General features: G+C 67.4%; 41 protein-coding genes. 22 read left to right on the top strand and 19 right to left on the bottom strand.

Annotated features, from left to right (window positions below):
• Positions 1 to 125: 125 nt before the first annotated feature.
• The 5 genes from DES52_RS20735 to DES52_RS20715 all read left to right on the top strand — a co-directional run bounded on the left by DES52_RS20735 (position 126) and on the right by DES52_RS20715 (position 10,253).
• A complete protein-coding gene (locus DES52_RS20735; RefSeq protein WP_110888744.1) occupies positions 126 to 3,125 on the top strand; it encodes an AfsR/SARP family transcriptional regulator in 3,000 nt (999 codons plus the stop codon).
• 22 nt (positions 3,126 to 3,147) lie between these two features.
• Positions 3,148 to 3,912, top strand: a complete 765-nt coding sequence (locus DES52_RS20730; RefSeq protein WP_110888743.1) for a 3-hydroxybutyrate dehydrogenase — start codon at positions 3,148 to 3,150, stop codon at positions 3,910 to 3,912.
• Between the two features lie 72 nt (positions 3,913 to 3,984).
• The gene (locus tag DES52_RS20725) at positions 3,985 to 6,573 is read left to right on the top strand and encodes a PAS domain S-box protein (RefSeq protein WP_110888742.1); all 2,589 of its coding nucleotides are present in this window, start codon (positions 3,985 to 3,987) and stop codon (positions 6,571 to 6,573) included.
• 12 nt (positions 6,574 to 6,585) lie between these two features.
• On the top strand, positions 6,586 to 7,560 hold the full coding sequence (locus tag DES52_RS20720) for an aldo/keto reductase (RefSeq protein ID WP_110888741.1): 975 nt from the start codon (positions 6,586 to 6,588) through the stop codon (positions 7,558 to 7,560).
• A 110-nt stretch (positions 7,561 to 7,670) separates the two neighbouring features.
• Positions 7,671 to 10,253, top strand: coding sequence for a GAF domain-containing protein (locus DES52_RS20715; protein WP_170131206.1), 2,583 nt, complete (start codon positions 7,671 to 7,673; stop codon positions 10,251 to 10,253).
• 13 nt (positions 10,254 to 10,266) lie between these two features.
• On the opposite strand, the gene DES52_RS20710 is transcribed toward DES52_RS20715, so the two are convergent.
• Complete coding sequence (locus DES52_RS20710; protein ID WP_110888739.1) at positions 10,267 to 10,782, bottom strand: hypothetical protein; 516 nt, start codon at positions 10,780 to 10,782, stop codon at positions 10,267 to 10,269.
• A gap of 364 nt (positions 10,783 to 11,146) precedes the next feature.
• On the opposite strand from DES52_RS20710, the gene DES52_RS20705 reads away from it, so the two are divergent.
• Together DES52_RS20705 and DES52_RS20700 are read left to right on the top strand one after the other, a co-directional pair.
• On the top strand, positions 11,147 to 13,129 hold the full coding sequence (locus tag DES52_RS20705) for a BTAD domain-containing putative transcriptional regulator (protein ID WP_110888738.1): 1,983 nt from the start codon (positions 11,147 to 11,149) through the stop codon (positions 13,127 to 13,129).
• 16 nt (positions 13,130 to 13,145) lie between these two features.
• Positions 13,146 to 16,166 carry a BTAD domain-containing putative transcriptional regulator gene (locus tag DES52_RS20700; RefSeq protein WP_110888737.1) on the top strand — a complete coding sequence of 1,007 codons (3,021 nt, stop codon included), beginning with the start codon at positions 13,146 to 13,148 and terminating at the stop codon, positions 16,164 to 16,166.
• A gap of 16 nt (positions 16,167 to 16,182) precedes the next feature.
• Here the strand turns inward: DES52_RS20700 and DES52_RS20695 are convergent, their stop codons facing one another.
• From DES52_RS20695 to DES52_RS20680, 4 genes are all read right to left on the bottom strand, one after another.
• On the bottom strand, positions 16,183 to 16,689 hold the full coding sequence (locus DES52_RS20695; protein ID WP_110888736.1) for a hypothetical protein: 507 nt from the start codon (positions 16,687 to 16,689) through the stop codon (positions 16,183 to 16,185).
• A gap of 142 nt (positions 16,690 to 16,831) precedes the next feature.
• A complete protein-coding gene (locus DES52_RS20690) occupies positions 16,832 to 17,671 on the bottom strand; it encodes an ABC transporter permease (protein WP_245901205.1) in 840 nt (279 codons plus the stop codon).
• Positions 17,668 to 18,426 (bottom strand): molybdate ABC transporter substrate-binding protein, encoded by a 759-nt coding sequence (modA, locus tag DES52_RS20685; protein WP_110888734.1) that lies wholly within the window; start codon positions 18,424 to 18,426, stop codon positions 17,668 to 17,670. Before modA ends, DES52_RS20690 begins: the two co-directional genes overlap by 4 nt.
• A complete protein-coding gene (locus DES52_RS20680) occupies positions 18,423 to 19,559 on the bottom strand; it encodes a substrate-binding domain-containing protein (RefSeq protein ID WP_170131205.1) in 1,137 nt (378 codons plus the stop codon). Before DES52_RS20680 ends, modA begins: the two co-directional genes overlap by 4 nt.
• Positions 19,560 to 19,707: 148 nt before the next feature.
• Between DES52_RS20680 and DES52_RS20675 the strand changes: the two genes are divergently transcribed.
• From DES52_RS20675 to DES52_RS20640, 8 genes are all read left to right on the top strand, one after another.
• Entirely contained in the window at positions 19,708 to 20,280 is a 573-nt protein-coding gene (locus DES52_RS20675; RefSeq protein ID WP_110888732.1) for a DUF2239 family protein, read from the top strand.
• Positions 20,277 to 20,633, top strand: a complete 357-nt coding sequence (locus DES52_RS20670; RefSeq protein WP_110888731.1) for a GIY-YIG nuclease family protein — start codon at positions 20,277 to 20,279, stop codon at positions 20,631 to 20,633. The genes DES52_RS20675 and DES52_RS20670 overlap by 4 nt, the downstream gene beginning before the upstream one ends.
• 118 nt (positions 20,634 to 20,751) lie before the next feature.
• Positions 20,752 to 25,953 (top strand): HAMP domain-containing protein, encoded by a 5,202-nt coding sequence (locus tag DES52_RS20665; protein ID WP_110888730.1) that lies wholly within the window; start codon positions 20,752 to 20,754, stop codon positions 25,951 to 25,953.
• Complete coding sequence (locus DES52_RS20660) at positions 25,950 to 26,780, top strand: CheR family methyltransferase (RefSeq protein WP_110888729.1); 831 nt, start codon at positions 25,950 to 25,952, stop codon at positions 26,778 to 26,780. The genes DES52_RS20665 and DES52_RS20660 overlap by 4 nt, the downstream gene beginning before the upstream one ends.
• Entirely contained in the window at positions 26,777 to 28,453 is a 1,677-nt protein-coding gene (locus DES52_RS20655; RefSeq protein WP_245901204.1) for a sensor histidine kinase, read from the top strand. Before DES52_RS20660 ends, DES52_RS20655 begins: the two co-directional genes overlap by 4 nt.
• Positions 28,454 to 28,552: 99 nt before the next feature.
• Entirely contained in the window at positions 28,553 to 29,323 is a 771-nt protein-coding gene (locus tag DES52_RS20650; RefSeq protein ID WP_110888728.1) for a transporter substrate-binding domain-containing protein, read from the top strand.
• Between the two features lie 109 nt (positions 29,324 to 29,432).
• On the top strand, positions 29,433 to 30,089 hold the full coding sequence (locus DES52_RS20645; protein ID WP_110888727.1) for an amino acid ABC transporter permease: 657 nt from the start codon (positions 29,433 to 29,435) through the stop codon (positions 30,087 to 30,089).
• Between the two features lie 56 nt (positions 30,090 to 30,145).
• Positions 30,146 to 31,072 (top strand): diacylglycerol/lipid kinase family protein, encoded by a 927-nt coding sequence (locus tag DES52_RS20640; protein WP_110888726.1) that lies wholly within the window; start codon positions 30,146 to 30,148, stop codon positions 31,070 to 31,072.
• A 3-nt stretch (positions 31,073 to 31,075) separates the two neighbouring features.
• Here the strand turns inward: DES52_RS20640 and DES52_RS20635 are convergent, their stop codons facing one another.
• Together DES52_RS20635 and DES52_RS20630 are read right to left on the bottom strand one after the other, a co-directional pair.
• Positions 31,076 to 31,579, bottom strand: a complete 504-nt coding sequence (locus tag DES52_RS20635; RefSeq protein ID WP_110888725.1) for a GNAT family N-acetyltransferase — start codon at positions 31,577 to 31,579, stop codon at positions 31,076 to 31,078.
• Between the two features lie 43 nt (positions 31,580 to 31,622).
• Positions 31,623 to 32,663, bottom strand: a complete 1,041-nt coding sequence (locus tag DES52_RS20630; RefSeq protein WP_110888724.1) for a serine hydrolase domain-containing protein — start codon at positions 32,661 to 32,663, stop codon at positions 31,623 to 31,625.
• Positions 32,664 to 32,732: 69 nt separating this feature from the next.
• Here DES52_RS20630 and DES52_RS20625 point away from each other — a divergent pair, with 69 nt between their 5' ends.
• Positions 32,733 to 34,124 (top strand): family 43 glycosylhydrolase, encoded by a 1,392-nt coding sequence (locus tag DES52_RS20625; RefSeq protein ID WP_110888723.1) that lies wholly within the window; start codon positions 32,733 to 32,735, stop codon positions 34,122 to 34,124.
• A gap of 366 nt (positions 34,125 to 34,490) precedes the next feature.
• Complete coding sequence (locus tag DES52_RS20620; protein ID WP_170131204.1) at positions 34,491 to 35,054, top strand: FMN-dependent NADH-azoreductase; 564 nt, start codon at positions 34,491 to 34,493, stop codon at positions 35,052 to 35,054.
• 117 nt (positions 35,055 to 35,171) lie between these two features.
• Here DES52_RS20620 and DES52_RS20615 read toward each other — a convergent pair whose 3' ends face one another.
• Positions 35,172 to 35,819: a helix-turn-helix transcriptional regulator gene (locus DES52_RS20615; protein ID WP_110888721.1), complete on the bottom strand. Its 648-nt coding sequence runs from the start codon at positions 35,817 to 35,819 to the stop codon at positions 35,172 to 35,174.
• 197 nt (positions 35,820 to 36,016) lie between these two features.
• On the opposite strand from DES52_RS20615, the gene DES52_RS20610 reads away from it, so the two are divergent.
• From DES52_RS20610 to DES52_RS20595, 4 genes are all read left to right on the top strand, one after another.
• Positions 36,017 to 36,709, top strand: coding sequence for an SDR family NAD(P)-dependent oxidoreductase (locus DES52_RS20610; protein WP_110888720.1), 693 nt, complete (start codon positions 36,017 to 36,019; stop codon positions 36,707 to 36,709).
• Positions 36,706 to 37,107: a VOC family protein gene (locus DES52_RS20605; RefSeq protein WP_110888719.1), complete on the top strand. Its 402-nt coding sequence runs from the start codon at positions 36,706 to 36,708 to the stop codon at positions 37,105 to 37,107. The genes DES52_RS20610 and DES52_RS20605 overlap by 4 nt, the downstream gene beginning before the upstream one ends.
• Positions 37,104 to 38,195 carry an S-adenosylmethionine:tRNA ribosyltransferase-isomerase gene (locus tag DES52_RS20600; RefSeq protein WP_245901201.1) on the top strand — a complete coding sequence of 364 codons (1,092 nt, stop codon included), beginning with the start codon at positions 37,104 to 37,106 and terminating at the stop codon, positions 38,193 to 38,195. Before DES52_RS20605 ends, DES52_RS20600 begins: the two co-directional genes overlap by 4 nt.
• 118 nt (positions 38,196 to 38,313) lie before the next feature.
• Positions 38,314 to 39,558, top strand: a complete 1,245-nt coding sequence (locus DES52_RS20595) for a glycoside hydrolase family 1 protein (protein ID WP_110888718.1) — start codon at positions 38,314 to 38,316, stop codon at positions 39,556 to 39,558.
• Between the two features lie 4 nt (positions 39,559 to 39,562).
• Here DES52_RS20595 and DES52_RS22710 read toward each other — a convergent pair whose 3' ends face one another.
• The gene (locus tag DES52_RS22710) at positions 39,563 to 39,976 is read right to left on the bottom strand and encodes a YchJ family protein (RefSeq protein WP_146237414.1); all 414 of its coding nucleotides are present in this window, start codon (positions 39,974 to 39,976) and stop codon (positions 39,563 to 39,565) included.
• Between the two features lie 90 nt (positions 39,977 to 40,066).
• On the opposite strand from DES52_RS22710, the gene DES52_RS20590 reads away from it, so the two are divergent.
• Positions 40,067 to 40,897 (top strand): EamA family transporter, encoded by an 831-nt coding sequence (locus DES52_RS20590; protein WP_170131203.1) that lies wholly within the window; start codon positions 40,067 to 40,069, stop codon positions 40,895 to 40,897.
• Positions 40,898 to 40,903: 6 nt separating this feature from the next.
• Here the strand turns inward: DES52_RS20590 and DES52_RS20585 are convergent, their stop codons facing one another.
• The 10 genes from DES52_RS20585 to DES52_RS20540 form a co-directional block, all read right to left on the bottom strand.
• Entirely contained in the window at positions 40,904 to 41,629 is a 726-nt protein-coding gene (locus DES52_RS20585; RefSeq protein WP_110888716.1) for an MBL fold metallo-hydrolase, read from the bottom strand.
• 24 nt (positions 41,630 to 41,653) lie between these two features.
• Positions 41,654 to 42,589 carry a succinylglutamate desuccinylase/aspartoacylase family protein gene (locus DES52_RS20580; protein ID WP_110888715.1) on the bottom strand — a complete coding sequence of 312 codons (936 nt, stop codon included), beginning with the start codon at positions 42,587 to 42,589 and terminating at the stop codon, positions 41,654 to 41,656.
• Positions 42,582 to 43,988 (bottom strand): dipeptidase, encoded by a 1,407-nt coding sequence (locus tag DES52_RS20575; protein ID WP_170131202.1) that lies wholly within the window; start codon positions 43,986 to 43,988, stop codon positions 42,582 to 42,584. The genes DES52_RS20580 and DES52_RS20575 overlap by 8 nt, the downstream gene beginning before the upstream one ends.
• A complete protein-coding gene (locus DES52_RS20570; protein ID WP_110888713.1) occupies positions 43,988 to 44,743 on the bottom strand; it encodes an SDR family NAD(P)-dependent oxidoreductase in 756 nt (251 codons plus the stop codon). The genes DES52_RS20575 and DES52_RS20570 overlap by 1 nt, the downstream gene beginning before the upstream one ends.
• Positions 44,740 to 46,119 (bottom strand): amidase, encoded by a 1,380-nt coding sequence (locus tag DES52_RS20565; RefSeq protein WP_110888712.1) that lies wholly within the window; start codon positions 46,117 to 46,119, stop codon positions 44,740 to 44,742. Before DES52_RS20565 ends, DES52_RS20570 begins: the two co-directional genes overlap by 4 nt.
• A gap of 4 nt (positions 46,120 to 46,123) precedes the next feature.
• Positions 46,124 to 47,701 carry an ABC transporter substrate-binding protein gene (locus DES52_RS20560; RefSeq protein WP_110888711.1) on the bottom strand — a complete coding sequence of 526 codons (1,578 nt, stop codon included), beginning with the start codon at positions 47,699 to 47,701 and terminating at the stop codon, positions 46,124 to 46,126.
• Between the two features lie 17 nt (positions 47,702 to 47,718).
• Complete coding sequence (locus DES52_RS20555) at positions 47,719 to 48,471, bottom strand: SDR family oxidoreductase (protein WP_110888710.1); 753 nt, start codon at positions 48,469 to 48,471, stop codon at positions 47,719 to 47,721.
• On the bottom strand, positions 48,468 to 49,982 hold the full coding sequence (locus DES52_RS20550; protein ID WP_110888709.1) for a carboxypeptidase M32: 1,515 nt from the start codon (positions 49,980 to 49,982) through the stop codon (positions 48,468 to 48,470). The genes DES52_RS20555 and DES52_RS20550 overlap by 4 nt, the downstream gene beginning before the upstream one ends.
• A complete protein-coding gene (locus DES52_RS20545; RefSeq protein WP_110888708.1) occupies positions 49,979 to 50,611 on the bottom strand; it encodes an RraA family protein in 633 nt (210 codons plus the stop codon). The genes DES52_RS20550 and DES52_RS20545 overlap by 4 nt, the downstream gene beginning before the upstream one ends.
• On the bottom strand, positions 50,608 to 51,642 hold a 1,035-nt coding region (locus DES52_RS20540; RefSeq protein WP_245901199.1), incomplete at its 5' end, for a ketopantoate reductase family protein. The genes DES52_RS20545 and DES52_RS20540, both read right to left, overlap by 4 nt.

Below are 51,642 nucleotides of genomic sequence, written 5' to 3'. Positions count from 1 at the left end.
CGTGACGCCCGACGGGTTGGTGTTGGTGGAGGTGGCGCCGGGCGTGGAGGGGCGGGACGTGCAGCGGCAGACGGGCGCTCCTCTTCACCTCCGCGTTTCGGTTTGAGCGGATACACTGAAGGTCCATGACCCTCGAGCATCCCGCGCCTCGGCGCGCGAAGCCGCCTCAACCTCGAGGCGCCCTGCCTCGCCCTCGGCTGCTGTCCTTGTTGCGCGGTCCCGAGCGCATCGTCGCTTGCGTCGCGCCCGCTGGGTACGGCAAGACCACGACCTTCGCCGCGCATCTCGGCGACTTCGGCCTCGCGTGCTGGTACACCCTCGACGCTGAGGACGCCGACCCGTCCGTCTTCGCCGTCGGTTTGGCCAGGGCCTTGTCGCGCTTGCCGAACGCCGAGCGTTTGGAGCGCGCCTTGGAGGACGGCGCGTCTCCGCGTGCGCTCGCGCGAATCGCGGCGGACGTTCTCGAAGCCAACGGCGCGCTCCTGGTGCTGGACGAGGCGCAGCACCTCACGCATCCGCTCGTGGAGGACGTGGCGCGTGAGGTGCTGCTCGTGGCGCGCGTCGCGCTGCTGTCGCGCACGAGTCTCGTCACGCCCACCCTCACGACGCTCGGCGCGCAAGGCGACGTTCTTCACCTCGGAACGGCCGAGTTGAGCTTCGACCGCGCCGAGATGAGCGCCTTGCTGGCCCTCATGGACGCGAAGGTGACGCCCGACGAAGCTCAACTCGCGTGGAGCGTCACGGAAGGCTGGCCGATCGCGGCGCGCTTTCTCGCGCAGGTACTCGCCAGCGGCCGCCTCTCGCCGAGCGCTCTGCGCAACTTCGAGACGCAGTCGACGCAACTCGGGACGCTCTTCGCGTACCTCGCCCAGGAGGTGCTCGGACCGCTGCAAGAACCTCTGAGGGACTTCCTGCGGCGTTCCAGCGTCTTCGAAACCCTCACGCCCGACTTGCTTCAGCGCGTCCTGAACGAACCGCGCGCCGCAACGTACCTCGACGCGCTCGCCCGCAGCGGAACCTTCTTGACGCGTGAAGGCGGCGGATTTCGAGCGCACCCGCTGCTGCGCGCCCACCTGCGCGCGGCCCTCAGTCCCGAGGAAGCTCGCGAGCTCGCGCGTCTCGGCGCCGCGCATTTCGAGGACAGCGGTTCGCATCGCCTCGCGCTCCACGCGCACCTGCAAGCGGGTGACGTGGAGCGCGCGGCGGCGTTGCTGGCGGCGCACGCGAGCCGCTGGCTTGGCCAAGGACGCGTGGCGCTCGTCGAGCGCGCCTTGCGGCACCTACCCGAGGAGACGATGCGGGCGAATCCGGAGTTGTACGAGGTGCTCGGCGACGTTCATCGCGCCCGCAGTCGCTACGCGGCGGCGACGTCCGCGTATGATCGAGCGCCACGAGCGGCACGGGCGCTCGGCGGAGCGAGGGTGTACCTCGACACAGTACGGCCCGCCCTCGCCGAGCCGCTGCTGCACGAAGCGCAGGAGCTCGGCGCGACCGAGCCCGACGTTTTGGCTCGTCTGCGCGCCGAGAACGACCTCAACGCGGGCCGCCTTGCGAGCGCGCGTCGGCGCTGGCCCGACATCACCGAGACCGCGCGCTTCGCCTTGCGGCGCGGTCACCTTCAAGAAGCCATCGAACGCGCCCGCTCCGGAGCGCGCGACGAGCTCGGCGGTCAGCGCGAAGCGCGCGGTCACCGCGAAGCCTTGCTGCTCGAAAGCCTCGTGGGCGCCTTGCTCGGCGAACTCGAGGAAGCCGAACGAAGCGCCCGCTCGGGCGCGCTCGAAGGCGAGCGCCTCGAAAGTCCTTTCGTGCGCAGCCTCGCGTTGTCGCGCCTCGGGCACGTGCATCTCGCGCGCGGCTCGTGGACCGAGGCGGGCGCCGCGTACGAGGAGGCGCTCGCCTTCGCCGACGGCACGGCGGCGCCGCGCCTCACCGCCGAGCCTCTCATGGGCTTGGCGTTCCTCGCCGCCGCCAAAGGCGCGCCCCACGCCCGCGACCTCGCCGAGCGCGCCCTCGCCATCAGCGAGGAGAGCGGCGATCGGTACATGACGGCGCTCGTGCGGCTCACGTTCGCCTTGGGGCTCGCGCACGCTCGGCACGAGGACGCCGCCCGAGAACTGCGCCGCGCGAGCGCCGACTTCGCCGCGTGCGGCGATACCTTCGGCGTGCACGCCGCCGCCCTCGCGTCGTTCGCGGTGGACGGCTCGGATTCGAGCGCGGCGCGGGAAGCCGCGCTCGCCCGCCCGTTTTTGCTGACAAGATCGACGCTGTTGAGCGTGGCGAGGACGCGCGTGGCGAGGGCCGCCCTGCTCGCGCGCCTCGGAAGCGCGCTGACCGACGAACGCCGCGCCGACCTCTCGGGCATCGCGCGGGAACTCGGCTACGCGGACGTGCCCGCTCAGCATCCCGGCGCGGAGGTGCGCGTGCGGGTTCTCGGGCGGCTCGTGTTGGAGCGGGGCGGGGTGGAGGTGCGCGACTGGGGACGGGCGAAGGCGCGCGATCTGCTCGCTTTGCTGGTCGCGCACGAAGGCGGCCTCGCGCGCGAGGCCGCGCAAGAAGCGCTCTTTCCCGACGTCGAGCCCAGCGTGTCCGAGCGCAACATGCGCATCGTCTTGCACGCGCTGGGGCAACTGCTGGAGCCGAGCGAGCCGCACGGGTACTTTCTCGAACGCGGTGAGTGGCTGCGCCTCAAGCCGTCGCCGGACCTCGTGGTGGACGCCTGGGACGCGTGGCGCGTGTTGAACGCGGCGCCCGGTTCGGCGGGCCGCGCCGCCGCGCTGCTCGCTTTGCCCGAACGCTACGCGGCGTGCGACCTCGACGACGTGCAGGCGCAAGCCGAGCGCTACGCGACCCGCTTGCCGGAAGCGCTCACGACCGAGGCGGCCGCCGCGTTCGACCGAGGCGCCTTCGAGGACGCCGCTCGCCTCGCCGAGCGCGCCTTGCTCGCCGAACCTGCGCACGAGCCTTCCTTGCGCGTCTTGCTGCGCACCTGGTACGCCCTCGGCAACGCCCATGGCGCCGTGCGCGCCTATCAGGGATGCGAGCGGGCCCTTGCGACGCTTGGCCTCACGCCCTTGCCGGAGACGCGCGCTTTGTTCCGCACCCTCGTCGGTGCGACGTCGCCGTAACGCGGCGCCGGTACGGTGAGGCATGACCAGCACCACACGAAGCGCCCTCGTGACGGGCGGCGCGTCCGGCATCGGCCTGGCCGTCGCGCGTCGTTTGCGCGAAGACGGCCTGCGCGTCGCGATTCTCGACTTGCCCGGTGAGCGCGCCGAGGGCGTCGCCCGTGAGGAAGGCTTCGCGTTCGTCGGAGCGGACCTCAGCGTGCGCGCCGATTGCCGCCGCGCCGTCGAGGAGACCGTGTCAAGCCTCGGTTCGCTCGACGTCCTCGTGAACAACGCGGGCTTTCAGCACATCGATCCGATCGCCGATTTTCCCGAGGACACGTGGGAGCGCATGATCGCCGTGATGCTCACCGCGCCCTTTTTGCTGTCGAAGTACGCTTGGCCGCACCTCACGCGTACGCGCCACGGACGTATCGTGAACGTCGCGTCCATTCACGGGCACGTCGCGAGCCCGTTCAAGAGCGCGTACATCAGCGCGAAGCACGGCGTGATCGGCTTGACGCGCACCGCCGCCCTCGAAGGTGGCCCACTGGGGCTTACCGTGAACGCCGTGTGTCCCGGCTACGTTCGCACGCCCCTCGTGGAAGGCCAACTCGCCGATCAAGCCAGAACGCGCGGCATCTCCGAGGAGGAGGTGCTGGAGAAGGTGATGCTGGAGCCCGCCGCCATCAAGCGTCTGCTCGATCCCGGAGACGTCGCGGGGCTCGTGAGCTACGTCGTGTCGGAAGGCGCGTGGGGAATGACGGGCGCCGTGCTCGACATCGACCTGGGCTGGACGGCCCGCTGAAGCGCTCGAAGATGAAGCGCTCATTGAGCTTTCACGAACGAGCGTCACGAAGATCGTCGCTAGCATAGGAGCGTGCCTTCCGAGCGGTCCGCTTCCTCGTCTCCGCCGATTTTCGCGGTGCTCGACGTCCTCTTCGAGGAGGCGCGCGTCGCGCACGCGCTGTACGACCCGGACTTGCACTGCTTGCGCGTCAACGCCGCGTTCGCGCAGCTCAGCGGCTGGCCCCTCGAGGCACATGCGGGCCGCGCCTTGCAAGACGTCGTGCCCACCGTGCCGCCGGAGCTCGTTCGCGCTTACCGAGACGTCTTGCGAAGCGGCAAAGCGCTGCGCGGCTTTCAATACGAGGTGCCGACGGCAAGCGCGCCGAGCGGCGTGAGGTACTGCCGCGTGGACGCCCATCCCGTTCGGGACGAACGCGGCGACGTCGTGGCGTTGCTCGCGAGCATCGAAGACTGCTCCGCTCAGGTTCTCGCCGCCGCGAGCGAAGCCGAGCGGGCGCTCGAGCACGCGCGGTTGCTCGACGAGGAACGCCACGCTCGCGCCCGCGCCACGATGCTCGCCGAAGTCAGCGACGCCCTCTCGGCGTCGCTCGACGTGCGCGAGACGTTACAGCGCATCATGGCCCTCGCGATTCGGCAAGTCGCGGATTGGGCCGCCGTGTATCTGCCGCGCGACGACGGATCCTTGTGGCCGGTCGCGGTCGGCCACGACGACGCCGCGAAGATCGACTTGCTGCGCTGGTACCTCACGCAGTATCCCGCTCAAGCGACCGACGTCGGATCGCCTCCGTGGGTGATGCAGACGGGGCAATCGTTCCTGCTGCCCGTCGTGCCGACAGAACTCGTCGACGCGATCGAGGATGTCGAGCGACGAGACGCCTTGCGGCAACTCGGAATGCACTCCGTCATCCATGTGCCCCTCGTGCTGAGCGGCGAAACGATCGGGGTGCTGGGCCTCGCTTCGACGCGCGCCACGCACGCGTACGGTGACGAGGACTTGGCGTTCGCGCGCGAACTCGCGAGTCGCGCCGCCCTTGCGCTCGGCAACGCCCGCCTTCACGAAACCGCCATTCGTAGCGAGGAGCGCTATCGCTCGCTCGTGGACGCCACGCGGCAAGCGGTGTGGACGAACAGTCCCGAAGGCGAGTTGCTGGGCGAGCAGCCGGGCTGGGCGCGGCTCACCGGGCAGACGCGCGAGCAGTACGAAGGATACGGCTGGTTGAACGCCGTGCATCCTGACGACCGTCAGCGCACGCGTGACGCGTGGGAGCGTTCGGTCGTGACGCGCACCACGTTCGACATCTCACACCGCGTGCGAGTGCCCGACGGCACGTACCGCCACTTCCACGTGCGCGCCGTGCCCGTCTTGCAAGCTGACGAGACGGTGCGCGAGTGGGTCGGGGTGCACACGGACATCACGGAGCGCGTGGCGGCGGAACGCGCCTTGCGCGAACTCAACGCAACGCTCGAAGCGCGCGTCGAGGAGCGAACGTACGCCTTGGAAAGCGCCAACGAGGAATTGCAGCACCTCAACACCTTCAATCGGCTGCTGCTCGACTCGGCGGGGGAAGGCATCTTCGGCGTCGACATGGCGGGCTTCACGACGTTCGCGAATCCCGCCGCGCTGCGCATGATCGGCTACGAGCACGACGAGGTCGTCGGTCGGCCTCAACACTCTCTCGTGCACCACTCGCACGCGGACGGCACGCCTTACCCGCTCTCCGGATGTCCTATTCTCACGTCGCGCGTCGACGGAGAAGTTCGGCACGTGGACGACGAGGTGTTTTGGCGCAAGGACGGCACGTTCTTCCCGGTGGAGTACGTCAGCACTCCCTTGCGGTCGGCGCACGGCAAAATCGTCGGGGCGGTGGTGATGTTTCGTGACGTCACGGACCGCAAGCGGGCGGAGGACGAGTTGCGACGCGCCAACGAGGAATTGCGGCGCAGCAACGCGGAACTCGAACGTTTCGCCTTCGTGGCGTCGCATGACTTGCAAGAGCCGCTGCGGACGATCGCGAGCTTCACGGAAATTCTCAACCGCCGCTACGCGAACGCGTTCGACGACACGGGCCGCAAGTACCTGGCGCTCGTCACGCGCGGCGCCGAGCGCCTCAAGGTGCTCATCGACGACCTCTTGGTCTTCTCGCGTCTGAACGTGGGCCGCGACTTGACTCGCCCCGTGCCGGCCGAACGACCGCTGCGCGAAGCTGTCACGCGTCTGGCCGCCTTCCTCGACGAGACGGGCGGACGTGTGGAGGCGGGCGAGTTGCCGACGGTGCTCGGCGACGAGGGCGAGTTGACGCAACTCTTCCAAAATCTCGTCGGAAACGCCGTGAAGTTTCGCCGTGAAGGCGTGCCGCCCTTGGTGCGCGTGGAGGCGCGCCGTGAAGGAGACTTTTGGCACTTCACCGTCTCGGACAACGGGATTGGCATCGAGAAAAAGTACTTCGAGCGGGTGTTCGGGTTGTTCGAACGCCTGCATTTGCGCGACCGTTACGAAGGAACGGGTCTCGGCTTGGCCATCGTTCGCAAGATCGTGGAGCGGCACGGCGGCGTCGTCTGGCTGGAGTCCACGGTCGGCGAGGGTACGACCGTGCACTTCACGTTGCGCGACGCCGCCGCGCCCGACGTTCACCAGGCGGTTTTCACCGGGGATCATTGAAGGAGGTTCGACGTGCAACAGCGATCGTTACGTGACTTGAAGGTGTCGGCCATCGGGCTCGGCTGCATGGGAATGAGCGAGTTCTACGGCGCGGGCGACGAAGCCGAGTCCCTGCGCACCATCGACCGCGCCTTGGAGCTCGGCGTGGACTTCCTCGACACCGCCGACATGTACGGCGTCGGCCGCAACGAGGAACTCGTGGGCCGCGCCCTCAAGGGGCGGCGCGACCGCGTGGTGCTCGCCACGAAGTTCGGCAACGTGCGCGGCCCGAACGGCGAGCGGCTTGGCATCGACGGGCGACCCGAGTACGTACGCCAAGCGTGCGAAGCGAGCTTGAAGCGCCTCGGCGTGGATCACATCGACCTTTACTATCAGCACCGCGTGGACCCTAAGACTCCCATCGAGGACACGGTCGGCGCGATGAGCGAGCTCGTGCGCGAAGGCAAAGTGCGCTTCCTGGGGCTTTCCGAGGCGTCAGCGCGCACGATTCGACGCGCGAACGCCGTTCATCCCATCGCCGCCCTGCAAAGCGAGTACAGCCTTTGGACGCGAGATCCCGAAGACGAGGTCTTGGCAACGTGCCGGGAACTCGGCGTGGGCTTCGTGGCGTACAGCCCGCTCGGGCGCGGTTTCCTCACGGGGCAGATCAAGAGCCCCGACGACTTCTCGCCCGACGACTTCCGCCGCTTCAGTCCGCGCTTTCAAGGCGAGAACTTCGAAGGCAATCTGCGGCTCGTGACGGTCGTGCAAGACCTCGCCGCCGAGAAGGGCTGCACGCCGAGTCAGCTCGCCTTGGCGTGGCTGCTCGCTCAAGGCGATGACATCGTGCCGATTCCAGGGACGAAGCGCGTGAAGTACCTCGAGGAGAACGTCGGGGCGGTCGACGTCGCCTTGAGCGCGGATGACCTCTCGCGTCTCGACGCGATCTTCGCGAAGGGCGTCGTGGCGGGAGAGCGCTACCCCGACATGAGCACCATCGACCGTTGAAGTGTCTTCATCTCACCTTCACGAAAGGCCCGCCCCGGAACTCCTCCGGCCCGACGCGGTAAGTTAGACTCGACGACATCGGTCTTCTCATGAGCTCGCATCTTTCCACCATGGCCTTGGCGCTCCTCGAGGGGTTGCTCGACCCTGTCATCGCCTTCGATCGCGAGTGGCACTACACCTATGTCAATCCGCGCGCCGCCGCGCTCGCGGGCGTGACCCCCGACGAACTGCTCGGCAAGGTGCTGTGGGACGTCTTTCCGGAAGCGCGCGACACGCCGCTGTACGGCGAGTACCTGCACGTCATGCACGCGCGTGAACCGCGCGAGTTCGAGACGTTCCTGCCGAGCTTGGGAATTTGGGAGGAAGTGCGGATGTTCCCGATCGAGGACGGCATGGCCGTGCACTTTCGCGACATCACCGCCCGCAAGACGAGCGAGACGCGCCGCGAGCGACTCGCCGCCTTGACACGCGCCGTGTCGAACGCTCCCGACGAGCGTGCCGTCGCCCTCGCCGCCCTCGACGTCGTCTTGCCCGCCCTCGGCGCGACGCGAGGCGCCGTGCTGCGCGAAGTGACGGGGAACGACGTTTTGGAGGTCGTGGGCGCGACCGAAGGGGCCGCCCCGGACGCGTGGACGCGGCTCGCTGCGCCGATGCGCGCGTGGAGAGAGCGCCTCCTCGTGTACGAGCGCGGAGACGACTCGGGCGACGTGGCGGCCTTGCCGCTTTTATCCGGAGAGGTGGCGTCGGGAGTGCTCGTCTGGCGCTCGAATCGAAACGCGTCGCTCTCTCCAAGCGACGAGACGTTCGCCGCCGAGCTCGCCGCGTCCCTCGCGCAAGCGCTGGAACGCGCCCGCCTCGCCGACGCCGAGCGTCGGCACACGTCGCGGCAGCAGTTCCTCGCGCGGGCGGGCGAACTGCTCGCGGCGTCCCTCGACGTCGAGGCGACCCTCGCGACGCTCACGCGACTCGCCGTGCCCGAGTTCGGCGATTGGTGCGGCGTGTACCTTCCGAGCGGCGACGTCTTGCGCGCGGTCGCCGTTTCACACGTCGATCCCGACAAGGCGGACATGCTGCGGGAAGCTCTGGACTTCGAGCCGATTTCGCTCGACACGCTCGGGGGCGCCGCCGAAGTCTTGCGCACGGGACGGCCGCTCGTGTTGCCGACCGTGACGGACGCGCTCATCGACGCGTTGGGCCGCTCGCCTCAGCACACGGCGATGCTGCACGCGCTCGGATTGCGGTCGTACATCGGCGTGCCGATGATGGCGCACGGCCACGCCGTCGGCGTGCTCGCCCTCGCCTCCACCGAGACGGCGCGGCGTTACGGCGAGGAGGACGTCGCCTTCGCGCTCGACCTCGCGCGACGCGCGGGCCTCGCCCTCGATCACGCGCGGCTGTTCGAGGAAGCGCAGCAGTGGAACGCCACCTTGGAGCGCACCGTGGAGGCACGCACGAACGAGCTCACGGCGCGCACGCGCGCCCTCGACGCCTTCGCGGTTCTCACGCGTGACCTCGCCGTGGAGACGGACGTCACGCGGCTCGTCGAGCGGGCCCAGGACATCCTGGGGACGCTGCTGCCCGAGGGGCTGATCGGGTACTTCGAAGTGCGCGGCGAGCGCTGGATGCCGCTCGCCGTGAAAGGCGTCATGCCCGACGCGGCGTTCGAGGCGGCGTTGCGGCAAGGCTTGCGGCGCGGCGCGGCCCCGTCGTTCGACACGCCCTTCGACACTTGCGAGCCGCTCTACCTCGATCACTTCACGCCGAATCCTCAGCACTTCCCGCCCGAAAGCCTCGCGCGCCTGCACTCGCTCGCGTCCTTGCCGATTCGTGTCGACGCCGAACCTCTGGGCGTGCTGGTAGTCGCGCTGTACCGCGAGCACGGTTGGGGGCGGGCGGACAAGGTGCTACTGGAAACAGCCGTGGGACAGCTGCAACTCGCGTTGCAACGCGCGCGCGCCGTGCACGTCCTCGCGGGACGCACCACGGAACTCGAGGACCTCAATCGCGAGTTGGAAGCGTTCTCGTACACCATCTCGCACGACTTGCGCGCGCCCGTACGGCACATCGCGAGCTTCGCGGCGTTGCTGCGGCGCGCCCTCGGCGAGGACCTGACCGAGCGCGCCGCGCGTCCGCTCGGCGTGATCGAGTCGTCGGCGGCGCGCATGAACGACATGATCGAAGCGCTTTTGTCGTTCGCGCGCTCCTCGCGCCGTCCGTTGCACGTCACGCGCGTCGACCTCGGCGAAATCTTGGAGGCGGCGAAGGCGGACCTCGCGCCCGACTTCGCCGATCGAGACGTCGAGTGGCGCGTGTCGCCCTTGCCGATGGTGTGGGGCGACGAGTTGCTGCTGCGCCAAGTGCTCGTGAACTTGCTCGGCAACGCCGTGAAGTACTCGTCGAACGAACCGCGTTCGATCGTGACCGTGACGTGCGACCGAGCGCCGCGCGAGTTCGTGATCTCGGTCGGCGACAACGGCGTGGGCTTCGACGAGAAGTACGCCGACAAGCTGTTCGGCGTGTTTCAACGGCTGCACCGCGCGGAGGACTTCGAGGGAACGGGCATCGGCCTCGCCACGGTACGTCGCCTCGTCACGAAGCACGGAGGTCGGGTGTGGGCGTCGAGCCGCCTCGGGCACGGGGCGATCTTCTCGTTCAGCTTGCCGACGAGGCGCAGCGACCTCGAGGGCGCTTGAACCGCGTTCGACGTCAGCGCAGGTACTCGTAGAAGAAGTTCTTGTCCACTTCGGGCTGCGAGAAGCGTAGCACGCGACCCTTCACCGTCCACGTCGCGGTTTCCGTCGCCGATGGTTCCCGTTTCGACCAGGACATGCCTTTGCAACCCGTCGATTGCGGCGCGTCGTGAACGTTCATGGCGATGTTGTCGTTCGGGTAGAAGGTGATCTTGTCTCCCTTCACCGTGTACTTTCCCGCCTCGAACGTCGCCGAGTACGAGCGGCACGCCACCAAGTAGCCCGTGTGCGTGGAGCCCATGTGCGCGCCCGGCTTGATGGACGCGTACTCGTACGTGCCGTTGGAATGCAAGACCATACGCTCGCCCGTCTCCGTGCCGCCCGCGCTTCGGTAGCCGCTCATGTCGGCGGCGTAGACGGCCGCAGAGAAGCGCTGCCCTCGGTACCACTCGCCGACGAGCGAGGTGGGCGCGGCGGCGAGCGAGGACGAGGCGGCGGTGGCGAGAACGAGGATGGCGCTTTGGATGTTCATGATGTTCCTCCTGACGCTCACGGTAGGAAGGAGGCGGTGACGGGAACATGACCGAACGTGACGCGCTCCGGACGCGAAGGTCCCGGGCGGGAAGAAAGGTCGGGCGAACGCGGCACGTCGGGCGGCGGGCGCGAACTCTTCGTCGTGGACGTGAGACGAACGGGGCGAGTGCGCTGACGAGGCGAACGAGGCCGAGCAGACGCCGACCGAAGCGGTTCAGGGTGTTCCTTCGGGCGCGCGAAGGGTCTTTCCTCGCACGTCGTCACGAGGTGAAACGCACGTCGGTGTCGGCCGGTCAGGCCGCTCGGCGCGGTCGAGACAGCGGCTCTCGAAACGTCGCTCGTCCTGCTAAAATCAGGGAATCATGAAGGAACGGGGACGGTGGCGTCTGCGCGCGGATGGCAGACAGCTCGACGGCGCGGACGGAGAAGCGCGACGGCTCGACCGCCGAACGGCCGCGCTCGTGGCGTACCTCGCCCTCGAAGGTGCGACGACGCGCTCGCGCCTCTGCGGTTTGCTGTACCCCGAGGCGAACGAGGTGACGGCCCGCAACAACCTCGCGCAGCTGCTGCGGCGCTTCGAGCGCCTCGGCGGCGCGTACGTCGCGCAGGGTGACACCGTTCGGCTCGGTGACATCGTCACCGTGGAGGCGACGCCCGACTTGCTGAGCGGCGTGGACGTCGGCGACCTTCCGGACCTCGAGGATTGGCTGCTCGCGCGGCGAGAACGCGCCCGAGACGAGCGCAAGGCGAGCTTGGCGCTCGACGCGTCGCGGCACGAGGAGCAAGGCGACCTCGACGCGGCCGTCCGCACCGCCCGCGCGCTCATGGCGCTCGATCCGCTGTCCGAGGAGGCCGCTCGGCGCCTCATGCGCCTGCTGTACCTCGTGGGACAAGTGTCCGACGCCTTGCGAACGTACACCGACCTCGAAACGACGTTGAGAAACGAGTTGCGTACCCGACCACTGCCCGAAACGCGCCAACTCGCGCTCGACATCGAGCGGGGCGTCACGGCCGCGCCGCCGCTCGAAACGCGTTCACGGCGCATTCCTCGCGCGGTGCTGCATCCGCCCGTCCTGGTGGGACGCGACGAAGCGCTCACCGCCATGAACGAGGCGTGGGCGCACGGGCAAGGCGTGATTCTGACGGGGGAGCCCGGGGTGGGCAAGACGCGCCTCATTCAAGAGTTCCTGGCGACGCACGGCGGTGGCGCGCACTTCCAAGGTCGGCCCGGCGACGCGACGCTGCTGTACGGCACCCACGCACGAACATTTCGTCAAGTGCTGCGCGACTTCCCGAACCTCCACCTCGAGCCGTGGACGCGCTCGGAACTCGCCCGCATCCTGCCGGAACTCGGCGAGGCGCCACCTCCGATTCGCGGCGAGCAGGAGAAGTTGCGCTTTTGGCAAGCGAAGACCGAGGTGATGCGCGCCGCGATCGACGCGGGGCTCTCGGCGATGGTGTTCGACGATTGCCAATTCATGGACCTCGCCAGTATCGAGGCGGGGCACTTCATCTTCGCCGCGCTCGGCTGGGGCGATTCCAACGCCAAGTACCGCACGGTGCACGCGTTTCGTCGGGGAAGTTTGCTGCCGCCCGTGCAAGCCGCGCTGGATCACGCCGTGGCCATCGGCCAGGTGGCGCTCGTGGAGTTGGCGCCGTTACGCGACGAGGACGTCGCTCGGCTCGCCGCGCAATTGGAGTTGCCGCGCGGCGAGCGTGACGTGACACGCCTCGTCAAGGCGTCGGGCGGCAATCCGCTGTTCGTGCTCGAAGCGGCACGTTCCCTACACGAGGTGGGTACCGACGTTTCCGAAAGCGTGCCGCTCACGCCCGTCGTGAGCGCCGTGATCGGCGAGCGCCTCGCGCGACTGTCGCCGCCCGCCCTGCTCGCCGCGCGTGCCGCCGCCGTGCTGCAAAGCGACTTCGACGCTGACCTCATCGCCGACGTCCTCGGCGCCCCCGTGCTCCACGTGGCGGCGGCATGGGAGGAACTGGAGGCGGCGCAAGTGCTCGCGGGCGAACGCTTCGCGCACGACCTCGTGTTCGAGACGATCACGGCGAGCATGCCGTCGACCGTGGGCCGCTTGCTGCACCGCGGAGCGGCGCGCGCCTTGGAAACGCGCGCCGCTCCGGCGCCGGGACGAGTCGCGCGCCACTGGCAGGAAGGCGGCGACGTGAAGCGCGCCGCTCCGTGGTTGTTCACGGCGGGCGAGGCGGCGGCGCACGCGTTACGGCCCTTCGAGGCGGGCGCGTGGTTCGACGCCGCTCGCGAGGCGTTCGAGCACCTCGGCGACGAGGCGGGCGCTCGCCGAGCGGCCGAAGCGCACGCCCGCGTGAGCGCGTGAAGAAGCGAGGAGGTCCGTGGAAAGCTGGCAGTTACGGTTGTTAGGAGGCGCGTCTCTCGCGCGGGGCGCGGACGTGCTGCCACGCCTCGACCGACGCGTCGCGGCGCTCTTGGCGTACCTCGCGCTGGAAGGGGAAACGCCTCGGTCGCGCCTCGCGGAGCTGCTGTTTCCCGACGCCGAGACGTCCACGGCTCGCAACAACCTCGTGCACGTCCTTCGGCGCCTCAAGCGAGGTGTGAACGCCGAGCTCGTGACGGGCACGCGCACCTTGAACGTCGCGCCGCACGTCGTGACGGACTTGCGCGACGGCGCGGGCGAGTTGCTCGCCGGATACGAGTTCGGCGACTTGCCCGACTTCGAGGATTGGTTGCTGGCCTGTCGCGAGCGTTTGCGCGAAGACCGCGCCGAGCGCCTGCGACACGCCGCCGCCGCCTTGGAAGGCGAGGGCGCGCTCGACGAAGCGAAGGCGCTCGCGCGCGAGTTGCTCGACCTCGACGTCGTGGACGAGGACGCGTGGCGAAGCTTGATGCGCCTCGCGTTTCTCGGCGGCGACCGCGCGGAAGCTTTACGCGTCTACCGACGGTGCAAAGAGACCTTGCAGCGCGAGCTCGGCGTGCCGCCCAGCCCGGAAACCGAGGCGCTCGCCCACCGAATCGGAACGGGCGACGGGCCGAGCACGCCGCGCGGCACGGCGCGCATTCCGCTGTCGGTGCTTCGTCCGCCCGTCCTCGTCGGCCGCGAGCGCGAGTGGGCGGTCATGGAGGCGGCGCGCCACGCCCATCAGATCATCGCCGTCGTCGGCGAGGCGGGCTCGGGCAAGTCGAGGTTGCTGCGCGACTTCGCGATGAGCAAAGGGCGTCCCTTCGTCTTCGAGTGCCGCCCGAGCGACGCGGAAGTCTTCGCCGCGAACGAGCGCTTCTTTCGCGCGCTGCTCGCCGCGCACCCCGACGTCACCTTGCCGCCTTGGGTGACGCGGGAACTCGCGCGCGTCCTGCCCGAACTCGGCGAGCCGCCCGCGGCGCTCGCGTCCGAGGAGGACAAGGTCGTGCACGCCCTCGCGCTCGCCGAGACGCTCCGCGCCGTCATTCGCGCGGGCACGACGCTGTTCGTCTTCGACGACGTGCACTTCTACGACGACGCTTCCGCCGAGGTGTGCATGATGGCGTGGTCGCACCTCGGTTGGGGCGAGCGAGACGCCGAGTTCGAATTGTGGTTCGCCGCGCGCCGTGCCGACTTCACGGACCGCCTGGTGCGCTTCACGACGACGCTCGTGGAAGCGCGCCGCCTCGTGCTCGTCGAACTCGAACCGCTGCTCGAAGCCGACGTGGACGTGCTTCTCGCGAGCCTCGGCATTCCGCACCTCACCGAGCACGCGACGGCGTTGCGCCGCGTCGTGGGCGGCAACCCCCAATTTCTGCTCGAGACGGTCAAGAGCCTCGTGGAAAGCGGATCGTTGGAGGAAGGAGCGCCCGCCGTGCTCGCCGTACCGCGCCGCATCGGCGAGGTCATCGAGGCGCGCCTCGCGCGTCTGCCGCAAGCGGCGCTGCACGTCGCGCGCGCGGCGGCGGTGCTGCGCAGCGACTTCGGCCCGGAGCTCGTCTCGGAAACGCTCGCCGTGCCGCTCATGGACGTCGCGCTTTCCTGGGAGGACTTGGAGGCGGCGCAGGTGTTCGCGGGCGAGCGCTTCGCCCACGACCTCGTGCTGGAGACGGTGCAGGCGACCACCCCGCCCACGGTGAGCGCCTTGCTGCACCGAAGCGCCGCGCGCGTCCTCGCGAAGCACGGCGTTCCCGCCGCGCGCGTCGCGCGGCATTGGGAGGCGGGCGGCGACGCGCGCTCGGCGGCCACGTGGTTCGGGCGCGCGGCGGACGACGCCGCGCGCGCGTACCGCGTCACGCAAGCGGCGGGTTTTCGAGAACGGGCGTCGGATCTCTACGCGAGCGTCGGTGACGCCGACAAGGCCTTCGACGAGTTGTACGCGGCGATGCGCCTACTCGTCGACGTGTCGTACCACCCGGACCTCGAGCGGCTCGGTCGGCGCTTGGAAGCGATCGCCGTGACGCCCAGTCAGCGCGCGCGAACGTTGGAGCCTCGTTTGCACCGCTTGTTCGAGCAAGGCAACTTCGTGGAACTCGAGCGGGCTTCGCACGAGGCGCTGCGAGCGGCGACGCAAGCGCGCGACGACCGCTTGCAGGCGGTGTTCCACGAGGCGCTCGGCACGGTCGGGTTGCTGACGGGCCGCGAGGACATGACGGTGTGGCACTTGAGCGAGATGGCGCGGCTCGCCGAGGTGCTCGGAGACGTGGGACTCGGCGCGGTCACCCAGATCGGCCTCGGACGTCTCGCCGCGCCGAAGCGGCACCGCGAGGCGATCGAACACTTCCAGCGAGCGCGAACTCTGTACCAGGCGACGCCCGACGCGATGGGCATCGTGTCCGCCCTCGTGAAGGAAGCTCTCGTGTGGAACGCCCTCGGCTCGCACAAGGAGAGTTTGCGCTGCGTGGAAGAAGCGCGCGAGGTGCTCGACGGGTCGGACGTCGCGAGCTATTACCGCTTGCAGTGGGCGCACAGCGCCTTCTGGGCGTTGCACTCGGTCGGGCGGGACGACGAAGCGCGGCGCGTGCTGTCCGACGCTCTCGTCGTGGACGGCGCGGAGCAGGCGTGGTGGCACGGCATTTTGCGCCTCGACCTTGCCGCTTGGCACTTGGCGCGCGGCGAGGTCGAGGCGGCCGATCGGGAAGTGCGGCTTGTCGAGGCCCGCGAGGACTTGCCGCCCCTCGACGTGGGGCTTCGCCTGTTCGCGCGGGCGTGCGTGGACGCCGCCCGCCGTCAGGACGCGCGTTCCGCGTTCGAGCGGGCGCTCGCGCACGTCGGTGACACGCTTCCGTTCTTGCGCGCGAACATCCTCGTGGAGTGGGCGGCGGTTTCCGGCGGCGCCGAGGCGCAGGCTTTTCTCGCCGAAGCGCGGGCGTTGTGCGAGGCGTACGACTTCCGGGCACTGCGCGAGCGGATCGACGCGCGAACCGAGCGCGTCTGAGCGCGCCGCGTTCGCCTCAACGATGGTCGTAACGGCTCGCGCCTCCGTCGGGCGCCGTCAGCACGAGCACGGGACGGCCCGACGACGTGTCGATTCGCCAACCTTTCGTGCTGGGCTGCACGTGGTTGCGCTTCTCGTAGGTCTTGCTGGGGCTGCACGTGTAGCCCGCCGAGTAGCTCGTTTTCGGGACGAAGGTGACCTCGTCGTTCGTGAAGCGCACTTGCCCTTCGACTTGCACGAAGATCTTGCTCGTGCAGCCGTACGTCGTGATCGTCATGAGGTCGCGGCTTTCGTAGGTGCCGTCCGCGTTGATTTTCAGCGAGCGCAGAGTGCCGCTCGCGTCGGAGAACTTGCCGGTGGCCGTGTCGAAGTACTCGACGGGCGCGGGCAAGCCCGAGCTGACGTAGCCCGACGTCCAGTCTCCGCGCAAAGCGTTGGGAACGGTCGCGGCGAGGGCGGAGGTGGAAGCGAGCGTGACGAGGGCGAGCAGGTGAAAGGCGCGGACGGTGGTGTTCGTGGTCATACATCCTCCAGGGGCACCGATGTCCTTGGTGCCGACGTGGTGCATGATGGATCGGCGACGGTGGTGGCGGCATGACCGAAGCGACTTCGGTCTTCGGCGTGTTCGCCAGGTACGCGCGCGACCGTCCGTCGACGCCTTTGCTTCAAGGGGTTCCCCGGGCCTTCGCGAGGCCGCGTACGACGAACAGCAGCGTGAACGCCACGAGGACCATCACGGCGCTCAAGACCAAAGCGGGCGCGAGGTCGGATTCCAACGCGCCGTAGATGGCGAGGGTGATGGTGCGCGTCTTGCCTTGCAAGGAGCCCGCGAACAGGATCGTGGCGCCGAACTCGCCGAGGGCGCGCGCCCAAGCCAGCACGAGCCCTTCGAGCAACGCCGGAAAGGCCAGAGGCCACGTCACGAAGCGAAACGCCTGCCACTTCGACGCGCCGTCGGTGAGGGCGGCCGCCTCGGCGTCGCGGTCCACGCCGAGAAAGCCCGCCTTCGCGGCGCGCACGTAAAACGGCGCGCTCACGAACAGTTGCGCGAGCACCACGGCGAGCGGCGAGAAGGCGACTTGCACGCCCGCCAATTCCAACGGCGGCCCGAGCAGGCCGTTGCGGCCGAAGGTGAGCAGCAGCCCGACGCCTGCCACGACGGGCGGCAGCACGATCGGCAAGTCGAGCAGGGTGTCGAGCAGGGTCTTGCCTGGAACGTCGAAGCGCGCCAAAAGGTACGCGACGGGCGTGCCGAGCAGCAGCGTGACCGTCAGCGAGGCGAGGGTCGTGGCGAGGCTGACGCGCAGGGCGTCGAGCACGGCGGGGCTCGCCACGGTCGGCAGGAAGTCGGTCGTGAGGCCGCGCCCGAGCAGCACGAAGGTCGGGACGAGCAAAAACAGCACGAGCAGCACGCTCAACGCGATCAGCACGATCGGCGCGGCCCGAGAATCTCGCCTCGATCTTTCGCTCGCGGACGTTCGGTCGCGGGTGGGAAGGGTCCTCACGGAGCGAGGAAGCCCCACTTTCTCAGGATTCGCTGCCCTTCGCCCGACGTCACGAACGACACGAAGGCCCGTGCGGCCGCCGAGGCGTTCCTCGTCGTGCCGATCGGGTAGGCGATGGGAGGATTGAAGCGCGTCGGCACGCCGATCGTCGTCACGGCCGCTCGCAAGGTCGGCGTGACGTCGGTCGTGTACACGAACGCGGCGTCCGCCTCGCCGAGCTGCACCTTCAAGCCGACTTGGCGTACGTTGGGCTCTTCGGACACGGCGTTCGCGAGGACGCGGCGCGCGAAGTCCGCGCCGTACGCGCGGTCCTGGCTCATCGTGTCGAGAACTTGTCGTGTGTAGCTGCCGACGGGAACGTTCGCCGCCGCGAAGACGATCTTCACTCCGGGCCGCGCGAGGTCCTTCAAGGTCTTGACCTTCGAGGCGCCTCTCGGGGTGATGATGACGAGTCGGTTGCGCGCGAAGATCTCGCCCGCGTTCAGCATGCCGCTTTTCACGAGCGGCCCGAATTGCGCGGTGTTCGCGCTCGCGAAGACGTCGGCGCGCGCTCCGTTCTCGAGTTGCGTGCGCAGGACCTGCGAGCCCGCGAATTGAAAGGACGTCGTGTGTCCCGTCTTCGCGTCGAAGGCCTTGCCGAGCTCGCCGAAGGCGTCCGTGAGCGACGAGGCGGCGAACACCGTGACGTTCTCGGCGAGCGCCGCCGAGCAGAGGCTCGGCACGGCGAGGAAGGCGAACAGCAGCGTTTTCGTCATGGAGTCTGCGCTCGTGGGACGAGTGGGCGTTCCCCGACGTGGCGCGTGTCGTACCCGCCGAGCGCTTCGAGTTCCGCGCGAAAGGCGTCGTGTCGAGCGGCCGTCAGCAAGGCCCGCACGCCGGGATGGTCGAGGTGCTCGCTTGGAACGACGAGGTCGAAGCGCTCGAGGTGCAGCGGCACGAAGTCGAGGTCGAAGGCGAGGGCGGTGGAGCGCGGACCCGGCCCGACGTCCGCCTCGCCACGCGCCACGGCCCTCGCGAGCGCGAGGTGCGTCGGGTACGCGTGTTCGTAACCGGGTAAGGCGGCGCGCACTTCGGGCGTCACGCCCGCCGCGTCGAGCCACGCGTCGAGCAGCAGACGACTGCCCGCGCCGCGCGCGCGGTTGGCGAGCCGCACGTCCTCGCGCGCGAGGTCGGCGGGCGAGCGGACGCCCTTCGGATTGCCGCGCGCGACGATGAGGCCCTGCTCCCATTCCCAGAGCGTGAACACCTGCACGGCGCGGTTTCCGAGCTCCTCGCGCACGAACGGCAAGTTGTGCTCGCCGCTGCGCGCGTCCCACAGGTGAATGCCCGCCGCGTGCGCTTCGCCGCGCGCGAGGTCGCGCAGGGCGTCGAGGCTGGGACGGTCGCGCCACAGCACGCGAGCGTTGCCGTCGAGCGCGGCACGTTCGGCGAGCAGGCCCAGCGACGGGTCGCAGCCCGATACGACGGCGGTGCGGCCCGGCACGCCCGGATCGACGAGCAGGCGGACGTCCGCGAGGCCGTCTCGCACGTCGGTGATGACGCCGTCGGCGGAATTGCGCAGGGCGCGCTCGCCGCCGAGGGGAAACGCCAAACGCCGCCCTTCGATCTCGGCGAGTTGCACGCGCGTGGAGGAGGAAGCGCCGCGCGCGCCAACGAGGTGGACGCGCGCGGCGTCTTCACCGAGCGAGAACAAGGTCTCCACTCGGCAGTCGAGTGCGCGCGCGAGGCGTAAGGCGACCGCCGTGCTCGGCACGGCGGCGCTCGACTCGATGGCGTGCAGAGCTTGCCGCGACAATCCGGCGTCGCGCGCGACGTCGCTCGCACGGCGATTCGCCCGCTCGCGTACCTCGCGGACGTGCGAGCGCACCTCCTGCGGATCTTTCGGCATGGACGCAGCGTAAAGAAAACTTGACACTGCGTCAAGGTGAAACGACGATCTTCGGCGAAGTGGATCAAGCGCTGTTACGAGTTGGTTGCCCGCAGTCATGTCGCTTCGCGATCATTGACGCCCAAATTTTACCCGGTTAATATTGAGTATGTCGAGTTCCTACACCCTGTTCGACGAAGACCGGCTCTTGTTGACGGCCGACCTTCCGACGCTCCTGACCTTCCTCAAAACCGAGGCGACCGATCCCTCGGCGTTGCTGATCATCGACGACGCGAGTGGTCGAAGCGTCGACTTCGACTTGCGCGGCTCTCTGGAGGACGTTCTCGCCCGCGTGAGCGCTGCCGCCGAGAAGACGCCCACGCCCGCACGCGGACGGCCCAAACTCGGCGTGGTCGCCCGCGAAGTCACCTTGCTTCCGAGGCACTGGCAGTGGCTCGAAGCCCAACCGGGCGGCGCGTCCGCCACCTTGCGCCGACTCATCGACGAGGAACGCAAGCGCCACCCGCGCCGCGAAGCGATCCTCGCCGCGCAAACGGCCGCCGATCGATTCATGCACGTCCTCGCCGGCGACCGTCCCGGCCTTCAGGAAGCCGCCCGCGCCCTGTACGCCCGCGACCTCGCCGCCTTCGAGGCGAACACCGAGTCTTGGCCTCCCGACGTTCGCGACCACGCCCGCCTTCTCGCCGCCCCCGCCTTCACGCCCGAACAGGAGTCCGTGTGACCGACTTCGCCCCCGCTCGACGCTACAAGGGCTTCACTCCCAAGGCGGGCGTCTACCGCGTCACGCACTTGCCGTCGGGCCGGACGCTGCTCGGCAGCAGTCCGCACCTCGACGGCATGCTCAACCGCATCCGCTTCACCCTCGGCATGAACGGCCACCGCAACTCCGCGCTGCAACGCGACTGGAACACCGACGGCGAGGGCGCCTTTCGCTTCGAGATCCTCGACGAACTCACGCCCGACGAGAGCGGCGAGGTTTCCCCCGTCGATCTCGCCGAGCTTTTGACGTTGTGGGAAGAAAAACTGAGCTTGCCGCACGACGCGCGCTACGGAGCGACGGTCGCCGTTTCATAAGTTTGTCATTTTCCGTACAGCGATCTTTGAGAGACCTTGGGAAATGCTATAAGGAGGCGGTGCCGTGTAGCTCGCTGCAGTGGCGAAAGCTGCACCTTCGTGCCGCCAAGGAACCTTCATGTCCGAACTCAGCGCCGCCGTGCTCGACGAAAAAACGCTCCTCTCCGTCCTGACCTCTTACCGCAAAGGCGACTTCAGCGTTCGCTTGCCCGTTGATTGGACAGGGCTTCCCGGCAAGATCGCCGACGCCCTCAATGAAGTCCTCGAACTCAATGAGCGCATCGCGTTCGACGTGAAGCGCGTCGGGCGCAGCGTCGGCAAGGAAGGCAAGGTCACGCAGCGCGTTCCGCTCGGTCACGCGACGGGCGAATGGGCGGGGCTCGTGGAAAGCGTCAACACCCTCGTCGACGACCTCGTGCAACCGACGTCCGAGATGGCGCGCGTCATCACGGCCGTCGCCAACGGCGACTTGTCGCAAACGATGGCCCTCGAGGTAGACGGTCGCCCCATCGAAGGGCAGTTCCTGCAAACCGCGAAGACCGTGAACACCATGGTCGATCAGCTCAACGCCTTCGCCGGGGAAGTGACGCGCGTGGCGCGCGAGGTGGGCACCGAAGGCAAGCTCGGCGGTCAAGCGCAAGTGCGCGGCGTCGCGGGCACGTGGAAGGACCTCACGGACTCCGTGAACAACCTCGCGGGCAACCTCACGGGCCAAGTGCGCAACATCGCCCTCGTGACGACCGCCGTCGCCAACGGCGACCTCTCCAAGAAGATCACCGTGGAGGCGCAAGGCGAAGTGTTGGAGCTCAAGAACACCGTGAACACCATGGTGGATCAGCTCAACTCGTTCGCGGCGGAAGTGACGCGCGTGGCGCGCGAAGTGGGCACCGAAGGACGCCTCGGCGGCCAGGCGGACGTGAAGGGCGTCTCGGGCGTCTGGAAGGACCTCACGGACAACGTGAACTCCATGGCGTCCAACCTCACGACGCAGGTGCGCGGCATCGCGAAGGTCGTGACGGCCGTCGCCAACGGCGACCTCGAACAGCAACTCACCCTCGACGCCAAGGGCGAGGTCGCTACGCTCGCCGACACCATCAACAGCCTCTCGGACACCCTGGGGGTGTTCGCCGCCGAAGTGACGCGCGTCGCCCGAGAGGTGGGCACGGAAGGCAAGCTCGGCGGGCAGGCCATCGTGAAGGGCGTGTCGGGCACGTGGAAGGACCTCACCGACTCCGTCAACGGCCTCGCGGGCAACCTCACGTCTCAAGTGCGCAACATCGCGCAAGTCACGACCGCCGTCGCCAACGGCGACCTGTCCAAGAAGATCACCGTGGAGGCGCAAGGCGAAGTGTTGCAGCTCAAGGACACCATCAACACGATGGTGGACCAGCTCAACTCGTTCGCGGGCGAAGTGACGCGCGTGGCGCGCGAAGTGGGCACCGAAGGGCAACTCGGCGGCCAAGCGGACGTGCGGGGCGTGTCGGGCACGTGGAAGGACCTCACGGACAACGTGAACTCCATGGCGTCCAACCTCACGACGCAGGTGCGCAACATCGCCTTCGTGACGACCGCCGTGGCCAACGGCGACCTGTCCAAGAAGATCACGGCGGACGCCAAGGGCGAGATTCTGGAGCTCAAGAGCACCATCAACACCATGGTGGACCAGCTCAACGCCTTCGCCGGGGAAGTGACGCGCGTGGCGCGCGAAGTGGGCACCGAAGGACGCCTCGGCGGGCAAGCCGAGGTGCGCGGCGTGGGCGGCACGTGGAAGGACCTCACGGACAACGTGAACTCCATGGCGTCCAACCTCACCAGCCAGGTGCGCAACATTGCCTTCGTGACGACCGCCGTCGCCAACGGCGACCTGTCCAAGAAGATCACCGTGGACGTGCGCGGCGAACTGTTGGAGCTCAAGAACACCATCAACACCATGGTGGACCAGCTCAACTCGTTCGCGGGCGAAGTGACGCGCGTGGCGCGCGAAGTGGGCACCGAAGGACGCCTCGGCGGGCAGGCGAGCGTGCCCGGCGTGGGCGGCACGTGGAAAGACCTCACGGACAACGTGAACTTCATGGCGTCCAACCTCACGAATCAAGTGCGCGGCATCGCGCGCGTCGTGACGGCCGTCGCGAACGGCGACCTCAAGAAGAAGCTCACGGTGGAAGCCAAGGGCGAAATCGCCGAACTCGCCGAGACGATCAACTCCATGATCGACACTCTCGCGACCTTCGCGGATCAAGTGACGGGCGTGGCGCGCGAGGTGGGCGTCGAAGGCAAGCTCGGCGGGCAAGCGAGCGTGCCGGGAGCGGCGGGCACGTGGAAGGACCTCACGGACAACGTGAATCAACTCGCGGCGAACCTCACGACGCAGGTTCGCGCGATCGCCGAGGTCGCGACCGCCGTGACCGCCGGGGATCTCACGCGGTCCATCGCGGTGGAGGCGCGCGGCGAGCTCGACGAGCTCAAGCGCAACGTCAACGAGATGATCCGCAATCTCAAGGACACGACCGACAAGAACACCGAGCAGGACTGGCTCAAGACCAACCTCGCGCGCTTCACGCGGATGCTGCAGGGGCAGCGCGACATGCTCACGGTGTGCCGCCTCATCCTGTCGGAACTCGCGCCGCTCGTGAAAGCCAACCACGGCGTGTTCTACACTTCGGACTCGGAAGGCGGCGAGCCCGGCTTGAAGCTCCAAGCGAGCTACGCGTACCGCGAACGCAAAGGCCTCAACAACCGCTTCCGCCTCGGCGAAGGGCTCGTGGGACAGTGCGCGCTCGAACAAGAGCCGATCTTGCTCACGAACGTTCCTTCCGACTACATCCAGATCAACTCCGGTCTCGGCGCGGCCGCGCCCATGAGCATCATCGTGTTGCCCGTCGTGTTCGAAGGGTCCACGAAGGCCGTCATCGAACTCGCGAGCTTCGACCGCTTCAGCCCCACGCACCTCGCCTTTTTGGAGCAGCTCACGGAGTCCATCGGCATCGTGCTCAACACGATCGAGGCGACGATGCGTACCGAGAGCTTGCTGACGCAGTCGCAGTCGATGGCGCAGGAGTTGCAAAGCCAGCAAGAGGAACTGCGTCAGACGAACGAGGAACTCGAGGACAAGGCGAGGTTGCTCGCGCAGCAGAACTCCGAGGTCGAGCGCAAGAACCGCGAAGTCGAGACGGCGCGTCAAGCGCTCGAGGAGAAGGCGGCGCAGCTCTCGCTCACGTCGAAGTACAAAAGCGAGTTCCTCGCGAACATGAGCCACGAGCTTCGCACGCCGCTCAACTCGCTGCTGCTGCTCGCGCAGCAGCTCAGCGACAACCCGAAGCAGAACCTCGACGAGCGTCAGGTGGAGTACGCCAAGACCATCTTCGCGTCGGGCAATGACCTTCTGAACCTCATCAACGACATTCTCGACCTCTCGAAGATCGAGTCGGGCACCGTGCACGTCGACACGTCCGACGTCACCTTCCACGAGATCCGCGACGCTCTGGAGCTCACCTTCCGTCACGTCGCCGAGAGCAAGGACCTGTCGTTCAACATCCAAGTCTCGTCGGTGCTGCCGCGCACGATTCGCACGGACGGCAAGCGCTTGCTGCAAATTCTCAAGAACCTCTTGTCGAACGCCTTCAAGTTCACCGCCAAGGGTGAGGTGCGCATCGGCGTGGGGCCCGTCACGACGGGTTGGAGCGCCGATCACGCGGTGCTGTCACGGGCGTCTTCGGTCGTGGCGTTCAACGTGCACGACACGGGAATCGGCATCGCGCACGACAAGCAGCAGCTCATTTTCGAGGCGTTTCAGCAAGCGGACGGCACGACAAGCCGCAAGTACGGCGGAACGGGCCTCGGGCTGGCCATCAGCCGCGAACTGGCTCGGTTGCTCGGCGGCGAGATCCGGTTGGAGAGCGTGCCCGGCCAAGGCAGCACCTTCACGGTGTACCTCCCGCTCGACGGCGCGCCCTTGCCTTCGGCGCGTCCGGAGCGCACTTCGGTGGATCCCCTGTCTCCCTCGGGTCTTTCGACGCCCGCGTCCTTGTCGCGCGCCGTGGACTTGCGGCTCGGCCTGCCCGACGGGCCGTCCGTGCAGAACGAGCGCGTGGACGTGGCCGCCTTGCCCGCCGACCTCGAAGACGACCGCCAGAACATCCGCTCGGGCGACCGTACCCTTCTCATCGTGGAGGACGATCCGGCCTTCGCGGGCGTGCTGCTCGACTTGGCGCGCGAACGCGGCTTCAAGGGACTCATCGCCGCGCGTGGTGACGCGGCCCTCGCGCTCGCCACGCAGTACCGACCGAGCGCCATCACCCTGGACTTGAATTTGCCCGATACGAGCGGTTGGGCGGTGCTCGACCGCCTCAAGCACGATCCGGCAACGCGGCACATTCCCGTTCACATCATCTCCAGCGACGAGCACTCGCTGCTGGGCCGCAAACTCGGCGCGCTCGACTTTCTCACGAAGTCGCCCGATCGAGAAGCGCTCGCACGAGCGTTCGGCAAGCTCGAAGACTTCCTCGCTCGGCGCGTCAAGAATCTGCTCGTCGTGGAGGACGACGACGCGCAGCGAGCGAGTATCGTGGACCTCATCGGCAACGGCGACGTGAAGACGACCGCCGTGACGAGCGGCGTGGAAGCCTTGACGGTGATGCGCGAGCGTCCCTTCGACTGCGTCGTCCTCGATTTGCGTCTGCCCGACATGAGCGGCTTCGACCTCATCGACGCGATGCAGCAGGAAGCGGCCCTGCGAGCCGTGCCGATCATCGTGTACACCGCCGCCGATCTGACGCGGCAGCAAGAAGCGCAGTTGCGTAAAGTCGCCAAGTCCATCATCGTGAAGGACGTGCGGTCCCCCGAACGTCTCCTCGATGAAGTCACGCTGTTCTTGCACCGCGTGGAGGCGAACTTGCCCGAAGGGCAGCGGCAACTGCTGGACGTCGCGCGTCAAAACGACCCGATGCTCGTCGGGAAGCGCATTCTCGTCGTGGACGACGACATCCGCAACATCTTCGCGCTGACGGCGGTGCTGGAACGCCACAAGATGCAGGTGTTCACGGCCGAGAACGGGCACGACGCGATCGCTCTGTTGGAGAGCACGCCCGATATCGACGCGGTGCTGATGGACGTGATGATGCCGGAGCTCGACGGGTACGAAACGACGCGCCTCGTGCGCGCCAACCCGAAGTTCAAGAACCTTCCGGTCATCTCGCTCACCGCCAAGGCGATGCCGGGCGACCGCGAGAAGTCCATCGAGTCGGGCGCGTCCGATTACATCAGCAAGCCCGTGAACACCGATAAACTCCTGAGCCTCTTGAGGGTGTGGCTGTACCGATGACCTTCGCGGACGACGAGATCGAAGACTTGGAGGTCGCCTTGCTGCTCGAAGGCGTGTACCGCCGCTACGGCTTCGACTTTCGAGGTTACGCTCCCGCCACTCTCAAGCGGCGCGTCATGCACTGCGCGCGCACGTCGAACCTTTCGAGCGTATCGGCGTTGCAAGAGCGGGTGTTGCGCGACCGCGACGCCTTTCAGGACTTCGTTTCGTGCGTCGCCGTCGGCGTGACCGAGATGTTTCGCGATCCGGGCTTTTACGCGACGCTGCGCGACGCGGTCGTGCCGTTGCTGCGCACGAATCCGTTCGTGCGCGTGTGGCACGCGGGCTGTTCGAGCGGCGAGGAGGTGTACTCCACGGCGATCTTGCTGCACGAGGCGGGATTGTTGAATCGCACGCGCCTGTACGCGACGGACCTCAATCCCAAAGCGCTCGCGCGGGCGCGCGACGGCATCTATCCGCGCGACCGGATGGAGGGCTACGCGCGCAATTACCACGAGGCGGGCGGCGAGCGGGATTTCGCGTCGTACTTCACGCGGTCGTACGACCACGCCATCGTGCGCGGCGATCTCAAGCGGCAGATCACGTGGGGGCAGCACAATCTCGTGACGGACGGGTCTTTCAACGACTTCCACCTGATTTTGTGCCGCAACGTCTTGATCTACTTCGACAAGCCGCTTCAGGCGCGCGTGCACGAACTTCTCTTCGAGAGCCTCGCGCCGAGCGGGGTGCTGGGTCTCGGACGACACGAGACGTTGACGTTCAGCCCGGTTCAGTCGCGCTTCGTGGAACTCGACGCGCGTGAGAAGCTGTACCGGAGGGTCGCGTGAACAAGGTGCCGAGCGCGGACGCCCGCGTGAACATCCTCATCGTGGACGACGATCCGGCCAAGCGGTTGGCGTTGAGCGCGGCGCTGGAGTCGCTCGGCGAGAACCTCGTACAAGCCGAGTCGGGCCGCGACGCCTTGCGCTTGCTGCTGCAACACGATTTCGCTCTTATCTTGCTCGACGTGCGGATGCCGGACATGGACGGCTTCGAGACGGCCGCGCTCATCCGCAGCCGTCCTCAGACGGAAAGCACGCCGATCATCTTCGTGACGGCGTACGACCGCGCGGAAGCCGACACCCTCGGCGGTTACGCGCTCGGCGCGGTGGACTTCATCTTCGCGCCGATCGTGCCGGAAGTGCTGCGCGCGAAGGTCGGCGTGTTCGTGGACTTGCATCACAAGACGCGGGCGATCGCAGCGCACGAACGCGCGCTGCGCGAGCGTGAGGCGCGCGAGGCGCAACTCACGAGCGAGCGACTGCGGCGGCAAAACGAGCGGGACCGCGAACGAGCGGCGCGCGAAGTGCACAAATTGTCGAGCGCGCTGGAGCAGACGGACGATCCGGTGGTGATCACGGACCGCGACGGACGCATCGAGTATGTCAATCCCGCCTTCGAGCGGCTCACGGGGTACGCGCGCATAGAGACGCTCGGGCAGCGTCTCACCCTCGTGCGCTCGGGCGAGCCCGACCCGGGCTTCAACGAAAGCTTGTGGAGCACGCTTCTCGCCGGGGAGGTGTACCGCGGAGAATTCGTGAATCGGCGCAAGGACGGCACGCTGTACCACGAGGAGCAGACGATCACGCCCATCAAGGACGAGTCGGGACGCATCACGCACTTCGTGGCGACGGGCAAGGACGTCAGCGAGCGCAAGCGGGTAGAGCGCGAAATTCGCCATCTCAACGCGTCGCTCGAAGCCCGCGTGCGCGAGCGCACGGCGAGGTTGCAAGACCTCAACCACGAGCTGGAAGCTTTCGCGTACTCGGTGTCGCACGACTTGCGCACGCCGCTTCGGCACATCGCGAGCTTCGCGAATCTGCTCGCCAAGGAGGTTCAAGGCGCGGAGAACTCGAAAGCGGAGCAGTACTTGGAGATCATCGAGAAGGCGACGTTGAAGATGAACGGCCTCATCGAGGATCTTTTGGCGTACTCGCGCACGGGTCGGCAGGACTTGCGGTTGGTGGACGTGTCGGTGGCCGACCTCGTGGCGGAGGTGCGGCGTGATCTCGCTCGCGACGAGGTGGGACGGCGGGTGGAGTGGCACGTCGGCGATTTGCCGGTCGTGCGCGCGGACTTGGCAGCGTTTCGGCAAGTGTTCGCGAACTTGTTGGGCAACGCGCTGAAGTACACGCGCGCGCGTGACGTCGCCGTCATCGAGGTCGGCAGCTTCGAGGAGGACGAGGCGCAGGTGCTGTTCGTGCGTGACAACGGCGTGGGCTTCGACGAGAAGTACGCCGACAAGCTGTTCGGCGTGTTTCAACGACTGCACACCGGGGGCGAGTTCGAGGGAACGGGCATCGGCCTCGCGAACGTGAAGCGCATCGTGACGCGCCATGGAGGGCGCGTGTGGGCCGAGAGCCGCGTGCAGGAAGGCACGACTTTTTACGTGGCGCTTCCCAAGGTGCACGAGGCGTCCGTCAAGGTCGCCGTGAACGAGGAACGGCCGCTCAGCCGCTGAGAGCCCGGAGTGTGACTTCGTTCGCCTTGGCTTCGAGGACCATGAATTATAGTTTGGATCGTTAAGCGCTTTGGAATTCATAGCGCCGAAAGGATCCACATGCGTAACATCCTGTTCATCCTCACGGCCCTCGCCGTCACCAGCGCTCCCGCCGCGTCGCCCGACCTGCTCACCACCGTGAAGCAGCGCGGCACGCTCAAAATTGCCATGGAAGGCACCTACCCGCCCTTCAACTACCGCGACGAAAAAGGTCAGCTCGTCGGCTTCGACGTCGACGTCGCCACGGAAATCGCGCGCCGACTCGGCCTCAAGCCGCAATTCGTCCTCACCGAGTGGAGCGGCATCATCGCAGGCTTGCAAGCGAACAAGTACGACGTCATCGTCAACCAAGTCGCCATCACGCCCGAACGCCAAAAGTCCCTCGACTTCACCTCGTCGTACGTCGTGTCCAGCCCGCAATTCATCGTTCGCAAGAACGAGACGCGCGCCTTCAAGAGCCTCAACGATCTCAAGGGCAAAAAGCTCGGCGTCGGCACGGGCAGCAACTACGAGCAGATCGCCCGCGCCGTCGGCGGCATCGACATCCGCACGTACAAGGCCGCGCCCGATACCTTGCGCGACCTCAGCTTGGGCCGCATCGACGCCGCCCTCAACGACCGCCTGCTGGCCGCGTACCTCGTCAAGCAAAGCGGTCTGCCCGTCAAGCCCGGTGCCGCCATCCAAGGCGAGCGCATCGAGATGGGCATTCCCGTCCGCAAGGGCAACCCGCTGTTCGTCAAGGCCGTCAACAAGGCGCTCGCCGACATGAAGGCCGACGGCACGTACGCCAAGATCAGCAACAAGTGGTTCGGTCAAGACGTCAGCAAGTAACCGTTCCAACCCGAACACGGGCCGCGACGCGGCCCGTGTTCTACTTTGCCGCGCCGTATGAAGAAAGCTCGTACATGAAGCGCCTCGTCTTCGGAGGAAACTGAACACCATGCAGGTCGTTCTCGAAAACCTGCCGTTCTTGCTGCGCGCCTCGCTCGTCACCCTCGGGTACGCGCTCGGCGCGATGCTGCCCGGCTTCCTGCTCGGCCTCGCCACGGCCCTCGCGCGCCTGTCACGCGTGCCGCCGCTGGAGTGGATCGCGCGCACGTACGTCTCGCTCATTCGCGGCACGCCGCTGCTCGTGCAGATCTACGTCGTGTACTACGTCCTGCCCGACCTCGGAATCGATCTCGGACCGCTTTGGTCGGGCGTGCTCGCCCTCGCTTTGAACGTCGGCGCGTACGCGTCCGAAGCGTTGCGCGGCGCCTTCCTCGCCGTGCCGAGCGGTCAACGGGAAGCGGCGCGCGCCCTCGGCCTCAGCACTTGGCACACGTTCCGCGACATCGAAGCGCCCCAAGCCCTGCGCATCGCCGTACCCGCCCTCGGCAACTCCTTCATCAGCCTCGTGAAAGACACCTCCCTCGTGTCCGTCATCACGGTCGTGGAGTTGCTGCAGGAAGCCAACCTCATCATCGCGCGGACGTTTCAGCCCACCCCGCTCTACCTCGCGGTCGCCGTGATCTACTGGATCATCAGCAGCGTCTTGTCGCTGGGCCTTCGGCGCGTCGAAGACCGCTTGTCACGCCATCAAACGACCGGACGTTGACGACGCACAAGAATCGCTCTGTTGAGTCGCGGACGTTTTCCAAGTGCAATGAAGGTATGACGCAAGCCACACCTCCCAAACGCCTGCTGGTGGTCTTCAATCCCAAGTCCGGTCAAGGCTCCGATCTTCTTCGTCAATTCGTGATGCTCGCCGAAGGGCAAGGCCTCAGCTTGGAGATGCGCGAGCTCACGACGCGCGATCCTGGCGAACACCTGCACGACCTTCAGTCTTACGACGCGCTCGTCGCCGCCGGAGGAGACGGCACGGTCAGCAGCGTCGCTTACGCCGCGCGCAACACGAACATCCCGATTCTCGCCGTGCCTGTCGGAACCGCCAACCTTATCGCGCAAAACCTCGCGCTGCCGACCGACGCGCTTGGCTTGCTGGAAGTCGTGCGCGTGGGCCACACCCTGCGCGTCGACCTCGGCGAGTTGGAAGTCAAGGGCGAGCGAGCAGGCTTCGCGATGCTGGCGGGCGCGGGCGCGGACGCCGCCATGATCAAGGAGTCCGAGGACCTCAAGAAGCGCTTCGGCTCCATGGCGTACGTCATCAGCGCCATGCGCCAAGTCAATCCCAAGCGCACCACCTTCCACGTCATCGCCGACGGCGAGAAGCGCGAATTCGAAGGCATCGGCGTGATGATCGCCAACATGGGCATGGCGAATTACCGCATGCCCATCACGTCCGACATCAGCCCGCGCGACGGCCGCTTCACCGTCATCCTCCTCACGGCCGGCAACATCTTGCAACTCGTGCCCAACCTCATCGACAGCCTCTTGGTGAAGTTCGACCTCGCCGACCCGATGTTCAGCGGCAACCTCGAGACCTTCCAGGCGAGCGAAGTGCAAGTCGACGCGGTCGAACCGTTCCCGATGCAGTACGACGGCGAACTACACGTCGAGACGACGCCCTTCACGGCCCGCATCCTGCCCGGCGCGGTGCGCTTCCTGACTCTGGAGCGTCCCACCGACATCGAAACTTGAACGTCACGCCAGACGCAGTGCCCGCCACTCCTCGTCGACGTACTCGCCGTGCACCTTGAGCGCGCGCGGTTCCACGCCGTACACCACGAAGCCGTGCGCGTCGTACAAGCGCCGCGCCGCCGTCTGCGTGACCGACACGGCGAGATGAAGTTGCTCCACGCCCGAAATCTGGCGCGCCCGCCGAATCAACTCGCCGAGCAGGGCGTTCGCCACGCCGCGCCCACGCGCGTCCTCGCGCACGTACACGCCGAAGACGTTCGCTTTGTGCCGCGTCTTCGCCCCGGTTTCGCGCGCGAACGTCGTGATGCCGACGAGCCGACCGTCGTCGAAGGCTCCCAAGGTGAACACGTTGTCCGACGCCCTCAAACGCTCGCCCACGGCGTCCAGCGGCGTTCCGCGAAACGAGTCCGCGTCGCTTCCGAACGCGCGCGGTTCGCGCTCCAACCCTTCGAGGCGAAGCGCGTAGTATGCGCTCGCGTCCCGCTCGCCGAGTTCCCGAATCAACATCGCTCGACCTTACCGTCCCCCGCCGCGCGAGACAAGATCGCCGTCACGTCAAGGCGGCGATCGTCGCGTTGAGGGCCAGCATCGGCACGCGGTGCGGCTCCGTGCCGCCCTCGCTCGACAAGAACACGAACACCACGTCGTACACGGGATCGATCCACAAGAACGCGCCCGTGGCGCCGCTGTGTCCGAACGACGCGTCCGACGCGAGCAGCACGCCCGCGTCGCTGCGCTTTCCCCAGCCGAGCGCTTGAAAGGCAAAACCGCTGTCGTTGCGCAAGCCGCGCGTGTGAAGGCGCGTCATGACTTCCAGCGTGCCCGCCGAGAGCAAGCGGTACGATCCGCTGCGCCCGCCGCGCAGCAACGTCAAGCCGAGCGCGAGGAGGTCCGACGCGGTCGACATGAGGCCGCCGCTCGCGAAGGTCAGCGACGCCCAGTACGCGAGCTCGTCGCGTCCGCCTTGAAAGGGCGCGTGCGCGAGGCGAGACTCGTCGGGCACGTCGAAGCTCGTGTCGATCATTCCCAGGGGCGCGAAGACTTCCTCGTGCAGGACCCGCGTGAAGTCGCGCTGCGCGAGGTGCGTCACCAGGGCGGCGAGCACCTCGAAGCCGTGCACGCTGACGTAGGCGTGGTGCGAACCCGGCTCGAAGGCGAGGGGCGCGTCGAAGGCGGCCTCCACGTACGCTTCTCTCGTCGCGCGGTCCAGCCACAAAGCGTTCGACACGTCCTCCGGGACGCTGAGGCCGCTGGTGTGCGTCAACAGGTGACGTACCGTCACGCGCTCCTTGCCGTTTCGCGCGAACGAAGGCAAGTGCCGCGCGACGGGATCGCCGACCAGCAGGGCGCCGCGCTCGACGAGGCGCATCAAGGCGAGCGCCACGATCGGCTTCGTGATCGACGCGATCGGAAAGCGGCTGGTGAAGGTGTGGCTCGTGAGGCCCGGCGCGACGTGCGACCACGCCGTTCCGTCGCCGCGCGCGATCGTGACGACCGCCGAGGGGTGCGTTCCCTGTTCGACCGCGTCGTCCACGACGCGCCGCACGTTCTCGAAGGTCGAATCGTCGAAGGCAAGAGCAGAAGGCAGCATGATCCAATCTTCATCGTACACGGCGCCGTCTGTTCACCAAGCGGACTTGCCCACGGATACGATCGGACTATGCGTCGCTCACTACTTTCCGCCCGCTCGGGCGCCCTGCTGCTGAGCTTGGCCGTGCTCGCGTCCGCTCAACCCGCCACCTCGACGCTCCCTCGGCAGACGTTTCGCAATCCCGTCCTCGACGTCGGCCAAGATCCGTCGGTGGTGTTCGACGGCGCTTTCTACCACCTCGTGCAATCCGATCAGGACGGTTTGAGCGTTCGTACGTCCCTCACGCTCACGGGCCTCGGGCGGGCGAAGAAGACCGTCATTTGGCGCGGCGGGCAAGGCGACTCGCCGTGCTGCGAGTTGTGGGCGCCCGAACTCGTTCGTTGGGGCGACAAGTGGTACGTGTACTACGCCGCCGACGACGGCCGCAACGAGAACCACCGCATGTACGTCCTCGAAGCGCCGAGCGTCACCGGACCGTACACGTTCAAAGGCAAGATCTCCGATTCCAGCGATCGCTGGGCCATCGACGGGACGGTGCTTCGCGCGCCGAGCGGCGAGCGGTACTTCGTGTGGTCGGGCTGGGAAGGCACCGAGAACGTCGAGCAAGACCTTTACATCGCCAAGATGCGCAATCCGTGGACGCTCGAAGGCGGACGCGTTCGCATCTCGCGGCCCGATCAGCCGTGGGAGCAAAACGGGCGTCCCTACATCAACGAAGGCCCCGAGGTACTCGTGCGCGACGGACGCGTGTTCCTCGCGTACTCCGCGAGCGGCAGTTGGACGAACGACTACTGCCTCGGTTTGCTGTCGCTCGACAAGGGCGGCGACGTCATGAACGCCGCCGCGTGGAAGAAGTCGAACGGGTGCGTCTTCGCCCGCAACGACCGTGCCGACGTGTACGGTCCGGGGCACAACGGCTTCGTGAAGTCTCCCGACGGCTCCGAGGATTGGCACCTCTACCACGCCAACCTCGTGTACGGCTCGGGCTGGAACGGGCGCAGCGTACGCGCTCAGAAGTTGACGTGGAACGCGAACGGCACGCCGAACTTCGGGGCTCCCGTCGGTTTCGAGCAGACCTCGCCCTTGCCGTCGGGCGAGTACGAAGTCGAGCAGGCGAAGGTCAGCGGCACCGTCTCGCGCGAGTCCTCGTTCGCTTCGGGAGGAGTCGCGGCGCGCTTCGACGACGAGGGCGACCGCGTGGACCTCGACGTGACCGCACCTTCGGCGGGGCGTTACGTGTTGCGCGTGCGCTTCTCCAACGGCTCGGGCAAGGCGGCCGCGCAGACGGTCACCGTGAACGGCGCCCCGAACCGTGTGGCGTACCCGGCGAGCGGTTGGGAAAGTTACGGCACGCGCACGCTGACGGTCGCCTTGAAGTCGGGCCTCAATACCGTCGCGTTCACACAAGTCGCAGGTGACGTGCAACTCGACGCGGTGACGATCACGCCGAGCGCTCGCTAGCGCGAACGTCGTACTACACCCGCGTGAGGTGTCTGTAGGAAGCGTCTACAGGCGTACGCGCCGAACGCTCATGGACGAGGGGCGGCGCGCGGCTTACACTGCGTCATTCACGCTTCGTCGTACCCTTCGATGTGCCGCGCGTGCCCACAGGGGAGGTGATGAGCTGCATCCGCAGATCACTTCGTTCGCCTTCACTCCGACCGGTTCGTGAACCGTCTTCAAGCCATGGCTCGCAGCGAGCTTTCCCGCACGTTCTGGCGTTCTCCCGACCGGTGCTTCCGCGCCCCGGGCAGACAGGCGCGCGAGGAGGGAAATGTGAAGCATGGGAAGCGCCGGTCCTGTCGATGTTCCCGAGGAGGGAAAGTCATGGCGACTTTGTTGAGAGTCGACGCCAGCCCACGCAACGCTCAATCGTATTCCCGCCAAGTGGCGCAAACGTTCGAAACGCAGTGGCGCGGCGCCCACCCGGACGGACGCGTCATCAACCGCGATCTCGCCCTCCAACAAATTCCGCACCTGACGGCCGAGACGATCCAAGGATTCTTCACGCCGCCCGCGTTCGTCACGGACGACCTCAAGCGCGCCACGACGGTCTCCGACGTCCTCCTGGCCGAACTGCACGCCGCCGACACGGTGCTGATCAGCACGCCGATGTACAACTTCTGCATTCCCTCGAGCCTCAAAGCTTGGATCGATCAAGTCGTGCGCGTTCACCACACGTTCGAAGTCGACGCCGACGGAAGCTTCCGAGGACTCGTGAAGGGCAAGAAGATCGTCGTGGTGACGGCGTCGGGCTCCGCGTACGCGGACATGCCACTGGCGAGCTTGGACTTTCTGCACACGTATCTGCGCGCCGTCTTGGGCTTCATCGGCTTCGAGACCTCACCTTCATCTCGGTGGAACATACGACGGTGCCGGAACTCGCCTTGATGAACAAGGACGCCGCGTTCAACAAGGCGCTCACCCTGGTGACTTGAAGCGCGCCTTTTTCGACGAAGGCGAGGGCGCGGAGGCGCCCTCGCCTTCTCGTCTCGCCGAGACGCGTCGTCAGAACTTCGGCCGGATGAGGTAGGCGCACACGTGCGCGCCGGAGAGCATGTGAGCGACGCGCGAGACGTCGGCTTGCGGCAAGGCGGCGCGAATGTACTCCAACTCGCTGCCGCACGCGTGGCCGTAGCGCATGGCGATCGAGAGGACGGCGCAGTTGTGCTCGGTGATCACGAACGAGCCGTCTTCTCGCTCCTCGACGTCGGCGAGGTAGCCGTCCTCGTCGAGCACGCGGGTGAGTTCGCGGACTTGCTCGGCAAAGGACAGACCATTCGTGCGCGCGAGGGTGGCCCGCAAGCGGCGCTCGCCGCGTTTCGCGAACAGGTGCGCGACGAGAGAGGGGTCGGCGTCCTCGACGTAGCTCAGCAGTTCGTTGGTGAGCTCGGCGTAGGCACGGGGAAACATCGCGTCGGCCTGCGCGGTGAGACGATAGCGGCGCCTGGGACGTCCGGGGCCGTCACGTAGATCGCGGGCGGCGATCAGATCGGCTTGTTCGAGCGCCGTGAGGTGCTGACGCGCGCCGCTCGGCGTGATTCCGAGGTGCGCCGCGAGGTCCTCCGCGCCGAGTTCACCGCGTTTTTTCAGCAATTGCAGGATGTCCCGGCGGGTGGCGGGAAGGTGATCGAGGGCGGGGCTGACGACCGGCATGGACCGAGTGTAGCGCGAGAAGCGAAGGCAAAAGGAGTTTAACAAGTAAATACTTGCTTTTTCTGGTCGCGAGAAGTACAGTGCCCTCAACGCGCCCAGTAGGACGCTCACAACGCTCACGAGACGCGAAGCGTCTCGCGGTCCTCGTTCCTCGTTTCAAGGAGACGGCCCCATTGGCCGTCCCGGAAAGGACGTCCATGCCCATTGCCCTCGTCACCGGAGCTTCGCGCGGTCTCGGCCTCGCCCTCGCCCGCGCCCTCGCTCGACAAGGTTGGAGCCTCGTGATCACTGCCCGCGAATCAAGCGAACTCGAAGCCGCCCGCGCCGAACTCGCCGAGCACGCCACGGTCCTCGCCCTGCCCGGCGACGTCTCCGACGAAGCGCACGCCGGCGCCCTCGTGAACGCCGCGCGCACCCTCGGCGGTCTCGACGCCCTCGTCAACAACGCCAGCACCCTCGGCGTCACGCCTCGCCCGGACCTCCTCGACTACGATGTCGATGCCTTGCGGCGCGTGTACGACGTGAACGTCCTCGCGCCGCTGCGCCTCGCGCAACTCGCCGCGTCCCTCCTGCACGAGGGAGCTCGCGTCGTCAACGTCTCCTCGGACGCGGGCGTCGAAGGCTACGCGGGCTGGGGCGGCTACGGCTCGAGCAAGGCCGCCTTGGAGCAGATCAGCCGCGTCCTCGCCGCCGAACGCCCCGATTGGCGCGTGTACTGGGTCGATCCCGGCGACATGAACACCCGCATGCACCAAGACGCCTTTCCCGGCGAGGACATCAGCGACCGCGCTCCGCCCGAAGCGAGCGTTCCCGGCTTCCTGCGCTTGTTGCAAGGCGACTTGCCCAGCGGACGCTACGTCGCCCGCGACCTCGCGGCGGTGCCCGCGTGAATCCGCCGAGCGAACTGCGGCTCGTGCTCGCCGCGAGCGACTTCGACGCGGCCGTGCGCCTCTTCCGAGACGGCCTCGGCCTGCACGTCGTGGAAGGCTGGAACGACCCGAACGGACGCGGCCTCGTCCTCGACGTGGGCCGCGCCACCCTCGAACTGCTCGACACGCCTCAAGCTCGGCGCATCGACGCCGTCGAATCCCCCGGCATCGCCAGCGGCCCCGTGCGTGTCGCGTTGAACGTCGACGACGTGGAAGGCGTCGCGGCGCGACTCGCCGCACACGGAGCCACACCACTCGCGCCACCCGTCGACACGCCGTGGGGTCACCACAACCAACGGCTCGTCACGCCCGACGACCTGCACGTCACCCTCTTCCACCCGGAGGTGGTCCTTCCGTGACGCACATCCTGCCGACCGCCACGCTCGACTTCACCTTGCCGCCCGACCTTGAAGCGCACGAACCGCCCGAAGCGCGCGGCCTCGCCCGCGACGACGTGCGCCTGCTCGTTTCGCGCGTGCGAGACGACACGGTGACGCACGCGCACTTCCGCGATCTGCCGAACTTCCTCACGTCCGACGACCTGCTCGTCCTCAACACGTCCGGCACGCTTCCCGCCGCGCTCCGCGCCGACCGTGCCGACGGCACGCCCCTCGTCGTCCACCTCAGCACGCACCTGCCCGCCGACCTTTGGACCGTCGAGGTCCGCCTTCCCACCGACATCGCGACGGCCCCCTTCCGCCACGCGCACGCGGGCGAAACCCTCACCTTGCCCGGCGGCGGCGGCGTCACCCTCCTCGCGCCCTACAGCCTCGACCGCGCCGCGCCGCCTTCGCGCGACGGCACGCGCCTGTGGATCGCCGCCTTGCACCTTCCCTGCGCTCCGCACACCTACCTCGCCACCTACCTCGCCGCGCACGGCCGCCCCATTCGCTACGGCTACGTGCCGCGCGACTGGCCGCTGGAAGCGTACCAAACCGTGTACGCCACCGAAAGCGGCAGCGCCGAGATGCCGAGCGCCGGACGCGCCTTCACGCCCGACTTGCTCACCCGCCTCGTCGCGAAGGGCGTGCGCGTCGCGCCCCTCGTGCTGCATACCGGCGTCGCTTCCCTCGAAGACCACGAGCCGCCCTACGAGGAGTTCTACCGCGTGCCCGACAGCACCGCGCGCGCCGTGAACGAAACGCGCGCCAACGGCGGACGCGTCCTCGCGGTCGGCACGACCGTCGTCCGAGCCTTGGAGACCGTCACGGACGCGCGCGGCACCGCCCACCCCGGCGAAGGCTGGACGCGCGAAGTCATCACGCCTCAGCGTGGCGTGCGCGCCGTGAACGGCTTGCTGACCGGCTGGCACGAACCGCGCGCCAGCCACCTGCTGATGCTGGCCGCGCTCGCCGGAGAGCGCCACCTGCGCGCCGCGTACGAAGCCGCCTTGCAAGGCCGCTACCTTTGGCACGAGTTCGGCGATCTGCACCTCATCGTTCCCTGAGTTTGGCGCGCGTAAGCGACCCTCCACGATTCCGCCATCTCCACGCCCACGCCTCCGGGTACGGTGAACGCATGCCACTCCACGCTCACGCTGCCGTTCGCACTTCCGGAGGCTCGACATGACCGTTCGTGCCAGCTTGTTCCCGACGTTCTTCTTGTCCGGCTTCGAGTGCTCCACCTTCCACTGGAAGCGTCAAGGGCGTCGCGACCTCGTCGCGGAAACGCAGCACGACCGCTTCGTCGCGCAAGATTACCGATTGCTGCGTGACCTCGGGATCGCCGTGGTGCGAGAAGGCGTACCGTGGCCGCTCGTGGACCGAGGCGGCGAGTTCGACTTCGGACGGCTCGACCCCTACATCGATGCGCTGAACGCCTGCCAACTCTTGCCGATCTGGGACTTGTGCCACTACGGCTACCCCGACGACCTCGACCCGTTCCAGCCCGAGTTCAAAGAGCGTTTCGCCCGCTATTGCCGCGCCGTGGCCGAGTACGTGACGCCCCGGGTGCGCGGCCCGCACTTCTTCACGCCGATCAACGAGATCACCTTCTTCTCGTTTTGTGGTGGCGAGTGGGGCTGGGTCGCTCCGTACGGCGAAAGCCGCGAAACGCGCTTCGCCTTGCGGCTCGCGCTGTGCGAGGCGGCCATCGCGGGCGTCCACGCCATTCGCGAAGTCGATCCCGACGCGCGCATGGTGAACGTCGATCCCCTCGTGTACATCGTGCCGCCTGCCGACCGACCCGACCTCGCCGAGGAAGCGCGCGACGAAACGTTTCGCGACACGTTCGTCGCGTGGGACGTTCTCGCCGGAAAGGAGCACCCGGAGTTCGGCGGCTCGCTCGACGTCCTCGACATCGTGGGCGTCAACTGCTACTCGTTCGGGCAGATGGAGTACCGCGAGCACGGCCCGCATCAAGCGCTGGGACCACGTGACGAACGCATCGTTCCCCTGGGCGACTTGCTGTGGGAAGTCTGGGAGCGCTACAAGCGGCCCATCATCATCTCCGAGACGAGCGGGCTCGGCGACGGACGGCCCGCGTGGCTGTGCGACGTCATGGAAGAAAGCCTCGCCGCCGTCTCCAGGGGCATCGACTTGCACGGCGTGTGCCTCTTTCCCGGCGTGGACATGCCCAATTGGCACGAAGGAGAGTGGCTGCACAACGGCATTCACGACCTCGTGCCCGACGGGAACGAATTGAAGCGCGTGCCCTTCGGGCCGTACGTGGACGAACTGCGACGCTGGCAAAAGCTCCTCAACCGCGTCACGACCCTCGACGCCGATCCGTTCAGCGACCCCGTGGACTTGCAGGACGTGAAGGCCGCCGCCGATCGTATGAAGTTGCACGCCGACCGAGATTGGTCGTGACGTCTCAAGTGCCTCGGGCCACGACACCGTCCAGGTACACCCAGCGCCCCTCCTCACGCGCGAAGGTGCTCACCTCTCGCATCTCGTGCCGCTCGCGACCCAGCGCGAACCGAGCGACGAAGGTCACCGCGCCCGACGTGTCGCTCGGACCGCCCCGCTCGACTTCTCGGACGTCGAGGCCGATCCAACGCGTCTCGTCGCTTCGCAACTCCAAACGCGCGGGACGCGTCGAGGAATGCCAAGTGGCAAGCAGGTACGCCTCGTCTCGCAAGACGTACGCCGTGTAGCGCGAGCGCATGAGCTTCTCGGCGGTCGGCGCGTCACGCGCGCCCGACAACAGCGGTCCGCAGCAGCTTCGAAAAGGCTTCTTCGAGCCGCACGGACACGCTTGGGACGGGGGAAAGGGAAGGGGCGGCACGCCTTTCAGTGTACGGCGTGTGTTCAAAGCCCTTTTCAACGGCTAGAGTCTCTGCATGCATTTCTCGACTTCACAAGGAGCCAAGGACGCTTGAACGACGTCGCGATCGTCCTGCTCGCCGGTCTCGGCGCCGCCGTGTCGTTCGGCTCCGGCGACTTCAGCGGCGGAGTCGCCACGAAGCGCGATCCGGTCGTGCGCGTCGTCGCCCTCGCGCACGTCCTGTCCTTCGTGGCGTTCGCGTTGCTCGCCGTGCTGACTCGCGAGCGAGCCCCGAGCCTCGCCGACCTCGCGTGGGGTGCGCTCGCGGGCGTGGGCGGACTGATCGGGCTGGCGTCCTTGTACCGCGGCCTCGCCCTCGGACCCATGGGCGTCGTCGCGGCGACGAGCGCCGTGCTCGCGGCGGCCGTGCCCGTCTTGGTGAGCGTCGCGCTCGGTCAAGTGCTCGGCTTCGTGCAACTCGTCGGGATGATCCTCGCCCTCGTCGGCGTGGTCGTCCTCACGCGCGACGCGAGCACCGGACGGGGCGGCGTGCTCCTCGCGGTCTCGGCGGGACTCGGCTTCGGGGCGTTCTTCGTGTTTCTCGGTCAGACCACGCCCGGCTCGGTGTTCTGGCCGCTCGTCGTGGCGCGCTTCGTGTCGGGCAGCGTGATGCTCGTGCTCGCTGTGCGCGGCTCCGGCTTGAAACCTGCCGCGCCGAATCCCATCGTGGCGTCCTCCGTCCTCGACGCGCTCGGCAACGTCTTGTTCGTGCTCGCCGCGCAAACCGGCCGCCTCGCCGAAGCGAGCGTCTTGTCGAACGTCTACCCGGCGTTCACGGTGCTGCTCGCGTGGGCCGTCCTCAAAGAGCGTTTACGGCGAGACCAGTGGTGGGGTCTCGCCGTGACGTTGATCGCCGTGCCGCTCGTGGCTTGGCGGACGTGACGCTTCTCAGCCCGCCACGCGCCGCAGTTGACTCGCCGCGTCCTCGCTCACCACGCCGCCGTGGTACGTCAGGATCGCGCGAACGGGCAGGGTGGCGAGCTTGCCCAAGCTTCGCATCGCCGTCTCCATGTCGGGCGTGGCGCGCTCCATGGGCGGGTGGAGTTCGCCGTTCGCGCTCGTCAGGGCGTCCCCGGCGATGAGCACGCCGCTTTTCCGCACGAACAAGCTCAAGTGCCCGAAGGTGTGCCCCGGCGTCGCGACGACGTCCACGCCGCCCGCGACGTTCAAGACGTCCCCGTCGTGCAGGACGCGCGTGACGCGCGCCCTCGGCGGATTCTCGAACACCGCCTTCATCGCGGGCGGCATCGCCGCGAGCCTCTCGGGCGACGGCTGCTTTTGACTCGGAAGGTCGCCTTGCACGTACGGCACCTCCGCCTCGAGCGCCAGCACGTCCGCGTTCGTTCGTGACAGCACGCTCGGCAACGAGCCGATATGGTCGAGGTCGTGGTGCGTCACCACGACGCGCCGCACGTCCGAAAGCGACAACGACAACGCCGAAAGCGCCTCCTCGATGACGCCCTCCATGCCCGGTACGCCCGTGTCCACGAGCGTCGCGCCTTCGCGGTCGTCGAGCAGCAGCGCGGGGTGAATGAGCGACACGCCGCCCATCAAATTGGCGGGCAGCGGCAGCGCGAACACGTGATCGCCGAGTCGAATGGGTTGGATCGTCATGCGCTCACCGTACCATCCGAGGTGTCAGGCAGATGAAGGCGGCACGCCGATCCCGACGAGCGGATCGCCCGCGTTCATGGCGAGGCTCGACACGACGAACAGCACGACGCCGCTTCCCGGCGCGGTCGCCGTGTGCAGCGTCCGACCCGTGAGGTCGCGCAGCACACCCACCGTCTGTCCGACTTCCACGGTCTCGCCCGCCGCCACGCTCGGCGTCCACAAGCCCCGTTCGGGCGAGGACAGCCAAGCGAACGTCTCGTGCTCGCGAATCGGCGCGCGGACGTCCTCGCCGTCCAGCATGCCGAGGTGCCGCATCGCTCGCCGCGTTCCCTCCACCAGCAAGGCGACGTCTTGCTCGCCGCGCAATCCTTGCCCGCTCGCCTCGGCGATGATGGCGGGAACGCCATGGGTGCGCGTCACCTCGTAGCTCATGCCGCGACTTTCGCTCGACAAGAGGTGCGGCAAGCCGAAGGCGAGCGCGAGCTGCCGTGACGCCTCGTGCCCCCGCGCGTAGATCGAAAAGGGCTCGAGCGCTTCGACGAGGTCCCCGCCGTGCAAATCGATGAGAGCGTCGGCGCGCGACAAGAACGTCTCGTGCAGCCACGCCGCGAGGCGAGGCGCGTACGATCCGCTGGCGTCTCCCGGAAAGACGCGGTTGAGGTTGAGCCCGTCGATGGGGTTGACGTAAATCGAGCGTGCCCAGAAGGCCGCCGGATTCACGATCGGCAGAACGACGAGCGTTCCCGACAGCGAGGCGGGATCGGTGTCCTCGGCCACTCGGTACGCCGCGTCGATGCTCGCGTACTCCGCGCCGTGCACGCCCGCCGTCACGAGCAGGGTCGGACCGCCGCGCGCGCCGCGCACGACGACGTACGGAACGCGGTCGTCTCCGCCCGAGGGAGCGTCGAGCGCGCCCTTGGACGTCGTGCCGAGCGGCGTCGCGTCGATGAGGTCAAGCACGCGCCACCGTCCCGCTCGTCGCCGAGGGGCTCGTCTTCGCGAGCCCCTCGAAGTACGCCGTCCACGCGCGCGCACCCTCGAAAAAGCGCGGCAAGCGGAAGAACTCGTTGGGCGCGTGGATGTTTTCGTCGCCGACGGCGAACGAGAAGAACACCGTGTCGATTCCCAGGACGCTTCGGAAGGTGTCGCAGATCGGAATGGACCCGCCCATGCCGACGACGAGCGGTGGTCGGTCGTACACGATTTCGAGCGCTTCACGCGCGACCGTGAGTCCCACGTGATCGTCGGGAATGCGGTACGCGGCCGCTCCGTGGTCGTCCTTGTTGAAGCTCAGCGTGACGCCGCGCGGTGTGTGAGCGCGCAAGTGCGCCTCGATCAAAGCGCGAATTCGCGCGGGGTCTTGCCCGGGCACAAGGCGGCAAGTGATCTTGGCGTGCGCCTCGCTCGGCAAGACGGTCTTGCTGCCCTCGCCGATGTATCCGCCCCACAAGCCGTTGAGCTCCAGCGTCGGACGGTACCATTGGCGTTCCAGCGTCGAGTAGCCTGACTCACCGAACGTGTCGGACGCGCCGACATCGGCGAGGTACGCCTCGTCGTGAAACGGCAAGGCCGCCGTGTCGGCGCGTATCGCCTCCGAGATCGCCAAGGCGCCGTCGTAGAAGTGCGCGACGGCCACCCGCCCTTCCTCGTCGTGCAAGCTCGCCACCATCTGCGCGATGGCGTGCAAGGGGTTGTGCAGCGCTCCGCCGTGACGTCCGGAGTGCAAGTCCTTGCCGGGGCCCCTCACCGTGAACTCGAGCGCGCAAAGGCCGCGCGCGCTGACCGTGAGCGTCGGAATGTCCGCGCGCCACATGCCGCCGTCGGCGGACAGCACGAAGTCGGCCGCGAGGCGCTCGGCGTTCGCCCGCACGAAGTCGCCGAGGTGCGGACTTCCGACTTCCTCCTCGCCTTCGAACAGGAACTTCACGTTCACCGGAAGGTGACCGCGCGTTTTCAAGAACGCCTCGGCGACGCGAATCGGAATCAGCATCGGCGCCTTGTCGTCCGACACGCCGCGAGCGAACAGCTTGCCGTCCCGCTCGGTCGGCTCGAAAGGCGGCGAGTCCCAGCGGTCCACGGGATCGGGCGGTTGCACGTCGTAATGCCCGTACACCAACACCGTCGGGGCGCCCTCGGCGAACGTCCACGAGGCCGTCACGACCGGATGCCCGTCCGTGTCGTTCACGGCGGCGTCCGTGACGCCCGCGTCGATGAGACGCGTCGCCACCCACTGAGCGGCGCGCCGCACGTCCTCTCGGTGACGCGAGTCGGTGCTTACGCTGGGAATGCGCACGAACGACTGCAAGTCGGCGAGGTCACGTTCGTGGTGACGCTCCAAGTACGCCAAGACGTCTTCCATCACTTTCCTCCGTCGACGCTCAGGATTTGGCCCGTCACCCAACCCGCGAAGTCCGACGCGAAGAACAGCACGGCGTGCGCGATGTCATCGGGCGAACCGAGACGCTTCATGGCGATGCCCTGCACGAGGCGACGCTGACCTTCCTCGCCGTAACTTTCCCACTGCCGCTCCGTGGTGGGATTGGAGCGCACGAAGCCGGGCGCGACGTTGTTCACGGTGATGCCCCACGCGCCGAGTTCGTGTGCGAGTTGCCGCGTAAGGCCGATCTGCGCGGCCTTGGCGCTCGCGTACGCTTGAATGCCCGTGAGGCTCACGCCGAGACCCGCGCCGCTGGAGATGTTCACGATGCGCCCGAAGTTCGCCGCCTTCATCAGCGGCGCGACCGCTTGCGAGAAGTAGAAGGCCCCGTCGACGTTCACGCGAAAGATCGCGTGCCAATCATCCTCGGAGATCTCCTCCACGGGACGTCCGACTTGCCCGAGCACGCCGCCCGCGTTGTTCACGAGGACGTCCACGCGCGAGCCGCCCGACGCTTCTTGCACGAACGCGCGCACGGCGTCACGATTCGAGACGTCCACCGTACGAACGTGCACCAAATCGCCGCCTTGCCGAGCCGTTTCCTGCAGCCCCGCTTCTTGCACGTCGCACGCCCACACGGTCGCGCCGCGAGCGGCGAATGCGAGGCTGATGGCCCGACCGAAGCCGTGCGCGGCTCCAGTCACGATGACGGTTCGACCGTCGAAGGAGATGTTCAACCTGAAGTCCTTTCGAGCACAGAGGGCATGTCGAGAAGAGGAGGAACGCGGTTGGCGCCCAGCAACCGCTCGATCGCCGCTCCGAGTGCGAGGGCGACGGCGTCGTCGTTGGGACGCGCCGTGATGTGCAAGCCGACCGGGAGCTGCTGAGAAAAGCCCGCGTTCACGCTCAACGCGGGAAACCCGGTGAGGTTCGTGGGAGCGGTGCGCCGCGCCTCGGCGGCGCCCGCCTCGTCCGCCACGACCGGATCTTCGTGCGGCGCCACCCACGCGACGGTCGGGGAGAGCAAGGCGACCAAGCCGTGCATCGCGTCGAGAAAGTTCGCGGCCAGCCTTTGGCGGTAACGCTGCGCCTTGACGTGCGCGACGCCGCGCACGTCGAAGCCCAGCTCGATTTGCATGCGCGTGTCCTTGGCGTAGTCGTCGGGCCGCTCGCGCACCCATCGTTCGTGGATGACGCTCGCCTCGGGCAGCAAAACGTCCATGAGCGCGGCGTCGGCGGCGTCGAGCTCGTCGATTCGCACGGGAACGAGGTGCGCGCCCGCGTCTTTGAGTGCTTCGAGCGCGCGCATGAAGACTTCGCGCACGCCCGGCTCCATCTCGGGCCCGTCGATGTGCTCTTCGAGCACGCCGAGCCGCACGCCCTTGAGGCCACGCGGCGTCACGTCGAGCGTTCGTTGCGCGAGAACTTCCAACAGCAAGGCCGCGTCCTCGCTGCTGCGCGCGATCGGGCCGCCGTGGTCGAGCGACCATGACAGCGCAAAGATGCCGTCGAGCGGCACGAGACCGTACGTGGGCTTGAGGCCGCTCACGCCGCAGTACGACGCGGGAATGCGAATCGATCCGCCCGTGTCGGTTCCGAGCGCCGCGAAGCACAGGCCCGCGGCGACCGCCGCCGCCGACCCGCCGCTCGATCCGCCCGCCGTGCGCGTCGGATCCCACGGGTTGTTCGTCTGCCCAAAGTCGGGGTGGACGATGCCGTACGCGAACTCCAGCATGTTCGTCTTCCCAACGAGGACGGCGCCCGCCTCGCGAAGTCGCGTCACGACCGTGGCGTCGACGGTCGGCACGTGATCGCTCAGGATGCGCGCGCCGCACGTCGTACGAACACCTGCCGTGTCGGCAAGATCCTTCAAGGCGACCGGGACGCCGTGAAGGGGTCCTCGGTCCACGCCGCTTCGCAATTCGCGCTCTGCCGCCTCCGCCTGCTCCATGGCGAGGTCGCCCGTCACGGTGATGAAGGCGTTCAAGACGGTGTCGAGCTGCTCGATTCGCTGCAGCGTCGCCCGGGTGACGTCCACGGGCGAGAGGGAGCCCGCTCGAAAGCGGGCGCCTAACTCGGCGATGGACAGGAACAAGACGTCTTCAGTCGTCATACGTTCACTTCGCGAGGTAAGTGTTCACGAAGATGTTGTTTCCGAGCGGAGTCTGCAAGAAGTTCTTGACGTTCTTGCGCAACGCCACCGGGAAGGGCTGCTCGTACAAAAACACCATCGGCGCCGCCGCCACGTAGATTTGCTGGATTTGCTTGTAGAGGTTGGCGCGCTTGGTCTTGTCGAGCTCCACTTGGCTTTGCGCGAAGAGCTGATCGACCTTCGCGTTCTGGAAGCCGGTGTGAAAGGACTCGGCGTTCTTGTACACGGCGGCGTACGCGGTGCCTTCGTTCGGGTCGGCGATGTCGTCGGTCCAGTAGTTGTACTGCATCTGGAAGTCGTTCTCGGCGTAACGACCGTTGGCGGTCGCGCTTTCGAGCTGCTCGATGTTCAGCTTCACCCCGAGCGTCGCCCACATCTGCTGCAGCGCCGTCGCGAGCGAAATCTGATCGGCGTTTCCGGCGATGACTTGCAAGGTGACGGCCGTGTTCGCCGGAACGCCCGACGCGGCGAGCAGCGACTTCGCCTTGGCGAGATCGTACGGATAGCCGGTCTGCGCGGCGAACAGCGGGGTGGTGCTCGCCAAGTACGACTTGCTCTCCTTGCCGTTGCCGAACGCCACGAGCTTGATGAGGGCCTGTTTGTCGGTGGCGTAGTTGAGCGCTTGGCGGAACTTTTCGTTCGCCAACGGGTTCGCCGAACCGTTCTTGAGCTTCGCGCGGGTGTTCATCACGATGAAGTTGCGGCGCGTCGAAGCGAACAAGACCACGCTGAGCTGCGCGTTCGCCTTGAGCTCGTTGACGCGCGCGAACGGAATGAACTCCGCGCCTTGGATCTCGCCGGATTGCAACTTCAGGATGCGGGTGTTGTCGTCGGGCAGGATCTCGAAGCGGATCGCGTCGAGGTACGGCAAGGCCTTGCCGTCCTCGCCTTTCTTCCAGTAGTACGGATTGCGCTTGAGGACCATGTACGAGCCGCGCTTCCACTCGCTGAGCATGAACGGCCCCGTCCCGATGGGCTTCTCCGCGAAGACTTTGGCCTTTTCGGCGTCGTCCTTGCCTTTCGCGGCCTCGTACAGCTTCTTGGGCAAAACCGCCGCGTTGAAGGTCGCGAGGGCCGCCACCAAACTCGGATCGGGGTTCTTGAGGGTCAGCACCACTTGATCGCTGCCCTTCGTGGAAATGCTCGCGATCGACGTCAGCAACGAGTTCCAAGCGCCGTTGTTCGGATTGCGCGCTCGATCGAGCGAGAACTTCACGTCGGCCGGAGTGATCGGAGAGCCGTCGGAGAACTTCACGCCCTTGCGCAGCGTCACCGTGAAGGTCTTGCCGCCGTTCGAGAAGGCGTACGACGACGCGAGGCCGCCTCGGAAGGTGTTCGTGCTGGGCACCGCCTCGATCAAGGTCTCGTAGATGTTCGTCAAGATCCAGATGTCGAGGTTCGCGTCGGTGTACACGGGATCGAGCAGCAGCGAGTCGGCGTAACGGCCGTACGCCAGCGTGCCTCCCCGAACGGGCGCGGCGGTGGCGACGTCGGCGAGCGTGGCGGTCAAGGCCAAAGTCACGAGAAGCGCGGTCTTCCTCATGGTCGTACCTCCTGGGTTCAGCCTTGGTCGAGCGGGCGAATGAGGATTTCGTTGACGTTCACGCGTTTGGGCTGCGTCACGGCGTACAAGACGGCGGCGGCGATGTCTTCGGATTCCAACGTCGTCATCTGCGAGATCCGGCCCTCGTACGTCGTCTTCGTCTCTTGGTGCGTGATGTGGTTCGTCAACTCGGTCGCGACGACGCCCGGCTCGATCACCGTGACGCGAATGCCGTGCAGCCTCACTTCCTGCCGCAGACCTTCGCTGAATCCGCCGACGCCCCACTTCGTGGCCGAGTACCCGGCGGACGTCGGGCTCGCGCCGCGTCCCGACACAGACGAGATGTTCACGACGTGCCCGTTGCCTTGCGTCTTCATGTGGGGCACGGCGGCGTGCGTGGCGTACATGAGGCCCAGGAGGTTCACGTCGATCATGCGCCGCCAGTCCGTCGTGTCCGCGTTCGTGACCGGCCCGAGCAGCATCAAGCCCGCGTTGTTCACGAGGATGTCCACCCGTCCGAAGGCGCCCACGGCGCGCTCCACCGCCAGCCTCGCTTGCGATTCGTCCGCGACGTCCGCCACGACGATCTCGGCGCGCCCGCCTTGCGCCTCGATGCGGCTTTGCAGTTCACGCAGCCGCTCTTCGCGCCGCGCCACGAGAACGACGCCCGCGCCCTCGGCGCTCAACGCGAGGGCCGTCGCCTCGCCGATGCCGCTCGACGCGCCCGTCACGATCGCCACTTGCCCGCTCAATCTTCCTTGCTGCGTCATGCCTTCGCCTCCTGCTCGAGACCGTACAAGTCCCGGAATTTGTTCGTGAGGTACGTCAGGTACGGCCCCTCGTCGAGCTCGCGGCCCGTGGCGAGAAGTAGCAACTGATGCGGCGTGAAGGTCCGGCCGTGGCGGTAGACGTGCTCGGTGAGCCAGTCGCGCAACGGGCCGTACTCACCGCGAGCGAGCGAGCCGTGCAAGTCCTCGACGTCCTCGCTCGCGGCCTCGAAGAACTGCGCGGCCATGACGTTACCGATCGTGTACGTCGGGAAGGACCCGAAGTATCCCGTCGACCAGTGGATGTCTTGCAGCACGCCGCGCGCGTCGTCGGGCACGTCGAGTCCGAGGTCCGCCTTGACGCGGGCGTTCCAAAGCTCGGGCAGTTCCGCGACTTGCACTTCGCCCGCAATGAGGGCCGTTTCGATCTCGACGCGCAGCATGATGTGCAAGTCGTACGTGAGCTCGTCCGCCTCCACGCGAATGAGGCTGGGCCGCACCCGGTTCACGGCCCGGTGGAATTCCTCGGGCGTGACGTCGGCGAGTTGGGCCGGGAAGACCGATTGCAAACGCCCGAAGTGCACGTCCCAAAAGGCGCGCGACCGACCGACGCGGTTTTCCCACAAGCGCGACGAGCTTTCGTGCGTTCCGAAGCTCGCGCCGCCCACCGCGTACAAGCCGAGCAGGTCGGACGCGAGAATCGATCGCGTGAGCTCGGGAGCGACGTTCTGCTCGTACAAGGCGTGGCCCGCCTCGTGCAGCACGCCGAACAAGGCGCCCGGCAAGAAGGTCTCGCGGTAGCGCGTCGTGATGCGGACGTCGTTGCGCGTGAACGAGATCTCGAACGGATGCGCCGACGCGTCGAGCCGTCCGCGCGAAAGGTCGTACCCGACCAGTTGCGCGAACTCCAACGCGAGCGTCCGTTGATCCTCCACCGAGTAAAAGCGCTCCAGAAAGTCGGTGCGAGGCTCGGGCGCCGCTTGGATCTCCTGGAGCAGCGCGACGTGGTGCGCGCGAAGCCGCCCGAACAAGCTCTTGAGCGTGCTCGACTTCAAGCCCGGCTCGTACAAGTTCAGCAAGGCGTCGTACGGATGCTCTTCGTACCCGAGGGCGTCGGCGAGACGCCGTGTGAGGTCCACCATGCGCGTGAGGTGCGGCGCGAACGCGGCGAAGTCGCTGTTCGTCTTCGCCTTCGCCCAAGCGTCCTGCGCGGCGCTCTTGGCGAGGGCGAGCTCGCGCGTGAGCTCCTCGGGAACGCGCTTGAGCGCGCCGATGGCGTCCAGGGCCTGCTTCGCCGCCACTTCCTCGGCCAAGTCGCCCGCCGCCTCGGTCGCCGCCGCTTCGAACGCAGGGTCGAGCATGAGGCGCTGGGCGATGCCGCTGAGGGTCGCCGTCTGCGCGGCGCGCGTCTCGCTGCCACCGCTCGGCATCTGCGTTCGCGCGTCCCACCCCAGCAAATTCAAAGTGCACAGCACGTCGTTGATTTCGGCCGATCGCCGTCCAAATTCGCTCACTTCGAGACCGTCCTTTCATTGCCTTCGGGCGGCGCGCTCTCGCCTCGATCGGCCGCTTGAAACGCGAGCCGCTCCGCTTCCATTTGCGCGCGCACCTTGCCCAGCACCTCGCCTTGCCGTTCGAGGGGAATCACGACGACGCCGTTCTCGTCTCCGACCAGCACGTCTCCCGGCCGCACGGTCATTCCGCCCACCGCGACCGGCACGTTCACGGCGCCGCGTCCTCCCGGCAAACCCGCGTTCGGCGTGATCGCCGTGGAGAACACCGGAAAGCCGAGCTTTCCGATCGCCGTGACATCACGGCACGCTCCGTCGATGACCGCTCCGACGAGACCGCGCGCCATCGCGGCGCGCGTCGTCCGCTCGCCCCAAAAGGCGGCGTTCGTGACGCCGTGCGAATCGATCACGACGACGCTTCCCGGCCCGGCCGCCTGAATTGCGTCGAAGACGGCACTGAGGTCCGTTCCGAAGGTCCGCACCGTAACCGCCTCGCCCACGAAGCGCGCCCCGCTCCACACCGAACGCACCGCCGCGCCCATCGCGCCGCCTCGGTCAAGCGCGTCGCTCACGAGGCACGTCAAGTCCCCGTCGACGAGCAGGCTTCGCAAAGCGTCCGTCACATCGCTCACACGGAACTCCCGACCCTCACGAGGCTTCGAAGTTCGTCGAGGTTCGCGCGGCTCAGTTCGCGCCGTCCGTCCTCGATGTCGTGCACGAGCTCCACGAGGCGCGCCGTGATGGGCGTCTGCAAGCCGTGCTCGCGACCGAAATGCACCACCCAGCCAAGTTGCGCGTCGACTTCCGTGCGGCGCTTGCGCACGGCGAGGTCACGCCAGATGCCGCTGTGCGTCTTGGCGCTTTTGCGGTTGAACGCGACCATGTCGTTCATGGAGGCGTTCGCCCGCGCGTCGCCGCTGTCCGGCAGGAACGCGGCGGGATCGAAGCCGTTGAAAGCCTCGGGCGTCACGCCGTGCGCGAGGGCGACGCGCATCACCTCGCGTCCGAGCGCCACGTACAGCGGGCGATCCTCCTCGTTGGCGAGGGCGTCGGCGATCGCGTCGTTCGTGACGGCCGTGGCGAACAGCAACGCGCCGTACCCGAGCTTGCTCCACAAGTACCCGAAGACGTTGGGGCTCAAGACGGCGTGCTCGTCGAACTGCCGCAAGGCCGCGTGCAACGCGCGCGCCCGCTCGCTGATCCGTCCGTCCTGCTCGCCGATCACGACCGCGCCGCGCCCACCGTAGTGGATGACGCCCGGCCGCAAGTAATCCGCCCCGAAGTTCACGAAGCTTCCCAAGACGTGCGCCTCGCCGAACGTCTCGTTGAGGATGAGCGGATTCAGGCCGTTCTGCACGGACACGACGCACCCGTCAGGCGTGACGTGAGGCTTGAGGGCTCGCGCGGCCGAGGCGGTGTCATGCGCTTTCGTGCACAGCAGGACGTGCGCCCACTCGCCTCGTACCTCGTCGGGCGTGAAGGCGGGGGCGCGCACCGTGAACGTGTCGATGGGACCCTCGATCGCGAGTCCTTCTTCTCGAATGGCCCGCACGTGGTCGGCGTCGCGATCCACGAAGGTCACGTCGTGTCCGGCGCGCACGAGGTACGCGCCGATCGTGCCGCCGATGGCGCCCGCGCCCCAGATCAGCACCTTCACGACACG

The sequence above is a fragment of the Deinococcus yavapaiensis KR-236 genome (assembly GCF_003217515.1).
Taxonomy (GTDB): domain Bacteria; phylum Deinococcota; class Deinococci; order Deinococcales; family Deinococcaceae; genus Deinococcus_A; species Deinococcus_A yavapaiensis.
This window is presented reverse-complemented; position numbering and strand designations above follow the sequence as displayed.

Bases quoted from the DNA above. Each gene is read 5' to 3' on its own strand.
- DES52_RS20735 (WP_110888744.1), top strand. From the start codon at position 126: ATGACCCTCGAGCATCCCGCGCCTCGGCGCGCGAAGCCGCCTCAACCT.
- DES52_RS20730 (WP_110888743.1), top strand. From the start codon at position 3,148: ATGACCAGCACCACACGAAGCGCCCTCGTGACGGGCGGCGCGTCCGGC.
- DES52_RS20715 (WP_170131206.1), top strand. From the start codon at position 7,671: ATGGCCTTGGCGCTCCTCGAGGGGTTGCTCGACCCTGTCATCGCCTTC.
- DES52_RS20710 (WP_110888739.1), bottom strand. From the start codon at position 10,782: ATGAACATCCAAAGCGCCATCCTCGTTCTCGCCACCGCCGCCTCGTCC.
- DES52_RS20705 (WP_110888738.1), top strand. From the start codon at position 11,147: ATGAAGGAACGGGGACGGTGGCGTCTGCGCGCGGATGGCAGACAGCTC.
- DES52_RS20695 (WP_110888736.1), bottom strand. From the start codon at position 16,689: ATGACCACGAACACCACCGTCCGCGCCTTTCACCTGCTCGCCCTCGTC.
- modA (WP_110888734.1), bottom strand. From the start codon at position 18,426: ATGACGAAAACGCTGCTGTTCGCCTTCCTCGCCGTGCCGAGCCTCTGC.
- DES52_RS20680 (WP_170131205.1), bottom strand. From the start codon at position 19,559: ATGCCGAAAGATCCGCAGGAGGTGCGCTCGCACGTCCGCGAGGTACGC.
- DES52_RS20675 (WP_110888732.1), top strand. From the start codon at position 19,708: ATGTCGAGTTCCTACACCCTGTTCGACGAAGACCGGCTCTTGTTGACG.
- DES52_RS20665 (WP_110888730.1), top strand. From the start codon at position 20,752: ATGTCCGAACTCAGCGCCGCCGTGCTCGACGAAAAAACGCTCCTCTCC.
- DES52_RS20660 (WP_110888729.1), top strand. From the start codon at position 25,950: ATGACCTTCGCGGACGACGAGATCGAAGACTTGGAGGTCGCCTTGCTG.
- DES52_RS20650 (WP_110888728.1), top strand. From the start codon at position 28,553: ATGCGTAACATCCTGTTCATCCTCACGGCCCTCGCCGTCACCAGCGCT.
- DES52_RS20645 (WP_110888727.1), top strand. From the start codon at position 29,433: ATGCAGGTCGTTCTCGAAAACCTGCCGTTCTTGCTGCGCGCCTCGCTC.
- DES52_RS20640 (WP_110888726.1), top strand. From the start codon at position 30,146: ATGACGCAAGCCACACCTCCCAAACGCCTGCTGGTGGTCTTCAATCCC.
- DES52_RS20635 (WP_110888725.1), bottom strand. From the start codon at position 31,579: ATGTTGATTCGGGAACTCGGCGAGCGGGACGCGAGCGCATACTACGCG.
- DES52_RS20630 (WP_110888724.1), bottom strand. From the start codon at position 32,663: ATGCTGCCTTCTGCTCTTGCCTTCGACGATTCGACCTTCGAGAACGTG.
- DES52_RS20625 (WP_110888723.1), top strand. From the start codon at position 32,733: ATGCGTCGCTCACTACTTTCCGCCCGCTCGGGCGCCCTGCTGCTGAGC.
- DES52_RS20620 (WP_170131204.1), top strand. From the start codon at position 34,491: ATGGCGACTTTGTTGAGAGTCGACGCCAGCCCACGCAACGCTCAATCG.
- DES52_RS20615 (WP_110888721.1), bottom strand. From the start codon at position 35,819: ATGCCGGTCGTCAGCCCCGCCCTCGATCACCTTCCCGCCACCCGCCGG.
- DES52_RS20610 (WP_110888720.1), top strand. From the start codon at position 36,017: ATGCCCATTGCCCTCGTCACCGGAGCTTCGCGCGGTCTCGGCCTCGCC.
- DES52_RS20595 (WP_110888718.1), top strand. From the start codon at position 38,314: ATGACCGTTCGTGCCAGCTTGTTCCCGACGTTCTTCTTGTCCGGCTTC.
- DES52_RS20585 (WP_110888716.1), bottom strand. From the start codon at position 41,629: ATGACGATCCAACCCATTCGACTCGGCGATCACGTGTTCGCGCTGCCG.
- DES52_RS20575 (WP_170131202.1), bottom strand. From the start codon at position 43,988: ATGGAAGACGTCTTGGCGTACTTGGAGCGTCACCACGAACGTGACCTC.
- DES52_RS20565 (WP_110888712.1), bottom strand. From the start codon at position 46,119: ATGACGACTGAAGACGTCTTGTTCCTGTCCATCGCCGAGTTAGGCGCC.
- DES52_RS20560 (WP_110888711.1), bottom strand. From the start codon at position 47,701: ATGAGGAAGACCGCGCTTCTCGTGACTTTGGCCTTGACCGCCACGCTC.
- DES52_RS20555 (WP_110888710.1), bottom strand. From the start codon at position 48,471: ATGACGCAGCAAGGAAGATTGAGCGGGCAAGTGGCGATCGTGACGGGC.